Origin of the sequence: Microbacterium sp. USTB-Y (assembly GCF_023703415.1) — a bacterium.
GTDB lineage: Bacteria > Actinomycetota > Actinomycetes > Actinomycetales > Microbacteriaceae > Microbacterium.
Genome location: NZ_JAGMTU010000012.1, coordinates 1 through 42,244, shown reverse-complemented (window position 1 = coordinate 42,244; position 42,244 = coordinate 1). Strand labels below are relative to the sequence as shown.

Genomic DNA, 42,244 nt, shown 5'->3' with positions numbered 1-42,244 from the left:
AAGACGATCGGCAAGGCGGGTGTCGCCGAGATGCTCGGTTTAGTCGTAGAAACGCCGACCGCCCGGGCCTGGCTCATCCAATACCTGCAAACCTCGCCCAACTACGCGCACAACGGCGATCAGCAGATGAGTCGTTCCGCGCAGCGGCTTCTCCGACTCGCCCGCGCACAAGGGCACGATGTTGTCGTGCCGGCCTGCACACACTGTGATCGAGATCTGCTGCTCGGAGCCAATCACCCCGACGGCTCACGATGTTGTCACGGGTGCTATACCAAGGCGACACCGAAGATCTGCGGCCGATGCCACCTCCCTAAGATCATTCGACGCAGACTCGAAGACGGCTCGGCCGTGTGCGGGACGTGCTGGAGGAAGGATCCCGCCAACTACCGGCTCTGCACGATCTGCGATCGGATGCAGCCAGCGCACAAGCGAGTCGACGGCCATAGCGTCTGCGAGAACTGCGCGGATGGACGCATCGGGCGATGTGTCCACTGCCACAAGACCACGACCATCGCCGTCTCCTTCCTCGGAGGAGACACCTGCGAGTCGTGCTACCGGCACGCCAAGTCCACGAAGAAGAAGTGCCCCACCTGCTACACGAGTGCTCTGCTCGTCGCGGTGGACGAAGCCGGCAACCTGGTTTGCAGCACATGCGCCGGAACCCCACCCCGATACGCATGCCCACGTTGTGGCAACGAAGAGCCACGGTACGGCCGCATCTGCCATCGCTGCCACGCAACCGACTGCGTCAATGACCTCTTTGCCGAAGGAACCGCGCGAACGCGCTCGCTCCTCGCACCCCTGCAAGTGCGGCTACTCGATCACCCTGAACCCCAATCGATGGCGAAGTGGACCAAGCGAAGCCGCACCGCAGCCCTGCTCCGGAAGATGCTGCGTGAGGAGATCCCGATCAGCCACACTGCACTCGATGATCATCCAGCCTTCCAGCCTGCCAACCTACTCCGGCACTCGCTTACAGACGTCGGCATCCTCAAGCCGCGCGATGAAGGTGGAGTCCGGTTCGAGCGATGGCTCGACGCCTTCCTCAGCGACCGGCCCGACTCTGTCGCGCGACACCTCACACCGTTCTGCCGATGGGAAGTCACCGCACGCACCCGCCAGCTCATCAGGCAAAAGGGGATCACGGACGGGTCCTACATGCGGGCGCGACTGATCTGCCGCACAGCAGAGAGATTCCTCAACCACCTCGACCAGAACGGCATCGATCTCGGGACAGCGCCGCAGAGCGTCGTCGAGCAGTACCTCGACGACAACCCAAAGGAAGCCTCCTCCCTGCGAAACTTTCTCCGCTGGGCCGCGCGGACGGGCCGCGCAAGACGGCTCCGACCCATCAAGCATCCCAGCGGTCTCAAAGCGACCAGCTACCCACCAGACGAACACAAGAAGTGGCTCCAGAGACTGAGCACCGACGAGTCGCTGCCGCTGATCACGCGGATCACAGGTCTCATCAGCGGCCTCTACGGTCGACCCGCTTCCCACGTATTGCGCCTCACGCGCGCGGACATCATCGATGATGGCAACACCCTTCAACTTCGGCTTGGACAGACTCCAATCACCCTGCCACCGCCACTCCCAGAGCTCATTCGAAGCCAGATCGACGCGCCCCGACGATGGGATACCGATTCCGATTGGCTCTTTCCCTCCAAGCTCAGGGCGGGTGCGCATGTCGACTACGACCGTCCCGTGACCAGCCTCGAAGCGCTCGGCTGCAGCATTGTCGCGCTCCGAGGCTCCGCAATGCTCAACCTCGCCAGCACCATGCCGATCGGTCCTCTCTGTGACCTCACAGGCGTGGCGCCAAGCGTCGCCCGACGATGGCAAATCGCAGCCGCAGCACCATACGCAAAGTACCCCGCGATGCGACAACCTGCGCGACCGTGACAAAGCGGTGAGCAGTTCCCGGAAGCGTTGCACCAACAATCGATCCGAGTCGCCCGCCGACGATGGCACCGACGAGAAGACACCCGCCCGGACAAGGTCAAGGGCTCGCACGCATTCGGGCGGCTTGGCCGGTGAGCGCAACACCCGACTTACCCGGCATACCCTTGCCCTCGAAGCGATCTAGACGCGTGTTGGCGAAGCAGAACAGTCCCATAGTGTGCCGCGTCGGGCTGACTATGGGCCATCGAGCTGATCGTGGAAGCGAGTCCTGCTCGTGCCGCGGGTTGGTCCATCGCCTGGAGGAGCGCCACCGACGCCGTTGCGCCACTGCTACTGCTGGTCGATGCGGCTTCCTCATTCAGCCGCTCGACCAGCACGAGTGCCTCGGGCACCGTGGCAGCGACTCGTGCGAGGTGTCGTGCGAGGATCTGCGCTCGTGCTCGCGTCGTCTGGCCGCCGGGCTTGATGTACTTGCGTCCTTCGGTGAGCGTGGTTCGTGCTTGTTTGGCTGCCGGCGACATGCCGCTGCTGTGCTCGCTGAGGTACTTGGTCGCGAGGTTGGAGAGGTTCTTTCTGCTGAGTTCGTGCAGCGACTCCAGCGCGATTGCGCTTTCGCGCTCGGCCTGCGATAGCGCTAGATCCATAAGGTCGGCGAGTGATCGGGGCAACTCTGGAGCAGTTTCCGCGAACTGCGCCATCGCGCTCGTCAGCAGCGCGCGTCTCACGGCGGGGAACTCAGCGCCGAGATTGTCGAGATAGAGCTCACCAGCGAGTCCGGCACCGAGGGCGGTCAATGGAGTTTCTGCTGTGGTGGTGTCGTACTCGGTCACGATCTGTATGACTTCGTCTGTGAGGTGCTCGCGCCGCTTGAGAAGTCTTCCCGCGGCGAGGAGCCAGGTGTTTCGCCAGTGGCTAGACGGAATGAGCGTCTTCAGTCCGCCGAGCACGGTTGCGTCGTCGCCGTCCGTGAGGGCTCGCGCTGCCATGTACTCCTGCAGGGATCTGACCTCGAACTCATACTTGGCCGGCCTGCGTGAGACGAGCATGACGACCCGTTCGGTGGAGAGCCGAAGGAGTTTGTCCGCAATCGTCTCCGACTCAGTCTCATCGAATCCGGCCATGGTGAGACGCCTGCGGAGGATTCGACCGATTTCCGTCTTCGTCAGTACGGCGTCGGATTTGCCAGGTTGTTCGGTGCGTGCCTGCAGTTTGATGCCGGCTTGTTCGTGCAGGTGATCGATGTGTTGGCGGAGTGTCTTGAGTTCGGCGAACGCCTCGCTCTTGGCGAGCTCCCGCTCGTACACCACCTTGTAGTAGCGATCGAAGAGCTCGAACCGGTCGCTGGGAAGGTCAACGGCCTCCTCTGCAAGGGCGGTCATGATCGTCACCTGCAGGGGTGTCGTCATCAGTCTCTGCGTGACTCGTTCGTGAACAGCGGTGATGAGCCGCTCGGTGACCTGCGCGGCGAGGTCTGGGTCTTCCGACGTTCGGACGGCTGTGAGCGCTTCGGAGTAGCTCAGCGCTTCGCCTTCCGTGAACTCGAGCAACTCCAACTGTTCACACGGTAGAGCGTCGCCGAACTCTCCGCGGTACCCCTGCGGGCGAGTGGTGGCGACGACAAGAACGTCGGCGCGTTGAGCGCTGAGTTCGCTCACGAAGCTGCTGATGGCATCGATCAGCCTGCTGCGCACTTTCGCATCTGGAACCTCGTCGAGGCCGTCAAGGATGAGGCAGGCCGGCCAGCTGCTCATCCATTCCAGCAGGGCGCTCGGGTCGGTCGGGTTTCCCTCCACGAGGATTGAGTCAGCGATGTACTTGAGGAGCGAGAAGGCGCCTTCGTCTCGAGCGACCGACGTTCCTGCCTTGGCCAGCTCGACGACGATGGGCCAGCGTCGGCGCTTCGGGGCTGGGATCCCGGCGGTGGTGAGACGGTCGCGCAAGCCGTCGAAAGCGTGCTTCGCGTTGGCGCCGTATCGGGTTATGTCGGTGTCGCGGAGGAACGCTACCCGGTAAGCATGTGCAATCACCTGCGCGATGGTGCTCTTTCCTTGGCCCGGTCCTCCGATCAGGACCACACCTTGCGGGCCGGAGCCCCCAGAGCTGGACAATGCGCGATTGCCGATCGCGAGCGTTACGCGTGCAGCCATGCGTCGGCCTTCGGCCTCGTTGGCGGGCCCCGCGCGCCATACGCACGGGAGATCGATTGCAATGTCCGCCAGTCGGACCTTTGAGGTGTCGCTGTAGCCGGCGTCGCCGGTGCGAACCCATTGTCGGGTGATGAGTTCCGCGACAGCGTGACCCGCCAGCCTGTCGGCTTCAAGTGCGGTCCTCTTGGGCAGCAGAGACTCGAGTTGCACGAGGAAGTCGCCGGTCACGATCAGTTCGAGGTACCGCTGTCGTATCGAGGTGTGCTTGTCGAGCATCGTGCGGATCTCCGCGTAATCCCAGACGAACCAGCCGTCCAAACCCAGCTCGGCGGCCGAGTTGCTCATCAGAAGCTCAAACTGGTCCTTCCCTCCGCTGCCCTCCGTGCCGGAGAGCGCCACGTTCGTGGCGAAGAGGAGGTACTTCGGTGTCTTCTTGCCGAGACGCTTCTTGCCGAGCCAGCCGCGGATCTCGCCGCGCACCTCCTCGATGAACCACTTCCAGTCGGCGGTAGCTGTGGTTGGCTTCTCGTGGTGCTTCACCTGGATGACGCCGTATCCATTCCAAGAGCTCGCGCTGCCCACAGGGAAAGTGACCCGACCTTCAAAGGTTGCGTCGCGTTGACCATCCTTACCGGACCCAAACGGGCGTACACCATTGCCCAGCTCGGCCTTTGCGAGAGCTTGAAGCATGTGCTCGAACTGCTGCCAGCCCATGCGATTGAGGTCGTAGTGGCCCATCTGCTCCCTCTCTCCGGGCTGCCGCGTAGATACCGTACGAGTCCGCGACTGATCTCTCCGGAGATCATGATGCTGAGGTTACGAGACCACGATTCGCGCCTACGGCAGTCTCTCAGTGAAGGCTCTCCGCTGGTGGTTCCCGGGACGGTGCGTCGTGACGGTAGGGATGCCGCCCTCCGCTTCGGGTGTGCGGCAGTACGTATACGATCTGACAGACCGGCGGCTGATTGTGGGATCTCATGACCAACTGTCATGCGTGAACCCGCTGACCTGAACCCCTTGCTCGACCGGATCGACGCTGGCACCGATTTGTCTCATGAGAGCCGTCACAAACTGGCCCGATTTTGATCGGGCTGCCGTTCAATCCCACAGCATCGCTTTCCCTTGACACGGCTCCGCGGTTCCGCCGGCACATGACTGCTGCTCGCGATCAACACGATTCGTCACGGCGGGGCCACTGGCGGTCCAGCGCGCCGAGGAGGTCCTCGAGCGCGATCAGCAGTTCGTTGTATCCCATCTGGTAAAACAGGGCATCGGAGTTCGAGGTCTCGCTGGCGTCAAAGTCCGCGACGAGTTGACGGGCCTCACGGATCGTGACATCGAGCCACGGCTCGACGTCCGGCAGGTTGCGGATCCAGGCGTCGATGACGGTGAAGGGGATGGGCGCGTACCCGTGGGCGTCGACGCCGACGTGGAACTGGTGGCCGATGGGGCCGTGATCGCGTGCGTGGGTGTGGCCATGCAGGAGCGGGATCCCGTCGTCCCAGCGCGGCCGGTGCGTGGTGTGCCGGTCCGACTCTTGGGAGTCGCCCTTGTAGGGGTAGTGGGAGGCGAGGATCCGGTACCCGCGCCGGGTCCCTTCGATGACCTCCGGCAGGATGGTCCACCCGGCCGCCTCGTAGAGCGGCGCGAACCTTTCGATCGCCTTCCTCGACTGCGTCGCGGGCGACACCCGGTCATGGTTTCCGGGTACCAGGTATCGGCAACCGTTCAGCTGCGCGGTGAGGCCGATCGATTCTTCGATCGGTCCGAGTGCGACATCCCCGAGATGCAGCACCACATCGGTCGGGCTGACGACCTCATTCCAACTGCGGACGAGTTCGGTGTTCATGTCGTCGACGGTGGTGAACGGGCGTTCCGCGAGCTCGCTGATCCGCGCGTGGTCGAAGTGGGTGTCCGCAGTGACGTAGTCGACCTGGTCGAAGTCGAACCACGGATACTCACTCATGGCAGGCCTCTCGCAGGTGATGGATGCTCTTGCAGAATCTAGCGATGTCTAGCGTTTCGATAGACCCGGATAGATATCGCTAGAGTTCGTCGAGATCGATCCCGAACTTCCGAGCGAGGTCGGCCAGCGGGATGTCCTCACTGTCGGTGGGCCGTTCCCGGACGATGCGGGCGATCTCCTCGTTCTCGGCTGCGTCCGCCGCTTCCGCGATCATTGCCAGTTCCTCAATCAAGGCATCAACGGGTCTCCCGACGTCGGCCGCGCGGCGCCGGATCTCTGCGGCGGCGTGGGCGAGGGTGTACATACGCTCCCACGGGTAGTCGCCGTGCCGGGCGACGGCGACGGTGTCGCGGGTGTAGCTGCGCTCATCGCCGGGGACGAGCCACCGTTCGGCGCCGTCCGAGGTGAGGAAGAAGTCGACGTAGCAGTTCCCACACGGCATCCGGTATACCCCCGGCTCGGTGGGAGCAGACTCGGCGCTGCGCGCGATCATGCCGCGGATGACCTCCTCCCAGTCGACATCGCCATCATCGTGCGTCACCGGTGCCCCTTCCAAGCAGAACAGAGAAGTGTCCTACGGAAACGCGACCGACGCAAGCCCGCCTACACGGTGCAGTCCGCGGGCACATGGCGCAACAATGAGCGTGGCGAGATTCTTCGAGCTCGTCGGGCGCAAGCAAGACACAAGCAAGGAAAGAACTGATGAGCACTCCGTTTCGGGAGCTGGAAGTCGCATCGCTCGCGGCCATGACGACAGACGAGCGCGCACGGTTCGACGCCGCGCTCGAAGAGGAAGAGGCACGGCGCGCGATGGCAGAGATGGTCTATCAGGCGCGCACGGCCGCGGGTCTCAGCCAGGCGGCACTCGCAGATCGAGTCGGCTCGAAGCAGTCCGTCATCTCCGCCATCGAGAACGGATCTCAGCAGCCCACCCTCTCCACACTTCGACGAATCGCGCGCGCCGTCGACCGCCAACTCACCATCGAACTTGCCTCCGCTGACCGACCGGCGCGCCCTGGGGCGAGCGATCACTGTCCGTGATCGCGCGAGGGCGAGCCTTTACGCCCGATCGACAGGAAGGTGTGCGGGAGTCGGACAGCGATAGCAGTGTTCCAGCGTGAATAGCGACCCGACCGCGATCAGCTGGCGGCCGTCCGTAACGCCTCGCGTGAGGATGCCGGTGCGACAAGTCGACAATCCGCTCGTCCTGCTCGATCCGGGCCAGTAGCAACTCCACCAGCGTCGACGTTCCGGTCATGGCGACCTCCTCGAGAGAGACCTGCCGGGATCGCGCACCCCCAGACTTCGGCGTCGGAGTCGGAGGCCTGCTGCATGATGGGCATCGCCAACGATCCGTCCCGCACATAGGGGAGCCCCTCGCACCACAACCCACTATCTGGCGACACGCCGCTCGACCAAGCGGCACATGTACCCGGCAAACAATGCAGTTCTTATGCTAGCCTTGTCGGCGGAGGTGACTGATGGCGGATGCGGCGATCTCGATGATCACCCTGCTGCGTGAGGCGAAGGGCTGGAACCAGACCGAGCTGGCGCGAGAGGCGGGGGTCTCGCAGGCTGTCATCTCCCGCCTGGAGACCGGGGCGCTGGAGCTCACCCCGGATCGCCGGGACGCGCTCGTGAAGGCGCTGGACTGCCCGCCGGAGATCCTCGAGGAGCAGCCCACCGTCCCGGGCCTAGCGATCAGCTGCCTGCACCACCGCCGCCGGGCGAGCACGATGACGGTTCGCACGATGCGACGCATCGAAGCGCTCACGCACCTGACCAGGCTCACGATGGAGGGCCTGCTCACCGGGATCGCGCCGCAGCCGCAACGCACCCTGGTCCGTGACCCGATCGACCTGGACGGCGATCCCCGCGAGGTCGCTCGCCGGCTCCGGGAACGCTGGGACCTCGGCGACGGGCCGATCCGCAACCTCGTCGGCATCGTCGAGTCCGCCGGCATCATCGTGATCGAACGCCCCCTCTCGACCCCCGGGCAGGACGCCGTCTCCACCTGGCCCGGCGACCAGTCCCGGTTCCCGATGATGCTGGTAACCAAGGGCCTCGCCCCCGACCGGCTCCGGTTCACGGTCGCGCACGAGCTCGGGCACCTGCTGATGCACGACATCCCCGGCCCTGAGCAGGAGGACCAGGCCAACAAGTTCGCCGGCGAGCTGCTCGCGCCCGCCGACAGCATCCGCCCCGACCTGGCAGGGCTGCGCACCGGAGAGTTCCGGCGGCTGCTGACCCTGAAGGAGAAGTGGGGCATGTCGATCGGCGCGCTGATCCGCCGCGCCTACGACCTGGAGATCATCACCGACCGGCAATACCGCGAGTTCAACATGCGCCTCGGCCAGATGGGCTGGCGCAACAGCGAACCCGGCGACGTCGCCGTCGAGACCCCGTCCACCCTCACCCAGATCATCAACGCCCACAAGAACATCCGCCACCAGAGCGTCGCCGATATCGCACGGCTGGCGGGCATGACCGAAGACGGCTTCCGCCGTCACTACCTCGGGGAGAACCCTCAACCCGAGAACCTCGTTCCGATCACGTTGGGAGCCGCAACATGACCGACCTCGCCCCGCCCTCCGGTCACCATCCCGCCCCGGTTCCCGCCGGGACGGGCATCGACAGCGCCATCCTCATCCACGCACCGCAGTCCAAGGTCGACCGCATCGCCGCGTTCAGCCGCAACGCGGGCATCACCGCCCTCTACACCGTCGCCGGCGGCAACAAGACCGCCGCCGCCGACAAGCTGCTCACCACCCACCGCTCCATCGCCGGCCCCGAATCGCGCATCCTGTTCGACGCGAACCGCTACTCCGGCAAGAACCGCGCCACCGGCGACGCACCGCTCAGCCTCGAATGGGTCACCTGGCAACTCGACCACGGCGCGCCGGTCGCGCTCACCGACACCGGCTACATCAGCCTCGAGAACATCGCCCAGGTCGACCTCGCGCTCGGCCGCGGCGCAGACATCGCGAGCCAGGCTTCCGGGACTGTGATGACGATGCTGCCCATCGAGTCCCTCATCCTGAAGAACTCCGCCGACCAGCTGCGCACCGCGATCGACCGCGCCGGCGTCCCCGTCGCCCTCGCCCTGGGCCACAGCACCGACCCGTTCGGCGCCGTCGACACCGTCCGCGGCCTGCTGCACGTGCTCGGCTCACAGGTGAGCATCGCGCTGCTGCGCACCGACCTCTCCGCCGTCGCCGCGGTCGCCGCCGGCGCCCGGTTCGGCGCGGTCGGCACCAGCAGCACCCTCCGCCACATCTGGCCCTCCAAGGGCGGCGGCCGCAGCCCCGGCACCTCCGTGCTGGTCCCGCGGCTGATGTCCTACCACCTGCTCGAGCGGCTCCCGCTGGTCGCCGCGCAGGTCCCCGCCGACTACTTCTGGTGCGACTGCAACATCTGCGAAGGCGGCGCGGTCTTCGACCACGTCACCGAGCACACCGCACCCGAACACAGCATCGGCTCGATCGCCACGTTCGCGGCGAACCTGCTCTCCGGAACCCGCGAGGAGAACCTCAAGTCGTTCCGCGAGAAGGCGATGAACGCCCAGACCCTGCACTCCGAGATCCAGGTCGAGATGGAAGACGTCCGCTGGGCGCCTGCCCGCTCACTCGACTCCTGGGTGAAGGCCCTCGACGGCCGGTAACGCGCACGGCAGCGCATCCGACCGGATCGCCCACTCGAACAACCGCTCCTCATACACCCGACGCCACAACGGGCTCAACGCCGAGCCCGCCCGCACGCCGGCATCGCCGCCCACATGCACCTCGACGCTCGACTCGTCACACACCACCAGCGCCGTCCCCTGCGCGTCGAACTCCTCCGCGACCAGCGGCGACCGGCGCGGGAACACGGGAAACATCCCGATCGTCCTCGCCAGTGACCGCAGCGGCCGCAACGCCCGCCTCGTCGGCGTCGGCGCGCCCACCCCGACCATCGCCGCGACCCGCAGCACCGTCGGGCACCCCGCATCCAGCAGGTCACGCACGGCATCCGTCGACACCGCCGGGCCATCCATCCGGGTCAGCCGCAACGACAGCGCGCGCCGGTCCCAGACGACCACCGGATACACGTTCGCGTCCAGGAACGTCGTCAACGGCAACACCGCCGCGCCCGGCAGCAGCGTCGTAGTCGCGTGAGCGGCCGCGGCATCCCGCAGCCCGGGCTCACCCCACGCGCGATCGGCAGCAGTCCGACGAGGGGTCTGCAGCACGATCGAGATGCTCATGCTGCCCCCTCCAGCTCAAATTGCAGACGAGACCCGGCTAGGACCTCCACAACGGCGTCAGCCCGCGGCCGAGCATAGATCGCACCGCCCACACCAACCCCGAGAGTCTGCATCACCCACGGCGGAGTCACAAGCTGGCCCACCTTCGACACCATCTGAGCACCCTCCTCACCCTCCTCCGCGCGACGCACACACACCACCCCCTCGGCCACCTCGAACCGCACCCGACCCGGCACCTCGATCCCCGCCGACACCAGCACGCGCCGCGGGATAGACAACTGCCGACGCGCCCCGATCATCCGCGGCCCATGCACCAACAACCCACTCATGCCTTAACTTTAAGATGACTTTCGATCGACGTCCACCGGCCCCGCCGATTCGGTGGCACGCTGAGACGATGAGCAGCCCCAGCCAGCCGCCATCCAACGCCGACAGCGTCGCTGGCTTCGACCGCACCATCCCGCTCGCTGTCGAGGCCCTCGAGCACCGGGCGCGTGACGTCGAGAGCGTTGCTGGCGCCGGCGACGAGGCTGCGGTAGTCAAGGCATACGCGGCCGCTCGGTTCTTCATCGTCCAGATCGACGTCGACATGCGCGTGCTGCTGCGCGCCATGGCCGCAGACCCCGCTGCGCGGGTCACGACCGAGAAGCTCCTCGCCCTCGTCCTGCGCGAGAGCATCGAAGGCGTCTACAGGGTCCTGGGAGACCTGCAACGCACTGCACGCACGCAGACCGGTCGGTTCGCTGACTTCATCGACATCGAGGGGCTCACCGCGGGGCAGAACACCTACAAGGCAAGCGTCCGGGACATAGCCGATGACCGCTCCTTCAAAGAGACGCTCGTGAAGATCCGCAACGAGGTCGCCGCACACATGTTCAGCGACGACGTCGGCATCGAATCAGGGGCCGCCTGGGTCGTCTCTCGCTCCGTCATGCCCAAGACCGACGACGCCATGTTTGAGAGCCTGATCTTCAGCCGCTCGATCCAAGTCCTCCACGCGCTCCACACCCTCGATGAGGCACTCGCTAATATCCGCCGGATGTGATCGAAGCGGTCGCAAGTCAGCTGGGGAGCTCCAACGCGCCAGACTCGATGCGCGCCTGCCACGTATCGAGGACGAACTCCGCGATTGTCACGGTTGCGTTCAGAGCGAGACGGGCATGGCGAGCAAGCGCTGCGCTGCGAGACGATTGCCCATGTCCGATTCCGAGCTCGTTGCGCAGCTCGGCAAGTGAGCTCACAGTCGTCACGAGCGTTCGGAGGATCTGCTGAGAGGTCTGGCTGGCGCGAGCCGACTCGGGGACGGCTTCCGCATTCAGAGCTAGCAGCTCGGCGACCTTGCGATACAGGCGCGGCACGTCGTCGTTGCCGCCGTAACTCACGCCACTGCGGTCCAGGATGATCTTGAACAGGCTCTCGAGCAGGTTCTTGCACGAGGAGATCGCCGCCGCCGGGTCAGCCACCAGCCCGGCCCGGATCCGAGTGAGATGCTCCTGAAGCACCGCAGGATCCGTGAGCGGCCGCTCGCTCAGACGCAACTCGGGCGCTGAGCCGTGAAACGCGTCGAGTCGCCGCCAGCCATAGACAGCGTGCCCGCTAATCCAATCGGAGGCATACAGTTCATACCCGTCGCGGGCCAGCGCCTCGTTGAAGCCCTTGAGGAGCGCCGCGACCTCCGATTCGTCGGAACGAACGAGGGGATGCAAGATCTCGGCGAGGAACGCGAGAACTACATCGTCATCACCATGCGCGAGGTTGAACCGACTGTCCGAGAAGACCCAGTCGTCGTCCCAGTCGTAGTTGTTCACGCGGTGCTGCCAGATGTCTCCATGCGCATCGCGATACCGCGTATCCGCGCTCGGCAAGCTGCTCAGATCGTAGAGGCGCCCAAGGAAGTCCGGCTCCTGGAGACGGCCCGACCAACCCAACCCTGACAGCGCGATCGAATCGAACAGCTTTCGACGCGTGATGGCAGAGATGCGATTGCGAGATGCCGGCATGCCACCGATGCTATGCACTCCGCAAGCCCGGCCTCGAGACGGTCGGGCCGCGCCCTCAAGCTCACTGCGATTGAGCACTGCACCAGACGACCAGGCCCGAACTTCATGGCAAGTTCAATGTCCCATTGGGCGGCCATGGCACTTGCTCGGAGCGGTGCCGTGCCGCTCTAAGCGTCGTCGATACCCATCGCGCGTCGGGTGGCGGCGTCCAGATCTGCCTGCTCCTGTGGCATCTTCTGGAGCATGGCCTCTACCGTCCGCTGGGAGTAGCCCTGAGCGTCTACGGATTCGCCGTCCTTCGTGAATATGAATCGCTTGCCATCGTGACGACGAACGAACGCCGTAATCACCTTCGCCAGACCGTGCAGGCCGCCGGCGCTGCCGGCAGCTATGCCGAGCACCTTGACTACTTCGATCCAATCAGTCGGATCATAGGAATGCTCCATGGCTGTGTTGTGGTCGATACCGTGCTCGTCGAGAAGCTTCAGGATCTCGTCGCTGTGCTCCGACGGGAAACGCAGCTGCAGGCTGTCGTCGCCGAGATGTCCTAGCGTGACCAGTATGGGTACGACTTCCTTGTCAGTGCTCATGGAGCAAGTGTTCCAGACCGTGAACGCTGTTCGAGCGGTGGTCTCAGTCGCGCACGAACGCTCCGCCCAGGGGCACCGACGAATTAGGGGGAACGATGGCGATCAAGAAGCGCTCGGATACGCAGTTGCGCGCTGAAACTCCGGAGAAGCTGTTCCCGCTACTGCGGAAGACGGGGGAAAACTCAGACACGCTATGGCCGCAGCAGGTCGATCTGCTGCGCGAGTATGCCGAGAAGCGCGTGGGTGCCCGGGATCTTGCGATCGAACTGCCGACTGGTACGGGGAAGACGTTGACCGGCCTTCTTATCGCGGACTGGCGGCGCCGCGAGGGTAAGGGGCGCGCCATCTTCGTCTGCCCAACCAAGCAGCTCGTGCGTCAAGTCGTAGCGGCAGCGGAGAAGGAAGGTATCGACGTCGTCGATCTCTCGGGGTCTTGGAAGCAGTGGGATCCGTCGGCTCAAAGCAAGTACGAGCGTGCGAAGGCTACGGCCGTGGTCCCCTACAGCTCGATCTTCAACACGTCTCCGAAGCTGATTGAGGCAGACATCATCGTGTTCGACGACGCGCACGCGGGCGAGCAGTACGTGTCAAAGGCGTACACCGTCGAAATACCACGCCACCTCTACGGGTCGATTTGGAGCGAGGCGCTGGAAGCGGTCGCACCGATGCTCCCCCAGGAGCGGTATCAGCAGCTCATCGGGAACACCCCCGGCGCAGGAACCCGTGAACTTGTTGACGGTCTCGTCCTCGCCCAACGCGACGACGCACTGCCGGGACTTGCACGTGCTCTCGGCGCCTTCGCGCGCGTTGACCGCTCCGATCGGTTCGCAGCAGCACAGAAATTCGCCTTCGACGCAATAGGAGGCCACCTCGCTGCCTGCACGCTCTACGTCTCCTGGTCGAAGATCGAAGCACGACCCGTCACCCCGCCAACATTCGAGAACTCGCTGTTCGCCTCGGCAACGCAACGGGTCTACCTCTCGGCGACGCTCGGAACCTCTGGCGAGTTGGAGCGCGCCTTCGGAAGGCCATCCGTCGCACGCTTGCACCGCCCCGAGGGAGCACCAACCCCCACCTCCGGACGTCGCTTCCTCGTATTCCCGCACTTGGTTCCTAATGCGGATCCAGACAAGCTCACCAAAGAACTCATCAAGTCGGTCGGGAAGTCCATCGTCATCACCCCGAGCGAGAAGGAGGCGGAGAACGCCAGCACAACGATCGTGCCCAAGAACTGGACTGTGTTCCGAAAAAGCGACGTCGAGGATTCGCTCGACGACTTTGCCGCGTCGACCAAGTCGGTCGCTTTGCTCGCCAACCGCTACGACGGCATCGATCTCCCCGGCAAGGCCTGCCGATCAGTAACGATGGCTGGATATCCCGGCGTCACCAACCTCCAGGAGCGGTTCTACGCTTCCCGTGCGCGCGCGGCCGCCGTCTCAGCCGAACGGGTACGGAGCCGCGTGGTTCAGGGCATCGGACGGTGCACCCGCGGCCCAAGGGACTGGGCACTCGTCATCGTCGCCGATAAAGAGACCACCACCTACCTTTCCCGCGAAGAAATGCGCGCAACACTGTCGCCTGACTTGCAGTCCGAAATCGAGTTCGGTCTGGACCAGTCCGATACGTCGCTCGACGACGTTCGAGAGAACGTCGCGATGTTCCTCGAGCAGGGCAAGCAGTGGCGAAGTGACCCAGAGGAAGAGCTCGCGCGAATCAGGGCTGCTGCCGTGCAGCATGAGCCCGCGGAGGCACCCGGACTCGCGGAGGCGGCGAAGCACGAGGTTGAAGCGATGGAGAGAATGTGGAACGCGGATTGGAAGGCGGCCAGCGAAAAGCTGCACCTCGCGGCGACCGCGTTGACCTCGTATCCAGCGGTGCGGGGCTACCAAGCCACGCTGCTGTTCCGAGCCGCGGTCACCATCGATAAGGCCGCCCGCGATGCAAACGACGAAGAATTGGCCGTCAGGGCGGACGCGCTTGCCGCGCAGGCGGTCGATGCCGCCAAGCCCGCTACGTGGATGGCAGCGTTCCTTCCGTTCCAAGGCCGGCAAGCTCTCGCCCCGAGCGCACAGCTTCTGAGTGCAGCATCACGGCTCAGCACCTATATAGACGGGGTGGGAAGTCCCGCGAAGCTCAAGACCGCGTTCGAGAACATGCTCGATGGCCTCTCGCAGATCGACCACAAGGCCTACGAACCCGCGCTCACACAGCTCGGGCTGTTCCTAGGGGCGCACGCGTTCAAGCCGAAGGGGAACTCGCGGACCGATTCTGCTTGGTGCTGGGACGAGACACAGTGGATCAGCGTCGAGGCGAAGAGCGAACACAAGATCGACGGCGTTATTGGTGTGACCGACACCCTGCAGGTGAACGGGCACCTCGCACTTGTGGCGGAAGACAGAGCGGTCGCGGTCCCCGAGATTAGCGCAGCGGTTATGGTCACCCCGCGCACGCTCGTCCATAAGGACGCGATCGCAGTTGCCGGCGGAGACAGCTACCGCGTGACACCCGACGACATCCGCGCACTCGCGACAGATACCGAGCGGCTCTGGGAAGGTCTGCAGCTACTGCGGAACATCAAAGTGGCGAGCGAACGTACCGATGGAGTTGTGAAGTTGCTCGATCAGCACCGGTTACGGCCGGAAGACGTTCTCGACAGGCTTACTGTCACACGTATCGGGGAGGTCTGACGGCAGCCATCCAGCCCGACACCCGCCGCGTCCTCATCGTGACCGAAGCACTCCACGACCCAGCTCCCACCGATGTTGACACGCTACGAAACGACCCCGCAAGAGCGCTCAAGCAGCACTGGCAGCCCGCCACCGGTTGCATCTCACAGGTGAGTGTCGACATACCGCCCGAGGATGTAGAAGTTCGACCAAGCTGAGTCGCCCGGGGCGCCGCTCTCAGTCACGCTGACGACATCGATTCCCTCGCGGTTTAGGGCGTGTTGATCAAGTCATCTGCCCTTGTCTCGGTGAGCCTTGAACGGTGATGCGACACGAGATCTCTGACGAGGCGTGGGCCGTGATGGAGCCGTTGATGCCGACGGTTACGGGCCGGTCGAGGCCGTGGACGAATCATCGGCTCGCTGTCGAGGGAATGGCGTGGAAGTACCGCACCGGCGCTCCCTGGCGGGACGTGCCGGAGCAGTATGGGAAGTGGAACTCCATTTACAAGCGGTTCAGCCGATGGGCCGCGGACGGCACCTGGGAGAAGCTGCTCGCGGAGGTCCAGAGGCAGGCAGATGCCGCCGGGAAGATTGACTGGGTGGTCTCGATCGACTCCACGATCGCGCGTGTGCATCAGCACGGCGCGACCCTGAAGCGGGACACAGGGGGCTCTACCGAATGACAGGAATCCGTGGGTCGAGCCGCCGGATCACGGGATCGGACGCTCTCGCGGCGGACTGACAACCAAGCTGCACATGGTCTGCGATGGCCGTGGCCGGCCGTTGGGCATGCTGATCACCGGCGGCAACGTCAACGACACCACGATGATGACCGCGGTCCTCGAAGACATTCGCGTGCCCCGCGCCGGTAAGGGTAGGCCCCGAACCCGCCCGGACCGGGTACTTGCCGACAAGGGCTACCCTTCGAAGGCGAACCGCGCCTGGCTTCGCAGCCGCGGGATCGCTGCGACCATCCCGGAGCGTGACGACCAGATCGCGCACCGCCGGAAGCGGCCGGGTCGGCCGATCGACTTCGGCGACCAGCAGCAAGCTCGCTACAAGGGGCGCAACGTGGTTGAGCGGTGCTTCAACCGGCTCAAGCAGTGGCGCGGGATCGCGATGCGCTCTGACAAACTCGCCCGCAACTACCGCGCCGCGATCTGTCTCGCCGGAACTTTAATCTGGGTCAAGACCGGCGCGCGCTGAGCGGACTTGGGTGAGCCGCTTACACCTTCGTGGAGCGGGCGTGAAGTTGAGCGACGAACTCCTCGGCGGCGGCGAGTTGGATTCTGAGACGGTCGCGCCGCTCGAGCGCCTCCTGCCGGACACTCTCAAACCGAGCATCAAGTTCCGGATCGCGCGGGTTGGCGTTGACCAGATTGATGAGGTCGAGCAGCTCACGCATCTGGTCGAGGCTGTAGCCGAGGGGTTTCATCCGGCGGATCAGCATCACCCGTGCCTCGTCGTCGGCGGTGTAGAGGCGGAACCCGCCATCGGTGCGTCCGGACGGAGTGACGAGACCGATCTCGTCGTAATGGCGGAGGGTGCGCAGTGACAGACCAGTGCGCTCGGCCAGTTCACCGATGTGCATCGCCGCGTCAGTCATGATCCCCGATTTCCTTCAACCCTCACGTTACGTTAGAGTCTCGTTGTTCGCTCGCACCCTGTCGTGCAGCATCCATCCTCTCCCGAATCTCTGAGACTTCCCGGCGCAACGGAGCGCCTTCCTGCGGGCTTACATCCCCGCCGACCACGAAGGAGCACCGTGACCGCCGTCGTGCCCACGCAAGATCCCGCCGCCCGCTACCGGATCGAACCGACCGTTCTGCAAGCGCTGCGCAGCCCCCGCATTCTCACCCGCGAAGTCCTCGCCGGACTGGTCGTCGCGATCGCGCTGATCCCCGAAGCGATCGCGTTCTCGATCATCGCCGGGGTCGACCCCCGGGTGGGGCTGTTCTCGTCGTTCGTGATGGCGGTCGCCATCGCATTCCTCGGCGGCCGGCCCGCGATGATCACCGCCGCAACCGGCGCCATCGCGCTGGTCATCGCCCCTGTTGCCCGCGAGTACGGGATGGACTACTTCATCGCCACCGTGATCCTCGGTGGGCTCATCCAGATCGTGCTGGCACTTCTCGGGGTGGCGAAGCTAATGCGGTTCATACCCCGCAGCGTCATGGTCGGGTTCGTCAACGCCCTCGCCATCCTCATCTTCATCTCGCAGATCCCGCAGCTGCTCGGGGTGCCCTGGATGGTCTACCCGCTCGTGGTCGCGGGCCTGCTCATCATGTATCTGATGCCGCTGCTGACCCGTGTCGTCCCGGCACCGCTGGTCGCGATCGTTCTGCTCACTGCCGCCGCTGTCGTGTTCGGTATCAGCGTCCCCACCGTCGGCGATCAGGGCCAACTCCCGCAGAGCCTGCCCGAACTGTTCATCCCGAACGTTCCGCTCACCCTGGACACCCTCGGCATCATCTTCCCGTTCGCCGCCGCGATGGCCATCGTCGGGCTCCTCGAATCCCTCATGACCGCGAAACTGGTCGATGACATCACCGACACCCACTCCCGAAAGACCCGCGAAGCGTGGGCTCAGGGGGCGGCGAACATCCTCTCCGGCGCGTTCGGTGGCATGGGCGGCTGCGCGATGATCGGGCAGACGATGATCAACGTGAAGGCATCCGGAGCCCGCACCCGCATCTCCACCTTCCTCGCCGGCGTGTTCCTCCTCGTCTTGGTGCTTGTGCTCGGCGACATCGTCGCCGTCATCCCCATGGCCGCCCTCGTCGCCGTGATGATCGTCGTCTCCGTCGCCACGTTCGACTGGCACAGCATCCGCCCCACCACCCTCAAGCGCATGCCGCTCAGCGAAACCCTCGTCATGGTCGTCACCGTCGGCATCACCGTGTGGACCCACAACCTCGCCATCGGCGTCGGCGTCGGCGTCATCGCCGCGATGATCCTCTTCGCCCGCCGCGTCGCGCACTTCACCACCGTCACCCGCGAGATCACCGACCAAGACGGCCAGCCCACCGCCCGTTACACCGTCGACGGAGAACTGTTCTTCGCCTCCAGCAACGACCTCACCACGCAGTTCGAATACACCCACGACCCCGACCGCGTTGTCGTCGACCTGACCCGCTCCCACGTCTGGGACGCATCCACCGTCGCCGCGCTCGACGCCATCCACACCAAATACGAACACCTCGGCAAGACCGTCACCTTCACCGGCATGAACGACGCCACCGCCCGATTCCACGGCCGCCTCACTGGCGGACTCGGCAACGCGCACTAACTGGACTCCAGCGACCCCGGCACTAAATCAACACGCCCTAGGGAGTTCACGGCGGATTGAGGATCGTGTGCGTCGGTAACGGCTGGATGCCCGCTGAACCGCCAGCTTCCGGCATCCTTCATTGAGTGCCTGTCGAACCGGCCGTACACCAGCACGTTCCGGACCGCCTCGCTCAACTGCTCCTTCTCGAGGGCTTCGTGCTCGCCATCTATGTATGCGATCGAGTCCGCATCGTGTCGTGAAGGCTCGCGCTCGTCGGGGAGCCAAGTGTCGGTGATCGCAAACGCAATCCCAGGACCAACAGCCAGCTGAATCGAGATCTCATCCCGATCATCGCGGTAGCCCGAGACTGGCCAGACTGCAGAGCGCCCCGCGGCCATGAAGTCGTGCGCTGCTGTCTGAAAGGTCGAGGCCAACTGATCAGAGATGGCTATAACGATCGAGCCGTAGTGCAGGTGCTTCATGTGTGCACCATATCGGCGCACGGCGACCCGCTTGGCTCGTGGGTCGGCTCGGTAGCCTGGCTCAACAAGCAAGTGCAACCAGAATCGAGCTTCATCTTGATGAGCGACGAACTCATTCGAATCGCGCTGACCTGGCCAGTGAGCACAATCGACGGAGAGCCTTCACTGACAAGCGGCATGCTCGTCGTGCTCCGAGAACCCGGAGGCGACTTCCTCCTGAGCGTCAGTGCTGGGGATGAGAACTTTCCAGACTGCGATGAGATCCAGTTCCCGTTGTCCGCAGAACATGCGCGGCTCGTCCAACGAGCTCTCGCCGGGGAACAACTAGGCGACATCGAGGACTGACTCTGTCAGTCGTAGCTCTTGTTGCTACAGCGAGTGCCGTCGGCGTTGAAATTCTCTCTCGCAGCGGTGATGACGCGGAACCCTGGACACGTCTCGAGTTAACGGCCAGCCCTGACGCGGCATCGGTCTACCCGTCGTACCGTTCCTGCACGGTTCTCACGATTGCGCGTCGAAGCCTTGCTGAATCCGGCTACACCGCAAGTGAGAACTGATGAATAGTGCTCCCTGCAAGAAGGTACTTGCACCAGACGCCTTCCCGCTCGGCAGCAGCACCCAGCGCCGGCGCATACCGATCACGCTGCCTCGCACCGCGTACCCCAAGTCGGCCACCGACATTCTGCAGGGCTGACCGCCTCCCGCTGGCCCGCTCAGAACCGGTGTTGACGCATTGTCCGCCCACCCCTTAGAGTAGTGAATGTCACATTCACTACTTGTCCACTTTGAGGGAGGACTCCATGCCCACCAAGACCCGCCGTTCCAGCACCACCCGGCGCACCCCGGAAGAGCGCCGCGCGCAAGCCGAAGCGCTACACGCCCAGCTCACCGCCCAGGTCACCACACTCGCCGAGAGCGAGAACTGGAAGGCCTGGCTGCGGTTCGCCCGCATTGTCCGGCGCCGCTCATTCTCCAACCAGATGCTCATCCTCGCGCAGGGCGGCACCTACTGCCTCGGCTACCGCCAGTGGGAGAGCCTCGGCCGACACGTCGTCAAGGGCGCGAAGTCGATCAAGATCTTCGGCTACTCCACCAAGCGCATCGTCGAGGTCGACGAGACCACCGGCGAGGAGTCCACCAGCAGCCGGGTGATCTACCCCGTACTCTCCGTCTTCGACGTCACCGACACCGAGGGAGAGCCGCTTCCCGAGCAGCCCGCCGTCTACCTCGAGGGAGACGACGTCGCCGGGCTGTTCGACCAGCTCGCCGTCTACATCACCGGCCAGGGGTGGAACGTCGCGCTCGAGGACATCGAGCAGGACGGACTCAACGGGTACACCGATGGCCTCACCCGACAGATCCGCGTCGACGCGAAGATGGCGCCGGCCATGCGAGTCAAGACCCTCCTGCACGAGATCGGCCACGCACTCCTGCACTTCGACGAGGGCAGCACGCGCGAGCACCGCGGCGTGATCGAGACCGAGGCCGAGTCGGTCGCCTACTGCGCCGGTGGACTCCTCGGACTCGACACCAGCGCGTGGTCGATCGGTTACGTCGCGGGATGGGCCGGCGGCGACGTCGACCTCATCCGCAGCGTCGCCGGCAACGTCCTCCGCGCCGTCAACGCGATCGCCGACGCCATGCTCGGCGAGGAGAGCCAGGAAACGGCCGCGTAGCCGGATCCGGGGACGGGCCCGCCCATGCCCGTCCCCGGATCACCCCTGTCCGCGAACACCCCCAACCGCGGCCTATACCCCTAGACGCACTCACCCGGAGGAACCATGGATCTCGCCCTCAGCACCGCGCGCGACTTCGCTCCCCTGCTGCTGGGCAGTGGTGGTCTCGTCGGCATCCTCGTCACCCTCGACACCATCCGGCGCGCCGAGCGCACCGTGCGGCGCACCCTCAAACTCCTCGCCAGCCTCGCCATCAGTGCAGCCGCGCTCGTCGCGGCCGTCGTCCTCGGCGCCATCCTCTTCCTCTGAACGGACCACCATGACCCGCCGCACCACCCGCACCGCATCCGCCGCCGGCGCCCTGGTCGTCGCACTGCTCGCCGGCGCGATCGCCCTCACCACGCAGGCCGCCAGCAGCAGTCCCGCTGCGACGATCGAGACCCCACCCCCCGCATCCGCCGCACCGCCGGCAACGCCATCGGCTGACCTCACGGCAGAAGCCACCGCGAGCCTCGAGCAGCTCGAGCAGCTGGACATCGCCGAGGCTGACAATCAGGACACCTATCAGCGCGACGCCTTCGGGCAACGCTGGGCCGACATCGACCGCAACGGCTGCGACCAGCGCAACGATGCGCTCGCGGCCGCGCTCGAGGACATCACCACCAAGCCCGGCACCCACGACTGCGTCGTCCTCACCGGAACGCTGCACGACCCGTACACCGGGCTCACGATCACCTTCCAGCGCGGACAGGGCACCAGCGAGCTCGTGCAGATCGACCACATCGTGCCCCTCGCCTGGGTATGGCGCCAGGGCGCCGACGAATGGGACGAGACGCAGCGCGAACACTTCGCCAACGACCCGCTCAACCTGCAGGCCACGGACGGCAGCGCCAATCAGTCCAAGAGCGACCGCGGGCCCGCCGAGTGGATGCCCCCGGCCGCGGACTACGGATGCGTCTACGCATCCCGCTTCGTCGACGTCCTCGCCGCGTACCAGCTGACGGTCAATCCGGCCGACTACACCGCCCTCCGCGCGCAGCTCACCAGCTGCGCCGCTTGACCCACACACCGAGAGGACCAGACACCGATGAGCACGCTCAACAACATCGTCATCACCGACGACACCGGCACCCGATACAACGACCTCTTCACCGACATCCCGCTCGACAGCTACGAGATCACCCGCTCCTCAGTCGGATTCCATTCCGTCGACGCGATCGTGCCGGCAGACCCCTACTCGCCCCGCGCCTCCGAAGAGGGCCCGCTCGGCGCGCTGCTCCTTCGCTGGGCGCAGGCGCACGTCGCCGGCCGCAACTACATCATCAGCTGGCAATACATCGACGCGCACGACGTCCATACCGTCGCTGTCGCCGACACCGCCACCCGCGAGCTGCACTTCGTCAATCTGTTCGGCCACGTCATCGCCGGCCGACGTAGCTATCGTCTCCGCGAGCTCGCCGACGCGCTCGACCTCCTGATCGACGCCACCTTCGACTGAGGAGCCGGCGATGCTATCCGACGAGGTCGCCAAGAGGATCGTCCACGGCAGCCCCGAGGGCTACGACCTCGGATGCCAGACCCGCGCCGGATGCGCCAACCACCACCACCCCACACTCATGACGTGCTTCGCCGCCGCCATAGCCGTCCGGGACGACTGGCTCCTCGCCAAGCTGCCCCGCAACGAACCCATCCCCAAGTCCGCTCGACGACTGCGTCGCCCATCCCCCGCCGCACGGAAGGAAGTCCCATGACCGACCCCGAGCTCGCCCCGTGGCCCGCGCTGCACATCGGAGACCGCACCCTCATCAGGGAACGCGGCACTGCACGAGAGCTCACGGTCGACGTCGTCACCCTCCTCGAACCGATCGAGGGTGAGGGAGCAGGTTTCGTCGACGACCGCGGCCGCGTCATCCGTCACCACTTCTACGACGCCCGCCCCATCGCTCCTGACGCCGACCTTGCCGACCCGCGCGACGTCGACGCGCGCTTTGCCCAACTGACCGCCGAGCTCCTGAACATGAGGACACGATGACCACGCCGTTGACCACCGCCGAGATCCGCCTGCTGCACCAGGCGCTCGAGCTTGCCGCCGGCTACGCGAACAACGAGCGAGACGAAGCCGCGATCCTCGAGCTCAGCGCCCGCATCCGCCGGGCACAGAAGACCATCCCGGCCGCACCGGACGCGCACACCACGATCCTCGCGACGATCGACGCCATCAAGCGCGCCGGCCGGCACGAACAGCTCACCCCGCAGCTGCTCGACAGAGTCGCGGACGAGCTCCTGCAATCCCCCCCGCTCTGACCGCCCCGCGCGGTACACTAAGGCGCGGCACCCGGCTGTTGAGCAGGTTCCCTCCCGCCCCTCGGGGCGATGGCTCCTCCTCAGTTGGATCGTTGGTGAATGTGACAATTTCCACGCTCCGGCCGGGTGCCGTTTCTCTTGCCCCGGCGGCACGCGATCATCGACGATTACTAACCGGAGGGCCGGTCGCCCTCACATACTCAGACCAGGTGCACTCAACCGCGAGACGCATCGCATCGTCCGGGAAGTAGCCGATCAACACTCGCCGATCGGGATCTCGATCAAACGTCACCGACCGCAACAGCCTGCGGCCGCGGATCTCGACATGGCGGATAATCGCGATCCGCTTACTGTGATCGAACACGTACCAGATCCCCGGCTCCGGTGACGCCTGCAGCTGAGACATCGGAGACCAGTGCTGCACCACAACAGCGAACCTTATGCTGACGCACTGACAACCGCGCGCTGAGCCGCTGCCGTCAGCTCGTCAACGGCGCGCCGGATCCGTAGGCATCGTGGTCATACCGTTGTAGCGCAGCAACGACCTTGGCGCTCGTGATCTCATAGCGGGCGACAGCCGCCGCGGCACCCCGGAACAGCGCAGCGTTGGGATACACGCGGCCGCACACCGGGCACACCGCGAACTCGTTCGGATCGGACGAACCCGCCGCATCGAAGGTAAGGCACCCGTGACGATCGGCACTTCGCCAATCCTGGGTAGCCGAATCATTGCCGCAAGCGCAGACCTGATTTTCGCCGTCCTCATCAACCGTCGCGATCCCGTCGACGGGGACGGTCGGGTACGGCCAGTTCACGACGCCGCGCTCACGGCTCTCGCCTTACGGGGACGCTTCTTCGGCATCGCGAGCTCATTCGCTGTAGTGAGCTTCGCGAAGCTGGCGAACAGCGCTCGCAACCGGTCAGCTTCCGTTGCTGCTCCACGCAGCCCCAGAGTCTTGTCGACAGCAGCGTCGAGTTCGCGGTGGGCACGGAGCAGCTCGGGCGACATCGCCAGGGGGTTGTAGTGGTCTGCGAGCGAGCGTTCTGGGCGTAGCGCTCTCGCATCCAGAACGGCTCGGCCGCCGGCGATGATCGCGGCACGCTGTGAATCGGTGATGGCAGGCAGCGGGAAGGTGTTCCACGTCAGGGTGCTCGAGAAGCGCAGACGAGACTCGAGGCGGCCTCCGATGGTGCGCTGCCAGGTGATGAATGCCGAAGACGAGATCACTGCGAACGCGAGGCCGTCCGGGTCATCTGCTTTGAAGTTGGCGTCACCGCAGATCACATCCGGGGTGAACAGGGCTGTCGGGAAGAACTTGCGGGTCTCGCTCGCATGCCGCGGCACGCAGACATAGGGCGTGTCGGGCTGCGACCTTTGACCGAATAGGTGCGGCGTTTCCGCCATCTGCCGAGTGGACTCGGCCCTCGATGCTGCGCGGAACTGGCGCACGGCATCCAGCCGCCGGCGGAGTATCGGTGAGCGGGCAATGTCGCTGGGGTCCAGATCGACGAGCCACAGACACCACCGGGGCTCGTTGTGGATGAGCTGCCGGGCGCCGACGAACGGTCGGACGTACTTCGCGGCGATCGGATCCGCCATGACCTCCGCGTAGTCGCCTGGCTCGATCAGGAGGTTGCCGTCGTCACGAGCCATGTTCCCGAACACCATTGGAGGAAGCGCCGAGGCCAGTGGGCTTCGGCGCTGATCGACCAGGACAATCGGGCCGTCCACCAGGTAGCCGTTGAGCTGATCCACCACGGGGATCTCGACGGGCTCGCCTTTGAGGTTTCCGGAGTAGTCAAACAGCCGCGCCCTCTTCCTCGACGGCCGGTCGAATCCGATCACCGAACAATGCACTGCCGCGGCACCGGGCGCCTCACTGGACCAGGCGAATGTCCGATGTGCGAACTTGACTCGCCACCCTGCGGCGAACACAGGGCCGAAGAGCGCCGGCACAGGCTCCCCCTGCGCGATCGAGTTCGTCGAGACGAAGGCGAACTCGCCCCGGTAGCCGGGACGGCCGAGCAACTCGAGCGCCTTCGCATACCAGCCGGTGACGTAGTCCAGCCGCCCAATGTCGTCCCGCCGCCACACGTCGCGCAGTTCCTGCGCTTGCTCTGACGAGCGGGTGGCGTGGCCGAGGAAGGGTGGGTTTCCCATGATGTACAGGTGCTCGGTCGGTCCTAGGACGGTTGCCCAATCGACGCGCAGCGCGTTGCCGACGACGATGCTCTTGATCTTGTCCAGTGGCAGCGGATCGGGCGCAGATCCTAGCGCCAGCTCCATCGCCTGGTTCGCCTGGTGCTCCACCAGGTGCAGTGCCGTCGCTGCGATCTGGGCAGGCCATTCCTCGAGCTCAATCCCGTGGAAGCTCGATAGCCGCACGGCCAGGTGCTCCTCGGTGAAGAACATCGTGCGGGCCGTCTCGCCGGACAACTCCTGGATCCGCAGCAGAACCTCAAGATCGAGTGCTCGCATCTGCCGGTAACCGACCACCAGAAAGTTGCCGCAGCCGCACGCTGGATCCAGGAACCGCATCAGCCCCATGTCGGCACGCAACTTCTTGAGCTTGGCGGTGTCGTGATATCCGTCCGTGAACCGCTGCCGCAGTTCATCGAGGAACATCGGGCCGATGACCTTCATGATGTTGGTCTCGGTTGTGTAGTGTTCACCGAGCTCACGCCGAGCTGCCTTGTCTTTGACAGCCTGGAAGAGGCTGCCGAAGATGGCCGGCGAGATCGCAGACCAGTTGAACATCGCCGCCGAGATCAGCCGGTCACGCATGCCGGCATCGAACGACGGGATCGACACCGATTCCTCAAAGACCCCGCCGTTGACGTAGGGGAACCGCGAGATTAGCTCGTCGAGGTTCGACTGCCGACGAGACGGCTCGCGCCCCATGACCTGGTACAACAACGACAGCTGAGGCCCGAGGTCGGAACCATCCGTCGCGGTGCGGGTCTCGAGGAACTCGAGGAACAGATCGCGATCCCACACTCCGGCGTCATCAGCGTAGAGGGCGAACAAGGTGCGCACCAGGAACACCGACGCCTCGTGATCGTCGTACCCAGACCCCTCGAGAGCCTCGTAGAGGGACGCCATCAGCTTCGCCGCTTTGATTGACGCCGACTCCTGCGCCTTCGATCCGAAGGTGCGCTCACCGTACCCGGCGAGGAACGCCAGCGCGTCGGCACGATCCCGCATCTGGGTCAGGGTGAACTCCTGCACGCCCTCGCTCTCAGCGTGAAGGTCGAGCAGGCGGAACCGGCGGAAGTCGCTCGTGATGACCCACCGAGGAACCTCCGGGTCGGGAAGGTCGTCGATGTAGTCGAGCGCCTGCTGCTCGGCCGCAACGAGATCTTTGCCGGCCGACTTCATCTCGATAAGTGCGAGACCAGGGATCAGCGCGTCGATGTATCCGCGCGAGCCGGTCGATGAGCGCTTGACGCGCTTCTCGTAGAACGCCGCGCGGGTCTGGGTGATCCCGTACACGCCGAGCAGATCCCGAACGAAAGATTGCGCTTGCTGTCGCTCGTCGCCGGGCTCATCCTGCCAATCGCGGGTGAATTGCGCAGCGCGGGCTCGGATCTCATTCATCGACAGTGACTTCGGCACGATCCCAACGGTATCCGCCCAGGCCCCTCTCGCCTCATACCACCCACCCTGCCCACGGCGTGGCTGGGGATGCTGCGGCGGCATCATCATCATCATGCATTGACATGGGTGACTACCGGCCCTAGGGTAGTGAATGTCACATTCACCACCTACCGAGGGGGTCTCATCATGCGCGCGTTTCCCGTGAACCGCGACACCATCGACCTGCTGGTCACCGCCGCCTACATTTCCACGCCCGCCTACCGCAGCAACACTCCGCGCGAGCTCGCGGAGAACGCCGACCGGATGGGTCAGAGCCTCTGGGACGAGAACTACGCGAGCGTCAGCTACGCGATCAAGCAGCACATCGCCGCACCGCGCTACGAATGGCAGCCGGTCGCCGAGATCGTCCCCATGGCCGATGACGAGCAGGCGTTGCAGATCGAGCGCAGCCGTCTCTTACTCGCCGAAGTCTCCTGCCACCACCCCGGATGGGATCAGTCCCCTGCGCGTGACCTCGTCGAACGCCTCGGCGACGCGATCGCACGTCGGTTCGCCCACCGGACGCTCGTCGACTCCCCCGACCACCTGGGCGTGAAGGAGTACGAGGGCCTGCACCGCGCCGCGGAGGTCTGGGAACGGGAGATCGGGTTCCGTCACCCGCTCGCCCACGACGCGGCCGCGCGGGAAGGGAGCCGGCCATGACGCTCACGATCATCCACGCTGCCGCGGAAGGCACCCTCATCGAAGGGACCAGCCGGGGCGACGGCACGGCCGATGCTCTCAAGGCCAACGGCTGGCGGTGGAGCCGGGCGCTCGGATCCTGGTACATCCCCCACTCCCGCGACCGCGAACCGAAGACCGCGATCATCAACCGCACCGCCGAGCAGCTCACCTCTGCCGGGTTCGTTGTCGAGATTTCGATCGACTATGAACGCCGGGCTGCGGCCGTCGTCGAGGCTGACCTGGTCGACCGCAGGGACGACCGCGCTGCCGCACTGTCGGAGCGCGCCGCTCGGCGCCAACAGGACGCCACAGAGGAGGCGGAGCGCGCAGCACGCGCGCTGCGACGTCTCCCTGAAGGTGGCGAGCCCATCAAGGTCGGACACCACTCGGAGGCCGGCCACCGCCGAGCGATCGCGAAGGCGGACGCGGCGATCCGCCGCTCGATCGACGCCGACGCGGAGGCACGGCGCGCCCAGGTGCGTGCCGACATCGCGGCCGCGTCGAACGATGCGCGGTACGCGCCGATCACTGTGGCGAACCGGATCGAGAAGCTCCGTGCAGACCTTGCCGGGATCCGTCGACGTCTCGACGGTTCCCGACGCACCCTCCCCGGCGGGTATGTCGAGGTCACGGTCGCAGCGACCGGCGCCTACGCCGAGCGGCTCGAGCGGGAGCTGGCCGCGACCGATGATCAGCTCATCTACTGGCAGGAGGTCCGGGCCGAGCAGATCGCGACCGGTGTCGCCACCGACCACAGCAGGGACACCATCGACGTCGGGGACCAGATCAAGTACTTCGGTAGCTGGTGCACCGTCACGCGCACAAACCCGAAGAGCGTCACGATCGTCGACGCCTACGGCCACCGTGGCACCGTCCCGTACACGCATATCCGCGAGCACCGTGCCGGCCAGAGCGGGGCGAGCTCATGACCATCGCCGCCCGTCCCCGCACGATCCCGGAGCCCACGACTCGTTGGCTCCGCCGGCTCGCGATCGCGCTGCTGTACATCGCGGCCGCGGTCCTCGCTGGGTGGCTCGGGATCCTCGCCGCGCCGATCCTTGATCGCATCATCATCACCGCTGTAGCGGTGATCCTCGTCCCCCTCACCATCGCGCTCGTGATCGACTTCTTCCGCAATCCTGATTGAGCGTCCGATGCCCGCCTACAAGGTTCAGTGGCAGCAGCGCGTTGACGTCACCGCCACCGTCACTGTGGAGCTCGACGAGCTCGCAGCATGGGCCTGCGAGCATCTCGGGCTGCGCACGCTCGACGTCGGCACGCCGACGGATGCAGCGCCGGTCGGGGTTCGGCGGATGCTCGAGCTGAACAGGCCTCTCCGGGAGGAGCTGCTGCAGCGGTGGGCAGCGGCGCACATGCCGCACAGATGATGTCCCACTCGGACGAGCAGAGCAGAGGCCCCGCCGGCGAAGAGCTGCCGGCGGGGCCTCTGCTGTCAGTCACGCGAGCCGCTGCGCGAGCTCGTCGATCTTGTCGGGACGGAAGCCCGACCAGTGATCCTCATCCGTGATGACGACCGGCGCCTGCAGATAGCCGAGCGACTTGACCTGCTCGAGCGCCGCGGCGTCCTCGCTGAGGTCGACGACGTCGTAGTCGATGCCCTTCGCATCCAGTGCGCGATACGTCGCGGTGCACTGCACGCACGATGGCTTCGTGAACAGCGTGATCGACTTGTCGCCGTTCGTCAGTGTGGTTGTCATGGGTGATCTCTCCTCCTTTCTGGGTCTCGTTTGCTGAGCATGGCGGACAGCTCAGACACGGGCAGCCGCGCGGCGCTTGAGCCACACGATGAGCGCGATCGCACCGATCAGGATCGCGAGAATGACGAGGATCTGCCCCCAGCCGAGCCCAACGCCGTCGACGACAGCGATCGCCACGGCATCGCCCTGCTCGAGCAAGTGGTACTGCAGCATCCACGCGCGCAGCGGATCGAGGAACATCCCCAGCGACACGGCGCCGCTAGCCAGGACGAGCACGGCGATCAGCAGCAGCGAGATCCAGTCGTCTTCCGACACGCTCTGGTTCGACATCCGGCTCATCCCTTCTCTCGGGGCCAGGTGGCCCGCAGCGTCATGGCGGCCACGATCACGCAGCCTCGGGTCGGCGGTAGCTGACCACCGAGTTGTCGAAGACCGTCAGCAACCCGTCCTCGCCGTTGTCGAGGTCGCGGTACTCGATCGCGAGGTACTCGTCGTCGACGACATCGGGCTCCACACCCTCGATCACGGCCCACAGGCCCAAGGCCGAGTCGACGAGCAGGAGATCTCCGACCTCGAGCTCCACCGCGGGCCCCTCGAGCGATTCGCCGTACCCGTCGCCGTCCGCGGCCGCGTCGACGTCAGGTGTCTCGTCGTCGACATCGGGGACGAACCTGACTCGCTCGCGCGGGTCCAGCGGAGTGACGTTCGCGGGGCGGAGGGGTTCGTGCTTGCTCGTCGACGAGGCCGCGGGATCCCACGGGACGATCTCGGCCGAAGCCCACTGGAAGTAGTCGGGCTCGATCTCCTCGCCCTCGCCATCGTCGGTGAGCTCCGCTTCCGGGTCGCGCACCATCATCCGCTCGTAGTCCGCGACCTCGGGGCGCAGCGCCGCCAGGTGATCCCAGTCGCCCTTGTCGGTGGAGTCGAGCTTCGCTGGATCCGGCGTGTAGAACGCCTGGATCTCAACGGGGAGGGACTCGGCGTTCAGGGTGACGCCACGGCCGCGCTTGTTGCGCGGGATCGCGACACCGACCGCGAAGCTGTCCCACATCATGTTGGCGCCCTGCGGAGAGAGACGGCCGAAGCTGACGCGGGCGCCGAAGTTGTCTCGCATCTCACCGCCGAGGAACTCGACGTCGGGACGCTGCAGGCCCAGCAGGATGTGGATCTTCGCGGATCGCGCCAGGCGGGCGAGGTCGGAGAGCAGATCGAGGACGGGAGCCTGCGCTGGCGCCCCCTTGGGCTTGACCGTCTTGTACCACCGCTGCACGCGCGCCTTGAACGTCGCGTACTCGTCGATGATCAGGGCGAGCGGGTCGAAGTCCTCGAGACGGGCCGTGCCGTTCTCGAGCTGCGAGTACCGCTCCTCCATGAGCTCGTGCGCGGCATGCAGCATCCGCACCTGGTGCTCCACGCGCGCGCCGACGAGCTCGACGTTGGGCCAGTCCCGGAACCCGGCGAACTCGATCCTCTTCCCATCGAGTACCCACACCCGCCAGTGCGCGTGCGCCAGGTGGGTGAGCACCGTGTGCTGAAAGCTGGTCTTGCCCGATCCGGTGCCACCGATGACGAGGCAGTGCGGAGAGACCGCCGGATGCCACGACTGGATCTGGCCGTCCTCGTCGGGGCCGATCGGGATCCTGAACGCCTTGTAGGCGGCATGGGTGAGCGCGGCTGCGGGCTCCACTTCGTGCAGGACCATGTCTGGCATCGTCGGCCGGACCTCGAACGTGATCTTGTCGCCTTCGAGATCCCAGTGCGCCCGCCACCGGCCGGGAAGCATCGAAGAGACCACCTTCTCGACCTGAGAGCGTCGGGCGGCGATGGCCATCTTCGGCCCCACGTTGTGCTTGACCTCGATCTTCGAGACCGATCCGTCCTCGGCGCTCTTCACAGAGACGTTCGCGCTCGGGTCGATGACCAGCTTGACGACCTCGATCGCGCGCTGCTGCTCGCGGGAGATCGGATCGCTGGCTGGGGCGAGCTCGACGACGAGCACGCAGCGCCTCGAGTTGTGCTTGCGCACCCGGTACTCCGCTCCGAGCCGGCGGGCCAGGCCGGCGAGGATCTGATCGACGAAGCGAGGATCGGTGTCGTCGACGTGTGAGGCGTATCGGATCTTGATGCGCTCCGGGAGTCCCACCCATCCGCGGGTCCACTTCACCGGCTCGACGAGCGCGCGCGTCGGCTGCGCCGCGCCGAGCAGTGGAAGCACCGCCTCGATCGCCGGGTCCATCCGACCCTCACGCTGGAAGGTGCGCACACCGGACACGACGGCGGCGGCGGCGAGCAGCACCGCGACGACCCACAGCAGCGGAACCAGATCGGTGAACGGCCGCACCGCGTTCAGCCCCGTCACTGCCGTCGCCAGAGCGATGCACAGCAGCGCCGGGATGATCCCGGTCAGCTGACGTCGGGGAAGAACACCCAACGCCACCGCTGCCGGTGCGGGCGGTCGTGCCGGCGGACGTGATGCCACACGAGTTGCCATTCGAGCCTCCTGAGCGGGCCGAGTACTTCACGACCCTCTTGCGAGGTATAGGCCGGCGATCGGCTCCTTCGCGGACATCGCGGATTCTCCGCGTGCCCTGACGCACTCGTGATGTCCCCTACGCCAGAGTGAGCCCGAGGAGATCGAGACGGTGGACTGGAAACGGGTATTGCGCCACATCGCGGCGCGCATGAGCGCAATACCTCCGCTACACCCGCGCTTGACACGGGTGATAGGATCAAGCCCGATTGGCGTTCTGCCGCAGGCACGGTTGTCGAATCGAGCTTGACCCCCTCCCCCTGGGAAATATTTCCAGCAGCAACCCTCGCGCAGGTATGGCGCAATATCGCGGCGCATATCGGCGGCATACTGCGGCGCATACTCCCTGCAACACCCCGGAGCTCGCCGGGGTGAGGTCAGTCGTCGGTGGCGTCGGGCGGGGTCTGCGCCTGCCGCCGGCGCTCCCATTCGCCGCGGAGCCACTCGCCTTGACGTTGCGCTGCGGCACGACTGATGCCCCGTGCCTTGGCCGGCGCCGGCGGGAACGGGACGCCTTCGTTGTAGAGCTGCTCGAGATGGCTCGCTTCGCGCTCGAAGGCGACCTCGACGAGACCGGCCAACGCTGGGGCGCCCTCCGGCTTATCCTTCGTCGCCCACCACGCAGCCTTGAGCCGCGCATGCAGGGCAACCGGCAGGTAGTAGGTCTGGTGGCGGTACCCGGAAGCCCCCTTGGGGTTGACCCCCTGGGCGCGGGTGGGCGCGGCTTGGAACGGGACGCCCTCGTTGTAGAGCTGCTCGAGACGGTCGGCCTCGTGGCCGATCGCGACCTCGACGAGACCGGCCAACGCCGGCGCGCCCTCCGGTTCGTCTCTCGTCGCCCACCACGCAGCCTTGAGCCGCGAGTGCAGGGCAACCGGGAGGAAGTACGCGATTGAGCGGTAGCCGGTGGCCGAGACTGACCCTGCGGGTCGGTCGGCGTCGCCAGTGGCGCTGACATCTGTTGAGGGCACGAGTCACCGTCTGAATGGGGGAGGCTTCGGCCCCGTTTCGGGCCGGGGCTGATCCCCACACTACAGGCCGGTTTCCAGGTCGTCAGTAGGGCGCAAACCGTGATATCGCGCGGGTTTCCAGGGGGCTAGAGGCGCCGGCAGGTGCCGTCTGTGGGGCAGATCTCGATGCCGTAGAGGCGGAGGAACTCTTCGGGGTCCACGAAGCCGGCGTACTGGGCGGGAGCACCCAGAGCAGGTGCTTCCCGCAGCGCGGCGACGGCCGCGTTGGTCGTCCCGTTCTTGTTGATGCGCAAGTCCAGGTGGCATCCTCCGCTGGGCGGCACGTTCCCGACCGCACCGATCTGCTGGCCGGCAGTGACGGTGTCCCCGACGTCGACGAGGCGCTCGCTCTTGTACATGTGCAGGTAGGAGACCACGAACCCATCGGGGTGTTTGATTGACAGCCACAGCGAGCTGCTGAGGGTCACCGTGCCAGGCAGGATCGCGTAGACGGGGTCGCCGCACGGGTTCGGCCAGTGCTGCAGGTCGATCGCAACATGCCACGAGGAGGCGCCAGGGACCGAGATGTCGCGGGGACCGTAGCCGGACGTCATCTGGTAGCCCGGAGAGAGCGGGAATGCGGCCTGCCCGACGACGGTGCTGCTGTCGCAGCTGACCGACCCGCCGACCGCGGTGATGATCTGCTGAGCGGCGGGCTCCCACTTGTCGTAGGCGGTCGGGTACGCGGAGACCTGCACGGTCTGCGCAGCCTCTCCCAGCCCCATCTCCTCCCAGCCGGGGATGTCGAGCAGTCCTCGAGGAGATCCGCCGTTGGGGCCCTCCTCGCCGCCGAAGAACGCCTTGGCGGCGTAGACGGGGTCCATGAGATCCTCGACGGTGCCCCAGCCCGACACGCGCTGCTGGAAGTAGTTGACCGAGTCGTGGTCGCTGCCAACCGCGTCGTGGGGGTAGTCGAGAGATTCGGGCACCGAGGAGTTGGCATACATTTTCAGGCCGGACTCCTGCAGCGCGGTCATGATCGCGATCTGCTGTCCTCGCGCGGACACACCCAGGGATCGAGCGACCGCGAGGATGGTGGCCGCGTGGCTGAGCTCGGTCGCACCGAGGGTGCGGGTCGATCCTCCGGTGGTCTGGACCTCGAGCTTGTCGGTTGTCAGCGAACCCGCTGTGCACTGCGACGACCCGCCGCCGGAGGCGCCGGCGATCGCCATCATCAGGAACATCGTGTAGCCGGCGAAGATCACCACCGGCACCAGCACGAGCGCGATCACCCAGAGGATGACCTTGCGCGAGCCGCCTCCGTCCCCGTCGTCTCCACCGCTGGCGGCGCCTGCGACGTCAGCGGTGCGCTCGAGCACTCCCGATGCGGACATGCGGACTACTTCTGCGCGATCGCGAGCCGGGCACGCATCTCACCGCTGCGCGGGGATCGAGGGGCGCGCGGTGGCAGCGACGTGATGTCGACGACCCCGGAGGAGGAGGGGCGCCGTTCGATGTGCCCCATGCCCGAAGAGTCCACGACGATGCGGCGCGGGCCGTCCGGGGTGCGCGTCGACGTCGGCGCCGGGTCGACGACCATCGGAACCACCTTCGGGTCACCGGCAGCTCGTGGCGTGCTGCTACCGGCGGACGCGGCCGCGGAGACCGCCTTGGATGCCCCCTTGGTCGCCACCCGGCCACCGACCTCGAGCGCCGCGGCGCCGGCGGCGCCGGCAAGACCGCCAGCTGCGGCGCCCTTACCGATTCGCGCGGCCGTGAACACCAGATCCGCCGTCTTCGATGCCTTGGCGGCGGCACCCGCCGCTGATCCGCCCCCAGGGCCCTTCTGCGGCGACGGGAGCGCCGGACGGCCCGACGAGCCGCCGGATGGCGAAGAGGGCGGCATAGGCGTCGCGGGCGGGCGTGTGGCGGTCATTGTGCCGATGTCCTGCGCGGCCGCAGCGCCGAAGTTGATGGAGCGCGCGTCGACCGTGTTGTCAGGGCGGCGCAGAGCCGCGGCCGCGATCGTCGACACGGCGCCCATCGCCGCGACGGTCTTGACCCCGTCGCGCTGCGTCGGGCCACCCTTGCCGATGCCGTACCGCGAGAGCTGCTCGGCGATCGACTGGCCTGTCTTCTTCGCGATCCGGCGCGCCCGGATGATCAGGAACAGCAGCACGATCATCACCAGCGTTGCGAAGGTCATCTGCGCGACGAGCGGGATCCCCAGGCTGCTGAGCCCGGTGATTGCTGCGACGGTCAGCTTGAGAACGGCAGCCATGACGACCGCCATGAAGACGATCGCGACCAGGCCCATGAAGGTGTCGGCGAGGGACTTCCAAAGCGGGTATCGGTTGACCGGGAGGATCCCGATGTAGACGTTCCACATGGTCTTGATCGCGGAGATCAGGAAGCCGAGCACCGTGACCAGGAACAGCACGGCGAATGCCATCGGGAGGATGAACAGGGTCAACGCGCCGGGGGTCATCGTGACAGCCGTGAGCACCTGGCCGAAGTTGGGGTTCTGGTTGAACGTCTTCGCTTCCTCGTCGCAGCCGCCGACCGCGTCGCGGACCTCGTTGCCGCCGGTCTGGATAGGCGCCGAGCTGGTCATCGTGTCGGTGAAGGTCGTGGCGCACTGCCCCTCGAGGGCGTGGCCGAACGCGATCGTCTGCGCAGGGATCTTCACGAAGATGTCGACCAGCTGCGATGTGACCGCAGCGGACAGCAGGTTCTCGGAGTCGAGCTCCGTGCTGTTGATGTCGTCGGTGACGACGACGGCGGCGATCTGACCGCCGTACTCCTGGGCGGTGTCGAAGGCGCCGCCGGCGGCGGTGAGCGAGGCGATCGGGTTGGCGAGCAGCCCGGTTGCCAGCACTGCGCAGCACGCCGAGATGAACAGCTCCGCCCACCCGGTGGAGTGCCGGCCGAGCATGATCGCCAGGCCTGCGACTCCGCCGGCGATCGTCAGCGCGAACGGGATCCACGCGATCTCGCCGAGGAAGTCCTGCAGGAGGTCGGCCAGCGCACCGAACGGTGCCGCGACGATGTCGACCCACTCGAAGGAGAGCAGCCAGTCGCAGAACCAGATCATCCACGACACCAGACCCAGATGCCCGGTCCAGATCGGGTCGATCCACATGGAGATGAAGAACTTCCCCATCGTGAACACGTCGCCGCGGTCAAGCGGGAGCACCGTGTAGTTGGTCAGGGGGACGCCGTCGCTGTCGGTGATGTCGCCGCCGAGCATGAACGGGGACGAGCCGCCACCGTCAGCGGCGAAGGCCCAGTACGTGTTGCCGAACAGGACCAGGAACAGGTCGATCAGGATCACGGCGAAGACCTTGCTACACCGGGGGTGATCATGCACCCAGAACCGGATCCGCCAGAACGCGCCGCCCAGGGTCTCGAAGGTGTGCCGGTAGAACCCGATCATGGCGTCACCAGAGACGGAGTCGACAGCACCGCTTCGCGTCGGTCGGGGCGCTCGGGGAGCGTCTTGCGGAACTTTCCGATCCGGCCGCGCTGGTCACGGACCAGGCCCTCACCGCGCCGCTCAGGGGCGACCTTGCCGTCCGGGCCGAGCGGCGACAGATCCTCGGTGACCACCTGGACCATCGCCGGGTCTGCAGGCTCGCCGGTCAACCACTCGATCGCGCGGCGCGCCAGATCCTTGTCGGTCTGACGCATCACGTAGCGGGTCTTGAGCAGGCCGCGCGTCTGGGTCTCACCGAAGTCGGCGGGATCGTGGGAGCCAAGGGCGAAGAACGCGCGGTGCTTGCGGCCATCGCGGATGCCGATGCGCAGGTCGCGCTCACCCTCGGGTGACTGGGTGATGTGGTGGCATTCGTCGAAGTAGGCGCCGGCGAGCTCGCCGGGGTTCATGAAGCAGACCTCGCGGGAGATCCCCATGAGCATCGCGTACATCGCGCGGCCGTAGATCTTTTCCAGGGGCATCTCCTCGAACAGGTGCGCGTGCTCGAGCTCGGTCTTGTCCGGCAGCGACAGCCCATGGGTGAGGAAGACCAGGGCACGCGATTTCAGGTCGACAGCGGTCAGCCCGTCGTTGAAGAGGACCTCGCCGATGTCCTTCGACGCGACCAGGTTGATCAGGCCCGACAGCTCATCGCTCTCCGCGGAGGAGATCGTCTTGAGATGTGCCCGCAGGCGACCGAGGCTGGTGATGTCGTGCGCGGCGACGTACTCCGGCTCGAGGAGGCGGGACAGGGCAACGCCTCGGGAGTCGCGAGCCCGGATGCCGAGCATCACCGCGAAGAGCGACTGCACCATGCGTGCGCCGACGAGAGGGCCGAACACCCGCAGCGGGTCCAGCGAGTACTCCGGGGTCATCAGGTCGACGATCGTCGTGGTGTCCGGCCGGAGGCTCTGCGCGAAGACCGCGTACTCCTTGGCCTCTGTGCGGTCGATCGCGACGACGCGGCCGTTGCGGTCGACCGTGTCGCCCATGTCTCCCTTGAGCAGCACACTCTTGCCGGCGCCGAGCTCGGCGACCACGCCGAAGCTGGCGCTGGTGTCGGCCTGGATACTGCCGTCCGCGTCGCGGAGGATCGGGGTGTGGCGTGCGGTGCTGATGTTCTCGCCGAAGCGGGCGCCCTTCTCGTCTCCGAGCTCGTTGCTGGAAAGCGGCACTCCGGTCGCGAACTCCCGGCCGGTCGTGATCTGGGTGAGCTCACGGACGATGCGCCCGGTGGGCGTGCCGGGGATCATCGCCCACCAAAGCTCCTCCTGACCGCCCAGGGGCGCCTCGAGGAGGAAGTCGGCGCGCTTGTACTCGTCTGCCACGAATCGGCCCTTGGCCTTCGCGAGATCGGCGGTATCTGCCCCCACAGCGAACAGCACCGTCGCCTGAACCTCGACCTCCTTGTCGGAGCGGTTGAGGGAGGCGTGGTACGCGGCCAGCGTCTCTGCGATCTCGCCGAGGTCGGATCCGCCGCCGGTGATCGTCGCGGTGCCCTCCTGATGCTTGTACTGCTCCTCGATGGCGGTTTCGGCCTTCTTGTTGCGACGCTTGACCTCGTCGGCGCCGGTGACGGTGAAACGGATCCCCCAGTCGACGTCGAGGGGGAACTGGTCGACGTGTGAGATCCACTCGACGCCGGGCGAGACCCAGCCGGCCTTGGGCGCGGCGACCATGGCCTGCACCACCTGGTAGGACGACGTCTCGTCCGCGTAGGGGCTGTGCACCTTGAGGTAGCGGCGCTTGAACGGGAGGAACTGCTGCCCGGACTTGGGGGCGATGTCACTCTGCCCGCCCTCGTCGAGCCAAGGGTTTGGCATCGCGGAGGGCATCTGGAAGTGCGCGAGCTCGTCGGCGCCGAATCCGTCCTCCGTACCCTCGGCAGGCGGGACAGGGGCGGCGAGGTCTGCGGAGAGGCCGCGCTGCTGCGAGTGAAGGGCGATCCAGATCTGCTCGGCGGGCGTTGCGCGGGTCGGCTGGAACGCGGCGGGGATGCGGACCTCGATCTCCTTGGCCATCCGCGCAGCAGCGGCGATCTCGGAGTCGGTAGGCAGCTGACGGGGAAGAGCCAGCGTGTCACGCAGCTTGGTGTCGGCGGCGCGCAGTGCCGACATCGCGCGCGCCTTCATCGAACCGGCCGCGAGCGGGACCGAGAACCAGAACGCGCGCGTTCCGAGCGGGATCTGCTCGAGCGCGTCCAGGGTCAGCTCGACCTCGCGCGCCCAGTCGGGGCACTCGTCGATGCGAACCCCATCCAGCATCCGCTCCACGATCGACACCGGGTCCAGGTCAGCGCACAGCCCCAGCAGCAGCCCCTCGCCCCGGTGGGCCTGGAAAAGCGCCTGGTGGTGCGCCTTGACGAGCTGCTTTGCGGCCGCGGTGGCGTAGGCATACGGGAGCGGCTGCAGCCGCCACGTCGCCCAGACCACGCCCGAGCGGGTCCACATCAGGTTGCTCGTCATCGCTGTTGCCGGAATCTGCATCGTCGTCTCGTTTCTCAGTCGGTCGGCGTGGCCAGCAGCAGATCGCGACCGCCGCTGAGGGGGACCGTGATCGGCGTGCCGCCGAGGATGGGGAGGAGGGATGAGTAGCTCATGGTCAGTTGCCTCCTCGGGCTTGCTGCAGCAGGCGCTCGACGCCGCTGACCGCGTGTGCGGGTGCGTGCGCCGGCAGCGGCGTCGAGCGCGGCTGCAGGACCGGCTGCGCCACGACGGGCGCTTCCGGTGCGGGTGCGGTGTTCTCGCTATCCGGGCGGGCGAGCGTGGCTCCGACCGGCTCGGCGATCGTTGTTCCGCCGCCTGCGAAGTGGGGCGGGCGAACCCGCATGGTCACTCCGCGGTAGCGGCCGGCTGCGGGGCGGGTCATCGCGGACATGCCGCTAGTGATGATGCTCAGCAGGTTCCGGCGTGTGGCCGGGATCCTTCCGGCTCCCCACGCTGCTCCCCAGGACACGAAGGCAGCGACGGGAATGTCGACGATCGGAGAGCCAGTCCCCCACACGCTCTGCGTCATCAGCGCGACGACCAGGACGATCGCCAGGACGACGCCCTGCGTCAGCGTGTAGGGGCCCCCAGGGATCTTCGTGCCGTCGTGGAGACGGCCGATGAACTTTGGGAACCGGCGGCTGCGCGTGTAGAAGCGCGCAACCTCTCTCTCTTCGTCGCGATCGGCCACGTTCGCCCCTTACGCGACCAGCCGGTAGACCGTGTCGCCGGCCGCGGTGGTGGTCTCGTTGAGCACCAGGACGTCCGCCGGAGCTGCGATCTGGTGGATCGTCACTCCGATGGCGTCGACGGTCTCGGTCTGGATGAGGCCCATGACCCACTCGCCACCGCCGGCGGCGAGGAACATGGCCAGGCCGCACGCGATGCCGGTGATGATGGTCGTCGCCATGGCGAACCGCACCTTGGCGGCGACGACGAAGAAGATCACTGCTGCTGCGAGAAACACGACCGCCCGGAAAGCAGTCGTCGCATCAGCGGTGATCCCGTTGATCCAATCGAACATGGTTGGTGTTCCTTCCTTAGTTGCCGTTACCGGACGGTGTCGGCGTGGGGGTTGTCGATCCCTTGTCGGAGACCGCTTGCGGTGCAAGATCAATGGCGCTGACCTCCCAGCGGGAGGCACGCGCGGTGAGGGTGAGCGTGTACGTCGAGGTCACTTGCTGGTCCAGCGGGCTCAGCAGTGAGACGGTCGCGAGCACCTTGAGGGTGTCGCCATCGCTCGGGGACTCCGTGGGCGTCAGGTCCGACCGCAGCTCCTCGACGTTGACCATCACGTAGGGGGCGGGCGAGATCGCCACGAAGGATGTGTCCGGGGCGCTGTATCGGGACAGGTCGCCCGAGCCGGCAAGGTACGCGCCGAGGAACGCCGACACCGTCTCCGCAGACGGGTCAGAGGATCCGATGGTCTGCTTGTAGACCAGCGACGTTGTCTCGCCCTGGACGGGAGCGGAGATCTGGGCCGGGAGACCGACTGCCCGCACCGTGTCTCCGTTGACCGCGATCGCCACCTGGAAGTAGCGGCGCGGCCAGCTCGTCGTGCTGGTGTCGTCGGAGTCCGTCACCGACAGCTCCTTGATGTTCGCCGCGACGACGACGTTGACGAAGTCCGAGCCGTCGACGGGTGTGATGGAGACCACGGACAGGTCGCGGTACTCCCAGGCCGTGACCGACAGCTGCCGCAGCGCCGCCAGGTCGACGTAGGTAGCCAGGTCACCCGGCGCGTCCTTCGTCGCGCTCAGCCACGAGGAGACGAATCCCTCCGCGTAACCGCCGGCAGCCTGCTGCTGCGTGCTCAGCCCCGCTGCCTGCGCCTCGGGCGCTGCGGCGACGACGGGCGCCGGACGTGCGGCCGCGGCGAAGAGCGCGATGGGCCCACACGCGATCGCGGCGAACAGGAGTGCGGACAGCACCTTGCCGCCCAGCTGCCGACCATGGGTCCAGCTGCTCCCCTGTGCCGGGACGGTCTTCGTCTCCTTGGCTGGCTTCGACGTCTTCTCGCGGCGCGCCATTATGCAGCTCCTCCCACTCGCAGCTGCGCCACCCGCAGAGCTGCCGGCACCGCTGCCGAGAGCTCCTCAACCGCCTTCACCACGCGGCCATGCGTGGAGGGGTCGAAGGGTGCGTCGAGGGTGCTCGCCACCGCTTCCTCGAACCCCTGGCGCGCACGGATCGCGCGTGCAGCGTCGGGCTTGAATCCTTCCCACATGGCGTCGTCGGCGCTGTCTGCGGTGCTGCTCTCGCTCACGTTTCTGTCCCTTCCGCGGAGTCCTGATGCCTCCCGACCAACGGGGGCATATCTGTATAGGCCGGGTTTTCGGCCCTTCGCGGACATCGCGGATCGAAGAAATCTTGCGTGGATATTGCGCCCATGCAGCGAGACATGGAAACCACCCCTGAACGGGCATTTACAGCATCGGATCGCGACTCAGACCCACCGAAGCCAGCATCCGCCGGTCGGGCACTCTCCTGCCCGCCCGGAACTTTCCAGGATCTGAACCAGGGGTGCTGAGGAACGTGGCCCTTCGTCAACCGACGTCACGACGAAGGGCCATTTCTCATGACTGCTTGGGCGAAGACATCACCTCTTGCCGACCAGCTGTTCGACGAGTGGAACAGCTTCCACTCCCACACCACTCACCACTTCGGAACGCTCGGCGAGCTGACCGGCGATGAGGCCGTGAACCTCATCCGGCAGCCGCAAGCTCCCGAACAGCGCGACGCGCTCTTGCTCGAGCTGCTCACCCTCGAGCACGCCGGCGATACCTTCGCCGGCCGCGTCCTGCTCAAGTCGTTCATGCCGCTCGCGCTGCGGCTGCCGAGCAGCTGCAGCAGCATGCGCAGCCTGTGGCAGCACTCCCCCGCCGACGCCCGCACTGCGACGATCGGCGTGCTCTGGGAGGTCATTCACACCTACCCGCTCGAGCGCGTCCACTCCGTCTCCGGAAACATCCGTCTCGAGACGATCAAGAACCTCGGAGTCTGGTTCGGCAGCGAGCACAGCGTCGACGCGATGCCGATCGAGGACGAGCTGCTCGAGAAGATCGCAGGCCCCGACGAGAGCGACGACGTCTTCCGGGATCTGGTGACGATCCTCACCTGGGCGATCGACTCCGGCACCCTCCGCCGCGACGAGGTCCAGCTGCTTGCACGCATCGAGCTCGCAGAGGGTGACCCCGGTGTGGCGCGTGAGGAAGCAGCGGCCGAGCTCGGCGTCAGCCGGGAGACGCTCAACCGCCGAGTGTGCCGAATCCGCACCAAGCTCATGCAGGCCGTCAGTGGCGACATGGAGGCCAAGGTCTCCTACGCCCCGCGCCGCAGCTGAGCCAACCCGCCATCCAGGGGCAAGCGCAGTCGACGAGTCGAGCGCGCCCCACAGGCCGGAGCACACTAACCGCTCCGCCCCCCCAGACAGACAGGGCCTCTGGATGGCCCCCAGGGGCCCTGTCTTCCCCTCCGCCTCACTCGGAGCCCTCCTCATGGCCGAAATCGCCTCA

Annotated in this window: 41 protein-coding genes; 20 read left to right on the top strand and 21 right to left on the bottom strand. The window is 66.1% G+C overall.

What is annotated here, in order from left to right:
* Positions 1-1,902: hypothetical protein (locus tag J8G10_RS19070; protein ID WP_251448565.1), on the top strand; the 1,902-nt coding region annotated here is incomplete at its 5' end.
* Positions 1,903-2,051: 149 nt separating this feature from the next.
* Here J8G10_RS19070 and J8G10_RS19065 read toward each other — a convergent pair.
* The 3 genes from J8G10_RS19065 to J8G10_RS19055 all read right to left on the bottom strand — a co-directional run bounded on the left by J8G10_RS19065 (position 2,052) and on the right by J8G10_RS19055 (position 6,508).
* The gene (locus tag J8G10_RS19065; protein WP_217584119.1) at positions 2,052-4,787 is read right to left on the bottom strand and encodes an NACHT domain-containing NTPase; all 2,736 of its coding nucleotides are present in this window, start codon (positions 4,785-4,787) and stop codon (positions 2,052-2,054) included.
* A 430-nt stretch (positions 4,788-5,217) separates the two neighbouring features.
* Positions 5,218-6,015, bottom strand: a complete 798-nt coding sequence (locus J8G10_RS19060; protein ID WP_217584118.1) for a metallophosphoesterase — start codon at positions 6,013-6,015, stop codon at positions 5,218-5,220.
* A 79-nt stretch (positions 6,016-6,094) separates the two neighbouring features.
* Positions 6,095-6,508: a zinc ABC transporter ATPase gene (locus J8G10_RS19055; protein ID WP_251448563.1), complete on the bottom strand. Its 414-nt coding sequence runs from the start codon at positions 6,506-6,508 to the stop codon at positions 6,095-6,097.
* A gap of 209 nt (positions 6,509-6,717) precedes the next feature.
* On the opposite strand from J8G10_RS19055, the gene J8G10_RS19050 reads away from it, so the two are divergent.
* The 3 genes from J8G10_RS19050 (at position 6,718) to J8G10_RS19040 (ending at position 9,676) form a co-directional block, all read left to right on the top strand.
* A complete protein-coding gene (locus J8G10_RS19050) occupies positions 6,718-7,056 on the top strand; it encodes a helix-turn-helix transcriptional regulator (protein WP_231860830.1) in 339 nt (112 codons plus the stop codon).
* 440 nt (positions 7,057-7,496) lie between these two features.
* Entirely contained in the window at positions 7,497-8,588 is a 1,092-nt protein-coding gene (locus J8G10_RS19045) for an XRE family transcriptional regulator (protein WP_061682412.1), read from the top strand.
* On the top strand, positions 8,585-9,676 hold the full coding sequence (locus tag J8G10_RS19040; protein ID WP_061682415.1) for a hypothetical protein: 1,092 nt from the start codon (positions 8,585-8,587) through the stop codon (positions 9,674-9,676). Before J8G10_RS19045 ends, J8G10_RS19040 begins: the two co-directional genes overlap by 4 nt.
* Here J8G10_RS19040 and J8G10_RS19035 read toward each other — a convergent pair.
* Positions 9,638-10,258 carry a hypothetical protein gene (locus tag J8G10_RS19035; RefSeq protein WP_061682416.1) on the bottom strand — a complete coding sequence of 207 codons (621 nt, stop codon included), beginning with the start codon at positions 10,256-10,258 and terminating at the stop codon, positions 9,638-9,640. The two genes, J8G10_RS19040 and J8G10_RS19035, sit on opposite strands and share 39 nt — an antisense overlap.
* A 397-nt stretch (positions 10,259-10,655) precedes the next feature.
* Here J8G10_RS19035 and J8G10_RS19030 point away from each other — a divergent pair, with 397 nt between their 5' ends.
* Positions 10,656-11,303, top strand: coding sequence for a hypothetical protein (locus J8G10_RS19030; RefSeq protein ID WP_251448559.1), 648 nt, complete (start codon positions 10,656-10,658; stop codon positions 11,301-11,303).
* 16 nt (positions 11,304-11,319) lie between these two features.
* On the opposite strand, the gene J8G10_RS19025 is transcribed toward J8G10_RS19030, so the two are convergent.
* Together J8G10_RS19025 and J8G10_RS19020 are read right to left on the bottom strand one after the other, a co-directional pair.
* Positions 11,320-12,258 carry an abortive infection family protein gene (locus J8G10_RS19025; RefSeq protein WP_061682422.1) on the bottom strand — a complete coding sequence of 313 codons (939 nt, stop codon included), beginning with the start codon at positions 12,256-12,258 and terminating at the stop codon, positions 11,320-11,322.
* 167 nt (positions 12,259-12,425) lie between these two features.
* Positions 12,426-12,848, bottom strand: coding sequence for a hypothetical protein (locus tag J8G10_RS19020; RefSeq protein ID WP_061682425.1), 423 nt, complete (start codon positions 12,846-12,848; stop codon positions 12,426-12,428).
* Between the two features lie 95 nt (positions 12,849-12,943).
* On the opposite strand from J8G10_RS19020, the gene J8G10_RS19015 reads away from it, so the two are divergent.
* Both J8G10_RS19015 and J8G10_RS19010 read left to right on the top strand, forming a co-directional pair.
* Complete coding sequence (locus tag J8G10_RS19015; protein ID WP_061682427.1) at positions 12,944-15,535, top strand: DEAD/DEAH box helicase family protein; 2,592 nt, start codon at positions 12,944-12,946, stop codon at positions 15,533-15,535.
* A gap of 304 nt (positions 15,536-15,839) precedes the next feature.
* Positions 15,840-16,722 (top strand): IS5 family transposase gene (locus J8G10_RS19010; protein ID WP_246367098.1). Its coding sequence is split into 2 segments (ribosomal slippage): positions 15,840-16,193 and positions 16,195-16,722, totalling 882 coding nucleotides; the frame shifts between segments, so codons are not numbered across the junction.
* A 19-nt stretch (positions 16,723-16,741) separates the two neighbouring features.
* Here J8G10_RS19010 and J8G10_RS19005 read toward each other — a convergent pair.
* A complete protein-coding gene (locus tag J8G10_RS19005) occupies positions 16,742-17,122 on the bottom strand; it encodes a MerR family transcriptional regulator (protein ID WP_061682430.1) in 381 nt (126 codons plus the stop codon).
* A 159-nt stretch (positions 17,123-17,281) separates the two neighbouring features.
* On the opposite strand from J8G10_RS19005, the gene J8G10_RS19000 reads away from it, so the two are divergent.
* Positions 17,282-18,805: a SulP family inorganic anion transporter gene (locus J8G10_RS19000; RefSeq protein WP_061682431.1), complete on the top strand. Its 1,524-nt coding sequence runs from the start codon at positions 17,282-17,284 to the stop codon at positions 18,803-18,805.
* On the opposite strand, the gene J8G10_RS18995 is transcribed toward J8G10_RS19000, so the two are convergent.
* Positions 18,802-19,269, bottom strand: coding sequence for a hypothetical protein (locus J8G10_RS18995; RefSeq protein ID WP_061682440.1), 468 nt, complete (start codon positions 19,267-19,269; stop codon positions 18,802-18,804). The two genes, J8G10_RS19000 and J8G10_RS18995, sit on opposite strands and share 4 nt — an antisense overlap.
* A gap of 99 nt (positions 19,270-19,368) precedes the next feature.
* Here J8G10_RS18995 and J8G10_RS18990 point away from each other — a divergent pair, with 99 nt between their 5' ends.
* From J8G10_RS18990 to J8G10_RS18960, 7 genes are all read left to right on the top strand, one after another.
* Entirely contained in the window at positions 19,369-19,614 is a 246-nt protein-coding gene (locus tag J8G10_RS18990; protein WP_217585032.1) for a hypothetical protein, read from the top strand.
* A 455-nt stretch (positions 19,615-20,069) separates the two neighbouring features.
* Positions 20,070-20,945 (top strand): ArdC-like ssDNA-binding domain-containing protein, encoded by an 876-nt coding sequence (locus J8G10_RS18985; protein WP_193599309.1) that lies wholly within the window; start codon positions 20,070-20,072, stop codon positions 20,943-20,945.
* Between the two features lie 105 nt (positions 20,946-21,050).
* A complete protein-coding gene (locus J8G10_RS18980; RefSeq protein ID WP_193599308.1) occupies positions 21,051-21,254 on the top strand; it encodes a hypothetical protein in 204 nt (67 codons plus the stop codon).
* A 10-nt stretch (positions 21,255-21,264) separates the two neighbouring features.
* A complete protein-coding gene (locus J8G10_RS18975) occupies positions 21,265-22,005 on the top strand; it encodes an HNH endonuclease family protein (protein WP_193599307.1) in 741 nt (246 codons plus the stop codon).
* A gap of 27 nt (positions 22,006-22,032) precedes the next feature.
* Positions 22,033-22,443 (top strand): hypothetical protein, encoded by a 411-nt coding sequence (locus J8G10_RS18970; RefSeq protein ID WP_251448554.1) that lies wholly within the window; start codon positions 22,033-22,035, stop codon positions 22,441-22,443.
* A gap of 249 nt (positions 22,444-22,692) precedes the next feature.
* Complete coding sequence (locus tag J8G10_RS18965) at positions 22,693-22,977, top strand: hypothetical protein (protein ID WP_251448551.1); 285 nt, start codon at positions 22,693-22,695, stop codon at positions 22,975-22,977.
* Entirely contained in the window at positions 22,974-23,249 is a 276-nt protein-coding gene (locus J8G10_RS18960) for a hypothetical protein (RefSeq protein WP_251448548.1), read from the top strand. Before J8G10_RS18965 ends, J8G10_RS18960 begins: the two co-directional genes overlap by 4 nt.
* A gap of 479 nt (positions 23,250-23,728) precedes the next feature.
* On the opposite strand, the gene J8G10_RS18955 is transcribed toward J8G10_RS18960, so the two are convergent.
* Entirely contained in the window at positions 23,729-24,064 is a 336-nt protein-coding gene (locus J8G10_RS18955) for a hypothetical protein (protein ID WP_251448546.1), read from the bottom strand.
* Positions 24,061-26,865, bottom strand: a complete 2,805-nt coding sequence (locus J8G10_RS18950; RefSeq protein WP_251448543.1) for a DNA methyltransferase — start codon at positions 26,863-26,865, stop codon at positions 24,061-24,063. The genes J8G10_RS18955 and J8G10_RS18950 overlap by 4 nt, the downstream gene beginning before the upstream one ends.
* Positions 26,866-27,033: 168 nt before the next feature.
* On the opposite strand from J8G10_RS18950, the gene J8G10_RS18945 reads away from it, so the two are divergent.
* From J8G10_RS18945 to J8G10_RS18930, 4 genes are read left to right on the top strand one after another with little or no spacing between them, the layout of a single operon-like run.
* Positions 27,034-27,549 carry a hypothetical protein gene (locus J8G10_RS18945; protein WP_193599299.1) on the top strand — a complete coding sequence of 172 codons (516 nt, stop codon included), beginning with the start codon at positions 27,034-27,036 and terminating at the stop codon, positions 27,547-27,549.
* Positions 27,546-28,499 (top strand): DUF3560 domain-containing protein, encoded by a 954-nt coding sequence (locus J8G10_RS18940; protein ID WP_251448541.1) that lies wholly within the window; start codon positions 27,546-27,548, stop codon positions 28,497-28,499. The genes J8G10_RS18945 and J8G10_RS18940 overlap by 4 nt, the downstream gene beginning before the upstream one ends.
* Positions 28,496-28,717, top strand: a complete 222-nt coding sequence (locus tag J8G10_RS18935) for a hypothetical protein (RefSeq protein ID WP_251448539.1) — start codon at positions 28,496-28,498, stop codon at positions 28,715-28,717. The genes J8G10_RS18940 and J8G10_RS18935 overlap by 4 nt, the downstream gene beginning before the upstream one ends.
* Positions 28,718-28,724: 7 nt before the next feature.
* Positions 28,725-28,958: a hypothetical protein gene (locus tag J8G10_RS18930; protein WP_251448537.1), complete on the top strand. Its 234-nt coding sequence runs from the start codon at positions 28,725-28,727 to the stop codon at positions 28,956-28,958.
* 69 nt (positions 28,959-29,027) lie between these two features.
* On the opposite strand, the gene nrdH is transcribed toward J8G10_RS18930, so the two are convergent.
* From nrdH to J8G10_RS18875, 11 genes are all read right to left on the bottom strand, one after another.
* Positions 29,028-29,288: a glutaredoxin-like protein NrdH gene (gene nrdH / locus J8G10_RS18925; protein ID WP_193599295.1), complete on the bottom strand. Its 261-nt coding sequence runs from the start codon at positions 29,286-29,288 to the stop codon at positions 29,028-29,030.
* A 51-nt stretch (positions 29,289-29,339) separates the two neighbouring features.
* Positions 29,340-29,618, bottom strand: a complete 279-nt coding sequence (locus J8G10_RS18920; protein ID WP_193599294.1) for a hypothetical protein — start codon at positions 29,616-29,618, stop codon at positions 29,340-29,342.
* Between the two features lie 55 nt (positions 29,619-29,673).
* Positions 29,674-31,779, bottom strand: coding sequence for an FtsK/SpoIIIE domain-containing protein (locus J8G10_RS18915; RefSeq protein WP_193599293.1), 2,106 nt, complete (start codon positions 31,777-31,779; stop codon positions 29,674-29,676).
* 416 nt (positions 31,780-32,195) lie between these two features.
* A complete protein-coding gene (locus J8G10_RS18910) occupies positions 32,196-32,624 on the bottom strand; it encodes a hypothetical protein (RefSeq protein ID WP_251448534.1) in 429 nt (142 codons plus the stop codon).
* Positions 32,625-32,914: 290 nt separating this feature from the next.
* Entirely contained in the window at positions 32,915-34,162 is a 1,248-nt protein-coding gene (locus J8G10_RS18905; protein ID WP_251448531.1) for a M23 family metallopeptidase, read from the bottom strand.
* A gap of 5 nt (positions 34,163-34,167) precedes the next feature.
* On the bottom strand, positions 34,168-36,204 hold the full coding sequence (locus tag J8G10_RS18900) for a hypothetical protein (RefSeq protein ID WP_251448528.1): 2,037 nt from the start codon (positions 36,202-36,204) through the stop codon (positions 34,168-34,170).
* Positions 36,201-38,729, bottom strand: coding sequence for an ATP-binding protein (locus J8G10_RS18895; protein WP_251448523.1), 2,529 nt, complete (start codon positions 38,727-38,729; stop codon positions 36,201-36,203). The genes J8G10_RS18900 and J8G10_RS18895 overlap by 4 nt, the downstream gene beginning before the upstream one ends.
* A gap of 115 nt (positions 38,730-38,844) precedes the next feature.
* Positions 38,845-39,420, bottom strand: a complete 576-nt coding sequence (locus J8G10_RS18890) for a hypothetical protein (protein WP_062635269.1) — start codon at positions 39,418-39,420, stop codon at positions 38,845-38,847.
* Between the two features lie 9 nt (positions 39,421-39,429).
* The gene (locus J8G10_RS18885) at positions 39,430-39,753 is read right to left on the bottom strand and encodes a hypothetical protein (protein ID WP_062635271.1); all 324 of its coding nucleotides are present in this window, start codon (positions 39,751-39,753) and stop codon (positions 39,430-39,432) included.
* A 16-nt stretch (positions 39,754-39,769) separates the two neighbouring features.
* Entirely contained in the window at positions 39,770-40,759 is a 990-nt protein-coding gene (locus J8G10_RS18880; RefSeq protein WP_062635273.1) for a conjugal transfer protein, read from the bottom strand.
* On the bottom strand, positions 40,759-40,995 hold the full coding sequence (locus tag J8G10_RS18875) for a hypothetical protein (protein ID WP_005052720.1): 237 nt from the start codon (positions 40,993-40,995) through the stop codon (positions 40,759-40,761). Before J8G10_RS18875 ends, J8G10_RS18880 begins: the two co-directional genes overlap by 1 nt.
* 312 nt (positions 40,996-41,307) lie before the next feature.
* Between J8G10_RS18875 and J8G10_RS18870 the strand changes: the two genes are divergently transcribed.
* Complete coding sequence (locus tag J8G10_RS18870; protein WP_251448520.1) at positions 41,308-42,072, top strand: hypothetical protein; 765 nt, start codon at positions 41,308-41,310, stop codon at positions 42,070-42,072.
* The last annotated feature ends 172 nt before the right edge of the window (positions 42,073-42,244 follow it).

Excerpts from the sequence above, each read along its gene's own strand:
- J8G10_RS19065 (WP_217584119.1), bottom strand. The coding sequence starts at position 4,787 with ATGGGCCACTACGACCTCAATCGCATGGGCTGGCAGCAGTTCGAGCAC.
- J8G10_RS19060 (WP_217584118.1), bottom strand. The coding sequence starts at position 6,015 with ATGAGTGAGTATCCGTGGTTCGACTTCGACCAGGTCGACTACGTCACT.
- J8G10_RS19055 (WP_251448563.1), bottom strand. The coding sequence starts at position 6,508 with ATGATCGCGCGCAGCGCCGAGTCTGCTCCCACCGAGCCGGGGGTATAC.
- J8G10_RS19050 (WP_231860830.1), top strand. The coding sequence starts at position 6,718 with ATGAGCACTCCGTTTCGGGAGCTGGAAGTCGCATCGCTCGCGGCCATG.
- J8G10_RS19045 (WP_061682412.1), top strand. The coding sequence starts at position 7,497 with ATGGCGGATGCGGCGATCTCGATGATCACCCTGCTGCGTGAGGCGAAG.
- J8G10_RS19040 (WP_061682415.1), top strand. The coding sequence starts at position 8,585 with ATGACCGACCTCGCCCCGCCCTCCGGTCACCATCCCGCCCCGGTTCCC.
- J8G10_RS19035 (WP_061682416.1), bottom strand. The coding sequence starts at position 10,258 with ATGAGCATCTCGATCGTGCTGCAGACCCCTCGTCGGACTGCTGCCGAT.
- J8G10_RS19030 (WP_251448559.1), top strand. The coding sequence starts at position 10,656 with ATGAGCAGCCCCAGCCAGCCGCCATCCAACGCCGACAGCGTCGCTGGC.
- J8G10_RS19025 (WP_061682422.1), bottom strand. The coding sequence starts at position 12,258 with ATGCCGGCATCTCGCAATCGCATCTCTGCCATCACGCGTCGAAAGCTG.
- J8G10_RS19020 (WP_061682425.1), bottom strand. The coding sequence starts at position 12,848 with ATGAGCACTGACAAGGAAGTCGTACCCATACTGGTCACGCTAGGACAT.
- J8G10_RS19015 (WP_061682427.1), top strand. The coding sequence starts at position 12,944 with ATGGCGATCAAGAAGCGCTCGGATACGCAGTTGCGCGCTGAAACTCCG.
- J8G10_RS19005 (WP_061682430.1), bottom strand. The coding sequence starts at position 17,122 with ATGACTGACGCGGCGATGCACATCGGTGAACTGGCCGAGCGCACTGGT.
- J8G10_RS18995 (WP_061682440.1), bottom strand. The coding sequence starts at position 19,269 with ATGAAGCACCTGCACTACGGCTCGATCGTTATAGCCATCTCTGATCAG.
- J8G10_RS18990 (WP_217585032.1), top strand. The coding sequence starts at position 19,369 with ATGAGCGACGAACTCATTCGAATCGCGCTGACCTGGCCAGTGAGCACA.
- J8G10_RS18985 (WP_193599309.1), top strand. The coding sequence starts at position 20,070 with ATGCCCACCAAGACCCGCCGTTCCAGCACCACCCGGCGCACCCCGGAA.
- J8G10_RS18980 (WP_193599308.1), top strand. The coding sequence starts at position 21,051 with ATGGATCTCGCCCTCAGCACCGCGCGCGACTTCGCTCCCCTGCTGCTG.
- J8G10_RS18975 (WP_193599307.1), top strand. The coding sequence starts at position 21,265 with ATGACCCGCCGCACCACCCGCACCGCATCCGCCGCCGGCGCCCTGGTC.
- J8G10_RS18970 (WP_251448554.1), top strand. The coding sequence starts at position 22,033 with ATGAGCACGCTCAACAACATCGTCATCACCGACGACACCGGCACCCGA.
- J8G10_RS18965 (WP_251448551.1), top strand. The coding sequence starts at position 22,693 with ATGACCGACCCCGAGCTCGCCCCGTGGCCCGCGCTGCACATCGGAGAC.
- J8G10_RS18960 (WP_251448548.1), top strand. The coding sequence starts at position 22,974 with ATGACCACGCCGTTGACCACCGCCGAGATCCGCCTGCTGCACCAGGCG.
- J8G10_RS18945 (WP_193599299.1), top strand. The coding sequence starts at position 27,034 with ATGCGCGCGTTTCCCGTGAACCGCGACACCATCGACCTGCTGGTCACC.
- J8G10_RS18940 (WP_251448541.1), top strand. The coding sequence starts at position 27,546 with ATGACGCTCACGATCATCCACGCTGCCGCGGAAGGCACCCTCATCGAA.
- J8G10_RS18935 (WP_251448539.1), top strand. The coding sequence starts at position 28,496 with ATGACCATCGCCGCCCGTCCCCGCACGATCCCGGAGCCCACGACTCGT.
- J8G10_RS18930 (WP_251448537.1), top strand. The coding sequence starts at position 28,725 with ATGCCCGCCTACAAGGTTCAGTGGCAGCAGCGCGTTGACGTCACCGCC.
- nrdH (WP_193599295.1), bottom strand. The coding sequence starts at position 29,288 with ATGACAACCACACTGACGAACGGCGACAAGTCGATCACGCTGTTCACG.
- J8G10_RS18920 (WP_193599294.1), bottom strand. The coding sequence starts at position 29,618 with ATGTCGAACCAGAGCGTGTCGGAAGACGACTGGATCTCGCTGCTGCTG.
- J8G10_RS18915 (WP_193599293.1), bottom strand. The coding sequence starts at position 31,779 with ATGGCAACTCGTGTGGCATCACGTCCGCCGGCACGACCGCCCGCACCG.
- J8G10_RS18905 (WP_251448531.1), bottom strand. The coding sequence starts at position 34,162 with ATGTCCGCATCGGGAGTGCTCGAGCGCACCGCTGACGTCGCAGGCGCC.
- J8G10_RS18900 (WP_251448528.1), bottom strand. The coding sequence starts at position 36,204 with ATGATCGGGTTCTACCGGCACACCTTCGAGACCCTGGGCGGCGCGTTC.
- J8G10_RS18895 (WP_251448523.1), bottom strand. The coding sequence starts at position 38,729 with ATGCAGATTCCGGCAACAGCGATGACGAGCAACCTGATGTGGACCCGC.
- J8G10_RS18885 (WP_062635271.1), bottom strand. The coding sequence starts at position 39,753 with ATGTTCGATTGGATCAACGGGATCACCGCTGATGCGACGACTGCTTTC.
- J8G10_RS18880 (WP_062635273.1), bottom strand. The coding sequence starts at position 40,759 with ATGGCGCGCCGCGAGAAGACGTCGAAGCCAGCCAAGGAGACGAAGACC.
- J8G10_RS18870 (WP_251448520.1), top strand. The coding sequence starts at position 41,308 with ATGACTGCTTGGGCGAAGACATCACCTCTTGCCGACCAGCTGTTCGAC.